This is a genomic window from Kitasatospora sp. NPDC001664 (genome assembly GCF_053596675.1).
Genome location: NZ_JBSFGS010000041.1, coordinates 1 through 55,395, shown reverse-complemented (window position 1 = coordinate 55,395; position 55,395 = coordinate 1). Strand labels below are relative to the sequence as shown.

At 73.7% G+C, this 55,395-nt stretch carries 50 protein-coding genes and 1 pseudogene (1 of these 51 only partly in view); 21 read left to right on the top strand and 30 right to left on the bottom strand.

The window, feature by feature from the left end:
- Positions 1-360: the 3' end of a YdcF family protein gene (locus tag ACWCYY_RS36730; RefSeq protein ID WP_449798506.1), read on the top strand. 663 nt of this gene lie to the left of the window's left edge; only the last 360 of its 1,023 coding nucleotides appear in the window; the start codon falls outside the window, past its left edge; it ends in the stop codon at positions 358-360.
- Positions 361-393: 33 nt separating this feature from the next.
- On the opposite strand, the gene ACWCYY_RS36725 is transcribed toward ACWCYY_RS36730, so the two are convergent.
- Together ACWCYY_RS36725 and ACWCYY_RS36720 are read right to left on the bottom strand one after the other, a co-directional pair.
- Entirely contained in the window at positions 394-540 is a 147-nt protein-coding gene (locus ACWCYY_RS36725) for a DUF6126 family protein (RefSeq protein ID WP_345282590.1), read from the bottom strand.
- Between the two features lie 46 nt (positions 541-586).
- Positions 587-1,126, bottom strand: a complete 540-nt coding sequence (locus ACWCYY_RS36720; protein WP_449798505.1) for a DUF6197 family protein — start codon at positions 1,124-1,126, stop codon at positions 587-589.
- Positions 1,127-1,266: 140 nt separating this feature from the next.
- Here ACWCYY_RS36720 and ACWCYY_RS36715 point away from each other — a divergent pair, with 140 nt between their 5' ends.
- Positions 1,267-1,455 (top strand): hypothetical protein, encoded by a 189-nt coding sequence (locus tag ACWCYY_RS36715; RefSeq protein WP_345282594.1) that lies wholly within the window; start codon positions 1,267-1,269, stop codon positions 1,453-1,455.
- Positions 1,456-1,516: 61 nt separating this feature from the next.
- Positions 1,517-2,068 carry a methylated-DNA--[protein]-cysteine S-methyltransferase gene (locus ACWCYY_RS36710; RefSeq protein ID WP_449798504.1) on the top strand — a complete coding sequence of 184 codons (552 nt, stop codon included), beginning with the start codon at positions 1,517-1,519 and terminating at the stop codon, positions 2,066-2,068.
- A gap of 22 nt (positions 2,069-2,090) precedes the next feature.
- Here ACWCYY_RS36710 and ACWCYY_RS36705 read toward each other — a convergent pair whose 3' ends face one another.
- On the bottom strand, positions 2,091-3,170 hold the full coding sequence (locus ACWCYY_RS36705) for an ATP-grasp domain-containing protein (protein ID WP_449798503.1): 1,080 nt from the start codon (positions 3,168-3,170) through the stop codon (positions 2,091-2,093).
- Between the two features lie 461 nt (positions 3,171-3,631).
- Here ACWCYY_RS36705 and ACWCYY_RS36700 point away from each other — a divergent pair, with 461 nt between their 5' ends.
- The 3 genes from ACWCYY_RS36700 to ACWCYY_RS36690 all read left to right on the top strand — a co-directional run bounded on the left by ACWCYY_RS36700 (position 3,632) and on the right by ACWCYY_RS36690 (position 7,350).
- The gene (locus ACWCYY_RS36700) at positions 3,632-5,050 is read left to right on the top strand and encodes a family 2B encapsulin nanocompartment shell protein (RefSeq protein WP_449798502.1); all 1,419 of its coding nucleotides are present in this window, start codon (positions 3,632-3,634) and stop codon (positions 5,048-5,050) included.
- A 72-nt stretch (positions 5,051-5,122) separates the two neighbouring features.
- Positions 5,123-6,214: a family 2 encapsulin nanocompartment cargo protein polyprenyl transferase gene (locus tag ACWCYY_RS36695; protein ID WP_345282600.1), complete on the top strand. Its 1,092-nt coding sequence runs from the start codon at positions 5,123-5,125 to the stop codon at positions 6,212-6,214.
- A 326-nt stretch (positions 6,215-6,540) separates the two neighbouring features.
- Positions 6,541-7,350, top strand: coding sequence for a DUF1254 domain-containing protein (locus tag ACWCYY_RS36690; RefSeq protein ID WP_449798501.1), 810 nt, complete (start codon positions 6,541-6,543; stop codon positions 7,348-7,350).
- 33 nt (positions 7,351-7,383) lie between these two features.
- On the opposite strand, the gene ACWCYY_RS36685 is transcribed toward ACWCYY_RS36690, so the two are convergent.
- A complete protein-coding gene (locus ACWCYY_RS36685; RefSeq protein WP_449798500.1) occupies positions 7,384-9,102 on the bottom strand; it encodes a BACON domain-containing protein in 1,719 nt (572 codons plus the stop codon).
- A 155-nt stretch (positions 9,103-9,257) separates the two neighbouring features.
- On the opposite strand from ACWCYY_RS36685, the gene radA reads away from it, so the two are divergent.
- Together radA and disA are read left to right on the top strand one after the other, a co-directional pair.
- Positions 9,258-10,790, top strand: a complete 1,533-nt coding sequence (gene radA, locus ACWCYY_RS36680; RefSeq protein WP_345282605.1) for a DNA repair protein RadA — start codon at positions 9,258-9,260, stop codon at positions 10,788-10,790.
- A 185-nt stretch (positions 10,791-10,975) separates the two neighbouring features.
- Entirely contained in the window at positions 10,976-12,034 is a 1,059-nt protein-coding gene (gene disA / locus ACWCYY_RS36675) for a DNA integrity scanning diadenylate cyclase DisA (protein ID WP_345282609.1), read from the top strand.
- A gap of 7 nt (positions 12,035-12,041) precedes the next feature.
- On the opposite strand, the gene ACWCYY_RS36670 is transcribed toward disA, so the two are convergent.
- On the bottom strand, positions 12,042-12,659 hold the full coding sequence (locus ACWCYY_RS36670) for a helix-turn-helix domain-containing protein (RefSeq protein WP_345282606.1): 618 nt from the start codon (positions 12,657-12,659) through the stop codon (positions 12,042-12,044).
- Positions 12,660-12,763: 104 nt separating this feature from the next.
- Between ACWCYY_RS36670 and ACWCYY_RS36665 the strand changes: the two genes are divergently transcribed.
- On the top strand, positions 12,764-14,002 hold the full coding sequence (locus ACWCYY_RS36665) for an MFS transporter (RefSeq protein WP_449798499.1): 1,239 nt from the start codon (positions 12,764-12,766) through the stop codon (positions 14,000-14,002).
- Positions 14,003-14,101: 99 nt separating this feature from the next.
- Here ACWCYY_RS36665 and ACWCYY_RS36660 read toward each other — a convergent pair whose 3' ends face one another.
- From ACWCYY_RS36660 to ACWCYY_RS36650, 3 genes are all read right to left on the bottom strand, one after another.
- Complete coding sequence (locus tag ACWCYY_RS36660) at positions 14,102-15,370, bottom strand: RNA polymerase sigma factor (protein ID WP_449798498.1); 1,269 nt, start codon at positions 15,368-15,370, stop codon at positions 14,102-14,104.
- On the bottom strand, positions 15,367-15,729 hold the full coding sequence (locus ACWCYY_RS36655; protein WP_380149563.1) for a YciI family protein: 363 nt from the start codon (positions 15,727-15,729) through the stop codon (positions 15,367-15,369). The genes ACWCYY_RS36660 and ACWCYY_RS36655 overlap by 4 nt, the downstream gene beginning before the upstream one ends.
- A gap of 94 nt (positions 15,730-15,823) precedes the next feature.
- Positions 15,824-16,810, bottom strand: coding sequence for a GlxA family transcriptional regulator (locus tag ACWCYY_RS36650; protein ID WP_449798497.1), 987 nt, complete (start codon positions 16,808-16,810; stop codon positions 15,824-15,826).
- 91 nt (positions 16,811-16,901) lie between these two features.
- On the opposite strand from ACWCYY_RS36650, the gene ACWCYY_RS36645 reads away from it, so the two are divergent.
- On the top strand, positions 16,902-17,495 hold the full coding sequence (locus ACWCYY_RS36645; RefSeq protein WP_449798496.1) for an MBL fold metallo-hydrolase: 594 nt from the start codon (positions 16,902-16,904) through the stop codon (positions 17,493-17,495).
- A 57-nt stretch (positions 17,496-17,552) separates the two neighbouring features.
- On the opposite strand, the gene ACWCYY_RS36640 is transcribed toward ACWCYY_RS36645, so the two are convergent.
- Both ACWCYY_RS36640 and ACWCYY_RS36635 read right to left on the bottom strand, forming a co-directional pair.
- Positions 17,553-18,761, bottom strand: coding sequence for a S8 family serine peptidase (locus tag ACWCYY_RS36640; protein WP_449798495.1), 1,209 nt, complete (start codon positions 18,759-18,761; stop codon positions 17,553-17,555).
- A 324-nt stretch (positions 18,762-19,085) separates the two neighbouring features.
- A complete protein-coding gene (locus ACWCYY_RS36635) occupies positions 19,086-19,967 on the bottom strand; it encodes a hypothetical protein (RefSeq protein WP_380149567.1) in 882 nt (293 codons plus the stop codon).
- 216 nt (positions 19,968-20,183) lie between these two features.
- On the opposite strand from ACWCYY_RS36635, the gene ACWCYY_RS36630 reads away from it, so the two are divergent.
- On the top strand, positions 20,184-21,080 hold the full coding sequence (locus ACWCYY_RS36630) for an HhH-GPD family protein (protein ID WP_345289195.1): 897 nt from the start codon (positions 20,184-20,186) through the stop codon (positions 21,078-21,080).
- Between the two features lie 71 nt (positions 21,081-21,151).
- Here the strand turns inward: ACWCYY_RS36630 and ACWCYY_RS36625 are convergent, their stop codons facing one another.
- Positions 21,152-22,720 (bottom strand): MDR family MFS transporter, encoded by a 1,569-nt coding sequence (locus ACWCYY_RS36625; protein WP_380149568.1) that lies wholly within the window; start codon positions 22,718-22,720, stop codon positions 21,152-21,154.
- A gap of 133 nt (positions 22,721-22,853) precedes the next feature.
- Here ACWCYY_RS36625 and ACWCYY_RS36620 point away from each other — a divergent pair, with 133 nt between their 5' ends.
- Positions 22,854-23,468: a TetR/AcrR family transcriptional regulator gene (locus ACWCYY_RS36620; protein WP_345289196.1), complete on the top strand. Its 615-nt coding sequence runs from the start codon at positions 22,854-22,856 to the stop codon at positions 23,466-23,468.
- 34 nt (positions 23,469-23,502) lie between these two features.
- Here the strand turns inward: ACWCYY_RS36620 and ACWCYY_RS36615 are convergent, their stop codons facing one another.
- Positions 23,503-24,306 (bottom strand): M23 family metallopeptidase, encoded by an 804-nt coding sequence (locus ACWCYY_RS36615; protein ID WP_345289197.1) that lies wholly within the window; start codon positions 24,304-24,306, stop codon positions 23,503-23,505.
- Positions 24,307-24,697: 391 nt separating this feature from the next.
- Between ACWCYY_RS36615 and ACWCYY_RS36610 the strand changes: the two genes are divergently transcribed.
- Positions 24,698-25,207: a hypothetical protein gene (locus tag ACWCYY_RS36610; RefSeq protein WP_449798494.1), complete on the top strand. Its 510-nt coding sequence runs from the start codon at positions 24,698-24,700 to the stop codon at positions 25,205-25,207.
- Between the two features lie 58 nt (positions 25,208-25,265).
- The gene (locus ACWCYY_RS36605; RefSeq protein WP_449798493.1) at positions 25,266-26,384 is read left to right on the top strand and encodes a threonine aldolase family protein; all 1,119 of its coding nucleotides are present in this window, start codon (positions 25,266-25,268) and stop codon (positions 26,382-26,384) included.
- Between the two features lie 84 nt (positions 26,385-26,468).
- Here the strand turns inward: ACWCYY_RS36605 and ACWCYY_RS36600 are convergent, their stop codons facing one another.
- Together ACWCYY_RS36600 and ACWCYY_RS36595 are read right to left on the bottom strand one after the other, a co-directional pair.
- Positions 26,469-28,826 (bottom strand): immune inhibitor A domain-containing protein, encoded by a 2,358-nt coding sequence (locus tag ACWCYY_RS36600; RefSeq protein WP_345289200.1) that lies wholly within the window; start codon positions 28,824-28,826, stop codon positions 26,469-26,471.
- Between the two features lie 361 nt (positions 28,827-29,187).
- On the bottom strand, positions 29,188-31,701 hold the full coding sequence (locus ACWCYY_RS36595) for an ATP-dependent Clp protease ATP-binding subunit (RefSeq protein WP_345289202.1): 2,514 nt from the start codon (positions 31,699-31,701) through the stop codon (positions 29,188-29,190).
- A gap of 451 nt (positions 31,702-32,152) precedes the next feature.
- On the opposite strand from ACWCYY_RS36595, the gene ACWCYY_RS36590 reads away from it, so the two are divergent.
- Complete coding sequence (locus tag ACWCYY_RS36590; protein WP_449798492.1) at positions 32,153-32,647, top strand: hypothetical protein; 495 nt, start codon at positions 32,153-32,155, stop codon at positions 32,645-32,647.
- 7 nt (positions 32,648-32,654) lie between these two features.
- On the opposite strand, the gene ACWCYY_RS36585 is transcribed toward ACWCYY_RS36590, so the two are convergent.
- From ACWCYY_RS36585 to ACWCYY_RS36525, 13 genes and pseudogenes are all read right to left on the bottom strand, one after another.
- On the bottom strand, positions 32,655-33,005 hold the full coding sequence (locus ACWCYY_RS36585) for a histone-like nucleoid-structuring protein Lsr2 (protein ID WP_345289204.1): 351 nt from the start codon (positions 33,003-33,005) through the stop codon (positions 32,655-32,657).
- Positions 33,006-33,120: 115 nt separating this feature from the next.
- On the bottom strand, positions 33,121-33,648 hold the full coding sequence (locus tag ACWCYY_RS36580; RefSeq protein WP_345289205.1) for an amino-acid N-acetyltransferase: 528 nt from the start codon (positions 33,646-33,648) through the stop codon (positions 33,121-33,123).
- A 9-nt stretch (positions 33,649-33,657) separates the two neighbouring features.
- Positions 33,658-34,077, bottom strand: a complete 420-nt coding sequence (locus tag ACWCYY_RS36575; RefSeq protein WP_345289207.1) for a BlaI/MecI/CopY family transcriptional regulator — start codon at positions 34,075-34,077, stop codon at positions 33,658-33,660.
- Between the two features lie 103 nt (positions 34,078-34,180).
- Positions 34,181-34,330 carry a hypothetical protein gene (locus ACWCYY_RS36570; protein WP_345289208.1) on the bottom strand — a complete coding sequence of 50 codons (150 nt, stop codon included), beginning with the start codon at positions 34,328-34,330 and terminating at the stop codon, positions 34,181-34,183.
- Positions 34,331-34,334: 4 nt separating this feature from the next.
- Positions 34,335-35,897: pseudogene (gene lysX / locus ACWCYY_RS36565) on the bottom strand (bifunctional lysylphosphatidylglycerol synthetase/lysine--tRNA ligase LysX); the annotation flags it as partial.
- 116 nt (positions 35,898-36,013) lie between these two features.
- Positions 36,014-37,702 (bottom strand): hypothetical protein, encoded by a 1,689-nt coding sequence (locus ACWCYY_RS36560; RefSeq protein ID WP_449798491.1) that lies wholly within the window; start codon positions 37,700-37,702, stop codon positions 36,014-36,016.
- A 246-nt stretch (positions 37,703-37,948) separates the two neighbouring features.
- On the bottom strand, positions 37,949-38,623 hold the full coding sequence (locus ACWCYY_RS36555) for a hypothetical protein (protein WP_345289211.1): 675 nt from the start codon (positions 38,621-38,623) through the stop codon (positions 37,949-37,951).
- Positions 38,624-38,726: 103 nt separating this feature from the next.
- The gene (locus ACWCYY_RS36550) at positions 38,727-39,521 is read right to left on the bottom strand and encodes a type III pantothenate kinase (protein WP_345289212.1); all 795 of its coding nucleotides are present in this window, start codon (positions 39,519-39,521) and stop codon (positions 38,727-38,729) included.
- 24 nt (positions 39,522-39,545) lie between these two features.
- A complete protein-coding gene (gene nadC, locus ACWCYY_RS36545) occupies positions 39,546-40,532 on the bottom strand; it encodes a carboxylating nicotinate-nucleotide diphosphorylase (protein ID WP_345289213.1) in 987 nt (328 codons plus the stop codon).
- A 32-nt stretch (positions 40,533-40,564) separates the two neighbouring features.
- A complete protein-coding gene (locus ACWCYY_RS36540; protein WP_345289214.1) occupies positions 40,565-42,226 on the bottom strand; it encodes an L-aspartate oxidase in 1,662 nt (553 codons plus the stop codon).
- Between the two features lie 15 nt (positions 42,227-42,241).
- Entirely contained in the window at positions 42,242-42,691 is a 450-nt protein-coding gene (gene panD, locus ACWCYY_RS36535; protein ID WP_345289215.1) for an aspartate 1-decarboxylase, read from the bottom strand.
- Positions 42,692-42,742: 51 nt separating this feature from the next.
- Positions 42,743-43,639: a pantoate--beta-alanine ligase gene (panC, locus tag ACWCYY_RS36530; protein WP_345289216.1), complete on the bottom strand. Its 897-nt coding sequence runs from the start codon at positions 43,637-43,639 to the stop codon at positions 42,743-42,745.
- On the bottom strand, positions 43,639-44,586 hold the full coding sequence (locus ACWCYY_RS36525) for a Rossmann-like and DUF2520 domain-containing protein (RefSeq protein WP_380149569.1): 948 nt from the start codon (positions 44,584-44,586) through the stop codon (positions 43,639-43,641). The genes panC and ACWCYY_RS36525 overlap by 1 nt, the downstream gene beginning before the upstream one ends.
- 153 nt (positions 44,587-44,739) lie before the next feature.
- Here ACWCYY_RS36525 and ACWCYY_RS36520 point away from each other — a divergent pair, with 153 nt between their 5' ends.
- Positions 44,740-44,964, top strand: coding sequence for a hypothetical protein (locus tag ACWCYY_RS36520; RefSeq protein ID WP_449798490.1), 225 nt, complete (start codon positions 44,740-44,742; stop codon positions 44,962-44,964).
- Between the two features lie 24 nt (positions 44,965-44,988).
- On the opposite strand, the gene ACWCYY_RS36515 is transcribed toward ACWCYY_RS36520, so the two are convergent.
- Both ACWCYY_RS36515 and ACWCYY_RS36510 read right to left on the bottom strand, forming a co-directional pair.
- Entirely contained in the window at positions 44,989-45,678 is a 690-nt protein-coding gene (locus ACWCYY_RS36515) for a response regulator transcription factor (RefSeq protein WP_345289218.1), read from the bottom strand.
- A gap of 11 nt (positions 45,679-45,689) precedes the next feature.
- Entirely contained in the window at positions 45,690-46,874 is a 1,185-nt protein-coding gene (locus tag ACWCYY_RS36510; RefSeq protein ID WP_345289219.1) for a sensor histidine kinase, read from the bottom strand.
- Positions 46,875-47,226: 352 nt separating this feature from the next.
- On the opposite strand from ACWCYY_RS36510, the gene ACWCYY_RS36505 reads away from it, so the two are divergent.
- Both ACWCYY_RS36505 and ACWCYY_RS36500 read left to right on the top strand, forming a co-directional pair.
- The gene (locus tag ACWCYY_RS36505) at positions 47,227-48,228 is read left to right on the top strand and encodes an SAM-dependent methyltransferase (protein ID WP_449798489.1); all 1,002 of its coding nucleotides are present in this window, start codon (positions 47,227-47,229) and stop codon (positions 48,226-48,228) included.
- The gene (locus ACWCYY_RS36500) at positions 48,225-49,388 is read left to right on the top strand and encodes an NADH-quinone oxidoreductase subunit D (RefSeq protein WP_345289221.1); all 1,164 of its coding nucleotides are present in this window, start codon (positions 48,225-48,227) and stop codon (positions 49,386-49,388) included. Before ACWCYY_RS36505 ends, ACWCYY_RS36500 begins: the two co-directional genes overlap by 4 nt.
- 48 nt (positions 49,389-49,436) lie before the next feature.
- On the opposite strand, the gene ACWCYY_RS36495 is transcribed toward ACWCYY_RS36500, so the two are convergent.
- Positions 49,437-50,222: a hypothetical protein gene (locus ACWCYY_RS36495; protein WP_449798510.1), complete on the bottom strand. Its 786-nt coding sequence runs from the start codon at positions 50,220-50,222 to the stop codon at positions 49,437-49,439.
- Positions 50,223-50,462: 240 nt separating this feature from the next.
- Between ACWCYY_RS36495 and ACWCYY_RS36490 the strand changes: the two genes are divergently transcribed.
- The 3 genes from ACWCYY_RS36490 (at position 50,463) to ACWCYY_RS36480 (ending at position 55,284) form a co-directional block, all read left to right on the top strand.
- Entirely contained in the window at positions 50,463-50,822 is a 360-nt protein-coding gene (locus tag ACWCYY_RS36490) for a WXG100 family type VII secretion target (protein ID WP_449798488.1), read from the top strand.
- Positions 50,823-50,960: 138 nt separating this feature from the next.
- Positions 50,961-53,972 (top strand): toxin glutamine deamidase domain-containing protein, encoded by a 3,012-nt coding sequence (locus ACWCYY_RS36485; RefSeq protein ID WP_449798487.1) that lies wholly within the window; start codon positions 50,961-50,963, stop codon positions 53,970-53,972.
- A 43-nt stretch (positions 53,973-54,015) separates the two neighbouring features.
- On the top strand, positions 54,016-55,284 hold the full coding sequence (locus ACWCYY_RS36480) for an SUKH-4 family immunity protein (RefSeq protein WP_449798486.1): 1,269 nt from the start codon (positions 54,016-54,018) through the stop codon (positions 55,282-55,284).
- Positions 55,285-55,395: the final 111 nt, after the last annotated feature.

Genomic DNA, 55,395 nt, shown 5'->3' with positions numbered 1-55,395 from the left:
GCCCGGTGGCTGGTCGAGAACGGCGCTCCGCCCGAGCGGGTGTGGGAGGAGGACCGCTCGCGGACCACCGAGGAGAACCTGGTCTTCAGTCAGAAGATCATGAGCGAGGCGGTGCCCGGCTACCGCTGCGTGGTGGTGACCAACAACTTCCACGCCTACCGGGCCGCGATGCTGGCCCGCCGGGCCGGGGTCAACGGCCAGGTGCGCGGCGCCCCGACCGCCGGCTACTACCTGCCGAGCGCCACCATCCGCGAGTTCGTCGCGGTGTTCTGGGAGCACAAGGTGGTCAACCTGGTGATCTGCGCGCTGCTGGCCGGCATGGCCCTGGGGGCCTTCCTGCTCGACGCGCTCTACCGGTAGCGGCGCGGGCCCGGGCGGGGCGGGCCCGGACCGTCAGTGCCGGTTGCCCAGGGCGAAGAGCAGGATCACGAACCCGGCGAACAGGTGGGTCCCGGCGATGTAGAAACTGGCCCGCAGCCACATCTGCTTGCGGCGGCTCTTCTCGTCCTGGACGGCGGCGCTGCGCACGGCCTGGCTCATCGCTGGGTGCTCCCTCCGTGGTGGCCGGCCGGTCTGCCGACGCGGCTCAGATACCGAGTGTACGGGCGCGCAGTTCGGCCCTTCCGAGCACGCGGTGGACGTCCGCGAGCCTCGTACCAGGGGAGTCGTTGAACTCGTCGGGCGAGCTGACGCAGTGTCCGTCGGAGTGCAGCACCTCCATCACCTGGACCCGTCCGCGCCGCGCCTCGACCGCCGTGCCGAAGCCGTGCGCGAGCACCGCCGCCTGCGCGCCCAGCAGGCAGACCCGGCCCCGGGCGTCCCACATGGTGCCCTGCACCCAGCCGGCGGTGGTCAGGTAACGGGAGGTCAGGGCGAGGTGGTCGGCGACGCTGACGGGGGTCGGCCGCGCGGTCCTGCGGAGCAGGCGGTCCAGCAGGGTGGGGGCGGGGAGCGGGAAGCCCGTGTGCCAGGGGCGCAGCACACTGCCGAGCGGGCAGACGCGGGGGACGGCGAGGCGGACGGGTGCGGGGAGCGAGTGGAGGTAGGCCTCGATCTCGGTGATCAGGGCGGAGCCGTCGGCGGTGAGCATCGGCGGTGGGGTGAGGAGTGGGGCGAGGACCGGCATGCGGCTGCTCCTTATGTACCGATTTGGTGGCCTTTCTCTTGATACCTGAGCGGGTACGGGGAGGCGGCCGCCGACGCGCGGGAAGGGCGTGGGGACCCGGCGTACGGTGGGAGGCGGGGGTCTGCACCGAGGAGGACGCCATGCCCGGTTCCGTCACCATCGGACACACCGATGCACTGGTGATGCTCAGCCACGACGACGCCGCGCGCCTGGCGCGCACCCTGCGGGCGCTCTCCGAGGGCCGGCCGGCGCCTGCCGCGGAGGAAGGGGAGGAGGCACAGGCCAGGTGGTCCCGCCGACTGGCCGACTACCTGGACCGGCACCTCTGACGGAGCCCGGACCTCTGACGAAGCCGGGACGCGGCGGGATCCGGGCGGGTAGCGTGCGGGCATGTCGATCTCGTGGGTGACCGTCCCGACGCCGCTGCCGAGCGGGCCCGTGCGGCTGGCCGTCACCGACCAGGGGGTGGCGGCGGTCTCGTACCACGGCGACGCGGTGGCGGGGCTGCCCGCCGGACTGCCGGAGTGCGCGGACGAGCAGCGGGTGGCGCTGGTGCGATCCCGGGTCGACGAGTACTTCGCGGGGAACCGGCGGGACCTGGAGCTGCCGCTGGACTGGCGCTTCGCCACCGGCCCGCACCGGGTGGTGCTGGAGACGCTCAAGCGCGAGGTCCCGTTCGGGAAGACCGTCACCTACGGCGAACTCGCCGCCCGCAGCGGGGCCTTCGAGGAGCTGGACGAGGGCGACTGGGCCGCCGCCCGCACTGTCGGCAAGATGATGGGGGCCAATCCGCTCTGCCTGCTGGTGCCCTGCCACCGGGTGGTGGCCTCGGACGGGATCGGCGGTTTCGGCGGCGGCCAGGTCGGCGTGGAGGTGAAGCGCTGGCTGCTCACCCTGGAGGGCGTGCTCCCGCCGACCCTGGACTGGAGCGGCCCGACCTGACCGGAGGCCGGGCCCGCGGCCGTCAGGCCATCGCCACCAGCCGCGGCACCGGGGCGGCGGTGGCCGCCACGGCGGGAGCGGGAGCGGCTGCGGGCAGCACCGGCTGGACCGAGGAGACCAGCGCGTAGTCGGTGCCCAGCAGATCCTCGACCAGCGGCAGCACCGGGCTGGCGCCGAGCGCGAGCTGTACGGCGGCCAGCGGCAGGTTGAGCCCGCACAGCCGCAGCTGGTGCAGCCCGCCGGAGGGCCGGGTGTTGATGTCCAGCAGGACCGGCGTGCCGCGGTAGTGGCGGAACTGCACGTTGGAGAGGTACGACAGGCCGAAGGTCTCCACCAGCCGGCGGGCCGGCTCCAGGTAGGCCGGGTCGGTGGTGAAGCCCCGGCGGCGGCCGGTCTTGGTGCGGCCGACGGCGGCCAGCAGGCGGCCGTCCTGGTCGGCCAGGCAGTCCACCGAGACCTCGGGGCCCGCCAGGTAGGGCATCACCAGCAGGTCCACCGAGCCGGGTGCGGCGGCCAGTGCGCCGGCCAGCTGGTCCAGCTGGACGCTGCCGCTCGGCCAGCCGTTCAACTGCCGCAGGCTGAACGGCTCCCGGGTGATGGTGCGGAAGCCCTCGCCGCCCGCCCCGCTGGCCGGCTTGAGGCAGGGCTGCTCGCCCAGCTCCTCCAACTCGGCGACGGCGGACAGGAGTTCACCGGCCGTCCGGACGCGGTACCAGGGCGGCACCGGGAGGCCGGCGGCGGCCATCGCGACGTAGCCGTCCACCTTGTCGGCGAAGGTGGCTATGCCCTCGGCGGGCGGGCAGACCAGGGCGGTGCCCAGCGCGGCGAACTCCGCGCGGTGCCGGGCCACCACCTCCTGGTGCAGGCGGGGCAGGAAGACGTCGATCCGGTGCCGGTCGCAGAAGTCCAGCGCGAACTCCAGGTACGCCTCCGGGGTCAGGCCGTCCGGCTCCGGAAGGCCGTGGTCGGCGGCGGCCAGCACCGGGGAGTCGGTGTCCACGTGGGTGGCGAAGACCTCGACCGGGGCGGCCCGGAGCAGGTCGATGAAGAAGACGTTCTCGGCGTAGGTGCGGTTCAGCCAGACGCGGACGGGGGCGCTCACGGAGGTCTCCCGGGGAGAGGGCGCGACAAGAGGGCACGGCGAAGCGGAGGGGTGGGGCAGGAGGGCACGGCAAAGGGAGAGGGCGTCCGCGTGAGGGTGGCCAGAACGGCCATCGGTCGCGCCCTTGTGGTGGCACCTTAGCGCCCCGTTCGAAGCGGGTGAACGGGGGGTGGCAGCCGATCCGTGACGCGCGTCGACCCGGGAGTGGACGGAGGGTCAAAACCCCTGCCGGGGAGGGGTGCTGGGGCGCGTCGGCGAAGGTTACCGGCAGGTGAAATCTTCCGGGGACGGCGTGGACGGGGGCGCGCGGAGCACAGTGGTGGTGCCGAAGGGGCTCGAACGCCTGAACTGTCATCAGTTCGGGTGAGTGGGCCCGCCGGACCGGACCGTGGGCGTCCGATCGCGCAGCACCATGGGGTGCCACCACGTCCACGTTCGTCGTGCCCGCGGAAGGGTCGCAGATGACCACCGAGATCCAGCAGGGAATCCCCGCCGCGCGCGGGGCGGATCAGGCGCGCTCCAGCCTCGGCACCGAGGCGGCGCGCACCCTCGCCAGCACCACCAAGTCCGCCCCCCAGATGCAGGAGATCACCGACCGCTGGCTGCTCAGGGCACTGCCCTGGGTGGAGGTCCAGGCCGGGACCTACCGGGTGAACCGGCGGCTGACGTACCTGGCCGGCCGCGGCCGGGTCGCCTTCGAGCAGGCCGGGGCCGCCGTCCGGCTGGTGCCGCCCTCGCTGCGCGAACTCCCGGTGCTGCGCGGCTTCCCGGAGGACGGGCCGTTGGCCGAGCTGGCCGACCGCTGCGTGCAGCGCCGGGTCGAGCCCGGCGAGGTGCTGGCCGAGGCCGGCCGGCCCGTGACCGAGGTGCTGCTGGTCGCGCACGGCAAGCTGCGGCGGACCGGCACCGGCAGGTACGGCGAGACCACCGCGCTCGGCGGAGCCGCCGACGGCGACCCGGTCGGCGACGAGGCGCTGGCCCAGGACGAGCCGCACTGGCCCTACACGGTGACCGCCACCACGGCCGGCACCGTGCTGGCGCTCCCGCTGGACGCCTTCCGGCAGCTGGCCGAGCGCTCGGCCGGGCTGCGCGAGCAGCTGCGCGCCCACCGCGAGGCGGCGGCCCGGCCGGTCAACAAGCGCGGCGAGGCCGCCATCGAGCTGGCCGCCGGGCACTCCGGCGAGCCGGTCATCCCCACCACCTTCGTGGACTACGAACTCCGGCCCCGCGAGTACGAGTTGAGCGTGGCCCAGACGGTGCTGCGGGTGCACACCAGGGTCGCCGACCTCTACAACCAGCCGATGAACCAGACCGAGCACCAGCTCCGCCTCACCATCGAGGCGCTGCGCGAGCGCCAGGAGCACGAGCTGGTCAACAACCCGGAGTTCGGCCTGCTGGCCAACGTGGCGCACGAGCAGCGGATCACCACCCGCTCCGGCCCGCCCACCCCCGACGACATGGACGACCTGCTCAGCCGCCGCCGGGGCACCAGGTTCTACCTGGCCCACCCGAGGGCGATCGCCGCGATCGGCCGCGAGGCCAACCGGCGCGGGCTGTACCCGGCGGCCCGGGAGAAGGACGGCACGCTGCTGACCACCTGGCGCGGGGTGCCGATCCTGCCCTGCGACAAGATCCCGGTCAGCCCGCAGCAGACCACCTCGATCCTGGCCATGCGGGTGGGCGAGAAGGAGCAGGGCGTGATCGGCCTGCGGCAGACCGGGATCCCGGACGAGGTCGAGCCCGGGCTGAACGTGCGCTTCATGGGGATCGGCGAGAAGGCGATCGTCTCCTACCTGGTCAGCACCTACTACTCCGCGGCCGTCCTGGTCCCGGACGCGGTCGGCGTCCTGGAGAACGTCGACGTGGCGCACCGCGGCTAGCCGCCGGCCGCCGGCCGGTGGTCCGGCGGCTCCGTTCGTACGAGGCAACCGACAGAGTTGGGGGAGGGCACGATGGGGATCTTCGCGCTGGAGCGGAACGGGGCGGGGAGCGGGACGGGGAACGGAAGCGCCGGCGGCAGCCAGGAGGGCTCCGAGGCCGCCGAACTGCTGGCCCGCTCCCGGGCGGTGGTGGACCCGGCGCTGCGCGCCGCGATCGGCTCGATGCCGGACTCGATGCGGCTGGTGTCCGGATACCACTTCGGCTGGTGGGAGGCGGACGGCACGCCCTCCGACACCGGCTCGGGCAAGGCGATCCGCCCGGCCCTGGTGCTCGCCGCCCTCCAGGCGGTCGGCGGCACCGACCCGTCGGTCGCCGTCGGAGCGGCCGCCGCGGTGGAGCTGGTGCACAACTTCACCCTGCTGCACGACGACGTGATCGACCGCGACCTGACCAGACGTCACCGAGCCACCGCCTGGCGCGCCTTCGGCATCACCGAGGCGATCCTTGCCGGCGACGCGATGCACTCGCTGGCCCTGCGGGTGCTGGCCGAGGACGGCCACCCGGCCGCCCCGGCGGCGATCCGGCGGCTGGCCGACTGCGTGGTCGAGCTGTGCGCCGGTCAGCAGGCCGACTGCGCCTTCGAGCAGCGCACCGACGTGACGCTCGCCGAGTGCCTGGAGATGGCCGAGGCGAAGACCGGCGCGCTGCTCGGCTGCGCCGGTGCGGTCGGCGCGCTGTACGGCGGGGGCGGTGAGCAGGCGGCCGAGGCGCTGGACGCTTTCGGCCGCGAGATCGGCCTGGCCTTCCAGCTGATCGACGACCTGATCGGCATCTGGGGCGACCCGGCCGTCACCGGCAAGCCGGTCGGCGCCGACCTGGCGGCCCGCAAGAAGTCGCTGCCCGTGGTCTTCGCCCTCGGCTCGGGCACCGAGGCGGGCGCCCGGCTGGCCGAACTCTACGCGGTGGAGCGTGCGTTGACGGAGGAGGAGCTGGCCGAGGCGGCGGACGCGGTGGACCGGGCCGGCGGCCGCGCCTGGGCCCAGGGCGAGTCCTGCGAACGGATGGCCGCCGCCATCGGCCACCTGGCCGACGCGGTGCCCGACCCGTCGGCCGCGGACGACCTGCTCGCCCTGGCCGAACTGGTGACGCGGCGCTCCTTCTGACCCCTGCGGGGGCGCGGGGCTGTGCTGATGTGCGGCTGCGCCGCGTGGGCGCGCGGTTGGTGGTCACCCCGGGGGCGCGAGGAACTGCGCGCAGCGGAAGAGAGTGACCCGTGTGCCGGGTACGGACAGCCACTTGCAAGTGAAGGCCCGTACCCGGCACACGGGTCACTCTCTTCCGTCCCGCGCAGTTCCCCGCGCCCCCGGCCTCACCTCCTGCCGCGCCCGGCCTCACCTTCTGCCGCGCCCGGCCCGGGCCAGGCCTCGCGTGCCGCCGTGCCGGGGGCGGGTCGGGCGCATAGCATCCGGACCGTACGGTTCATGACGGTATGTCCGGAAGCGGGGAGTGCGGCGGCATGGGCAATCCGGCACTGGTGGACCCCGGGACGGTCCGGCGGACGGCGGCCGAGGCCTGGAGCTGGGGGCACTCCCTGGTGGAGGGCTACCGCCTGCTCTACCCGGAGGTGCTGGACGAGGCCGACCCGGGCCACGTCGGCGGCTTCGGCCGGTTCGGCCGCCACCGTCCGGAGGAGGACGGTGGCCCGTACTCCCGGGCCTGGCTCGACCTGCGGACCGAGCCCTGGGTCCTGGAGCTCCCGGCGGCCGGCCCCGCGGTCTCGGCCACCGTGCAGGAGTTGGACTCCTCGCTGATCGGCACCCTCACCTGCGGTGCCCGCCCCGCCCGCTACCTGATCGCCGCCGCCCCGTCCGACCCGCGGTCCACCGACGGGGCGGCGTACGCCGACGAGCCGTACGAAGGCGTGCTGCGCGCCGACGGGCGGTTGGTCCGGGTCACCGTCCGGGCCGGCGAGCCCTGCGGAGGAGGGGTGCTCCTGCTGCCGCTCAGCGCTCACCACGGCGAGCCTCCGGCCGCCCCGCCGGAGCCGGTGTGGCCGGTCTGGCGGGACGAGCTGCTCAGCGGCCCGGACTACTTCGTGCTGCTGGACTTCCTGCTCGGCTTCCTCCCGCTCCCGCCCGATCCGGCGGCCCGCCCGGCCGAGCGCGACCTGCGCCGGAGGCTGGCCGAACTCGGCATCGGCGGAGGGGACTTCGAGCCCGCCGTGCTGCCGGTCGAGCTGCGCGAGGAGATGCTCGCCGGACTCCACGACGGCCACCCGACGGCGCAGCCGCCCGGCTGACGGGCCGGCTGACGGGCAGGCCGTCTCCGCGGCTCAGGCCGGGCCCGGGGTCACCGTCGGCGACGGGGTGTCGGACGGGGAGGGCGCGGGGCTCGGGTCGGCGGATGGAGAGCCGGACGGCGTCGGCGTCGGTGTGGAGGACGGGGTGGGCGTCGCAGTCGGCTCGGCGGTGGGGGTCCCGCCGGGCGTCTGGGTGGGTGTCGCGGAGGACGAGGGGGCCGGGGAACTCGGCTGGGTCGGGACGCCACGGTCGGACGGGCCGCCTTCCAGGGTGACGACGGCTTGGGAGGGGGGCAGGGCGATCCGGGCCCGCCAGGGGTGCTGCGGGGCGAGGTCCTGATCGACCGTCACGGTGAGGGTGATCCGCTGGGAGGGTTCGAGGGTGCCGGAGTCCCGGCTGAGGCGCAGCCACGGGGCGTCGCTCTCGGCCCGCCAGTGCAGGGCGATGGAGCCGGTGTTCACCAGGGTGATCACCGTGCGCTCGCCGAACTCCTGTGCCTCGACGGTCAGTTGCCCGCCGCCCTGCTGGGCCGCCGGGGGTGCCGGGGTGGGCGTCTCCAGGTGCGGCGTGGTGCGGTCGAGCCGTACCGCGTTCCGCGAGGGCACCGGGACGGCGGGCCCGAGCACCGACGGGAGCAACGTTTCTGCGCCCTCCGCCCCGGCCCCGCCCGGGGCCCCGTTTGCGGCGCCGGTGACCGCCCCGGCCAGCGCCAGGCCGGGCTCGGGGGCCGGGCCCCGGTCCGAGGCCGGCTGGGGGGCGTGCGGCGCGGAGCCGGGCGCCGGGGTCTCCACCCGGACCGAGGAGACCGAGCCCGCCGCACCGGAGCCGCCGTCCGCACCGCGGTGCGCGCCCCAGAGCGCCACCACGGGCGCGGTCAGCACCGCCGCCAGCACGCCGGTGGTGACCACCCGCTGACGGACCGCCGGCCCGCGCAGCCGGCGCGGCGCCCGGTGCCGGGGGAAGCCCTGCCGGTCGAAGCGGAGCGTCTCCTCCTCCGGCCCGGCCTGGCGCCGGACCACCAGCCGCTCCCGCAGCACCTCGGGCGCGCGCAGCAGCGGCAGCCCGGGCAGCGCGGCCAGCCCGGAGTCCAGCTCGCCGGAGACCCGCTCGGCGGTGCCCCGGCAGGTCGGGCACTCCACCACGTGCCGCACCAGCTCCCGGCGCAGCGCCGGGCCGAGCACCCACTCCCGCCAGTGCTCCGCCCCGGCCCCGCCCAGCTCGGCCAGCACCGGGCAGCTGCCCACGCCGAGCACCAGCAGCGCCACCCTGGTCCGCCAGACCTCGGCCTCGGCGGCGGCCAGCAGACCGTCCGCCTCCGCTCCCGGCAGCCCGAGCACGGCGGCCACCTCGGCCGGGGCCAGCCGGTGACGGACCGCCAGCTCCAGCGCCTCGCGCTGCTCCGGGGACGTCCCGGCGCCCTCCGGCCAGGCCAGCGAGGCCAGCTCGCGGCGGTGCTCCCGGCTGACCGGGGCACCCCCGGCGGGCGGTGCGCCGCCGTCCTGGCCCTCGGTCATCCGGCGCAGGCAGCAGTGCCGGGCCAGCGAGTACAGCCAGGCGCGGCGCAGCTCGGGCGCGCCCAGCCGGGCGTCGTGACGCAGCGCCAGGTCGCGCACCTCGCGGACGGCGGCCACCGCGGCGTCGTGGTCGCAGAGCACCGAGAGGCAGTAGGTGAACAGCCCGTCGGCGTAGTGGTCGTAGGCTGCGGCCGTCGATCCGGTGCCGGCGGCCTGGGGCGTGGGGGAAGTCGACACCCTTCCGACGCTAGGCACCGGCCCGTGCGCCGGTGCGGATTCGGGCGCCTTGTACTTCTTTCGGGTAACAACACCAGCCGCACCGTCACCTCCGCGCACCCCCGTGTCCCGCTGCGCGCCCCCGGCTGTCGGTGGCAGCCGTTACGGTGTGGGCCATGGCTGCCCGTACCAAGACAACCGCCAAGCCGCGCCCGGCCTACCGCTGCACCGAGTGCGGGAACGTGGTGCCCAAGTGGGTCGGCCGCTGCCCGGAGTGCAACGCCTGGGGCACGGTCGAGGAGTACGGCGCGGTCCCGATCCGCACCACGGCGGCCGGGCCGGTCAGCTCGCCGGCCAAGCCGATCGGGCAGATCGACGGGCAGGTGGCGACGGCCCGCTCCACCGGCGTGCCGGAGCTGGACCGCGTGCTCGGCGGCGGCCTGGTGCCCGGCGCGGTGGTCCTGATGGCCGGCGAGCCCGGCGTCGGCAAGTCCACCCTGCTGCTCGACGTGGCGGCCAAGGCGGCCACCGCGCAGCACCGCACGCTCTACGTCACCGGCGAGGAGTCGGCCGGCCAGGTCCGCCTGCGGGCGGACCGGATCAACGCGCTCTCCGACCACCTCTACCTGGCCGCCGAGTCCGACCTCGGCGCGGTGCTCGGCCACATCGACACCGTCAACCCCGGCCTGCTGATCCTGGACTCGGTGCAGACCATCGCCTCCGCCGAGCTGGACGGCGCCCCCGGCGGCCCGGCCCAGGTCCGCGAGGTGGCGAACGCGCTGATCCGGGTCTCCAAGGAGCGCGGCATGGCCACCCTGCTGGTCGGCCACGTCACCAAGGACGGCCAGATCGCCGGCCCGCGCCTGCTGGAGCACCTGGTCGACGTGGTGCTGAGCTTCGAGGGGGACAGGCACGCCCGGCTGCGGCTGATCCGCGGCGTCAAGAACCGCTACGGCGCGACGGACGAGGTGGGCTGCTTCGAGCTGCACGACGAGGGCATCGTCGGCCTGGCCGACCCGTCCGGCCTCTTCCTGACCCGCCGTGACAAGCCGGTGGCGGGCACCTGTCTGACGGTCACCCTGGAGGGCAAGCGCCCGCTGGTGGCCGAGGTCCAGGCGCTGATGGTGGACTCGCAGATCCCCTCCCCGCGCCGGACCACCTCCGGTCTGGAGTCCCCCCGGATCGCGATGATCCTGGCGGTGGTGGAGCGGCACGGCGGGGTGAAGCTCGGCAAGCAGGACATCTACACCGCCACCGTCGGCGGGGTGAAGCTCACCGAGCCCTCGGCCGACCTGGCGATCGCCCTCGCGGTGGCCTCCTCCTCCACCGACACCCCGCTGCCCAACAACCTGGTGGCGATCGGCGAGGTCGGCCTGGCGGGCGAGGTGCGGCGGGTGACGGGCGTTCAGCGGCGGCTCGCCGAGGCCCACCGGCTGGGCTTCACCCACGCCCTGGTCCCGCCGGACCCGGGCAAGGTGCCGCCGGGCATGAAGGTGGTCGAGGTCTCCGACATCGGCGAGGCGCTGCGGGCGATTCCGGGCCGCCGCCGGGCCTCCGCGAAGCCGAAGGCGGACGCGGCCGGGGGCGCCGCGGCCGCTCCGGCCCCGAGGCAGAGCACCCGTCAGACCGCCCGCCAGGCCCCGGTCGCGGCCTACCCCGACGAGCTGATGGAGGGGTGGGAGCCGGTCGACTCGGACGAACTCATCTGACCCAGACCCCGTTATTGCCGCACGCCGTTAGACTTTCCCCTGTTTAATCGGCAGAAGCATCAATGCAGTAATGCAATAACGAGAGACAAGACCGCCGGGCACCAAGCCGAGCGGTCCGGGTCTACCGGAGGAGTCACGTGGCAGCCAGCGACCGGGCGGACAAGTCCTCCCGTGAGGAGGCCCTGCTGCGGGCCTCCCTCAGTGCCATCGCCCCGGGCACGGGACTCCGCGACGGGCTGGAGCGGGTGCTCCGGGCCAACACCGGCGGCCTGATCGTGCTGGGCTTCGACAAGACCGTCGACGCCATCTCCACCGGCGGGTTCGTGCTGGACGTGGAGTTCACCGCCACCCGCCTGCGCGAGCTGTGCAAGCTGGACGGCGCGGTGGTGCTGGACAAGGACATCACCAAGATCGTCCGGGCGGGCGTCCACCTGATGCCGGACTCCACCATCCCCACCGACGAGACCGGCACCCGCCACCGCACCGCCGAGCGGGTCAACCGGCAGACCGGCTACCCGGTGGTCGCGGTCTCGCACTCGATGCGCCTGATCGCCATGTACGTCAACGGCACCCGCCGGGTGCTGGAGGACTCCACCACCGTCCTCTCCCGGGCGAACCAGGCGCTGGCCACCCTGGAGCGCTACAAGCTCCGCCTCGACGAGGTGGCCGGCACCCTCTCCGCCCTGGAGATCGAGGACCTGGTCACCGTCCGGGACGTCACCGCCGTGGCCCAGCGGCTGGAGATGGTCCGCCTGATCGCCGCCGAGATCGCCGGCTACGTGCTGGAGCTCGGCACCGACGGCCGCCTGCTCTCGCTCCAGCTGGACGAGTTGATCGCGGGCGTCGAGCCCGAGCGCGAGCTGGTCGCCCGGGACTACTTCCCGGAGCGGGCCGCCAAGCGCGGCAAGACCGTCACCGACGTGCTGGCCGACCTGGAGGCGCTCACCCACGCGGAGCTGCTCGACCTCCAGACGGTGGCCAAGGCCTTCGGCTACTCCGGCACCCCCGAGTCGCTGGACTCGGCCGTCTCGCCGCGCGGCTACCGCCTGCTTGCCAAGGTCCCGCGCCTGCCGAACACGGTGATCGAGCGCCTGGTCGAGCACTTCGGCGGCCTGCAGAAGCTGCTGGCCGCCTCCATCGACGACCTGCAGACCGTCGAGGGCGTCGGCGAGACCCGGGCCCGCTCGGTCCGCGAGGGGCTCTCCCGGCTCGCAGAATCGTCCATCCTGGAGCGCTACGTCTGACCCGTGGTCAGCCCTCGGGCGCGGGATCGGGCTTGACGGCGTAGTAGAGGCTCATCAGCGTGACCTCGACCGCGTCGGGGTCGGTGCTGTTCCCCTCCGCGATCAGCTCGTCGATGACCGCGCGCAGCCGGTCCCGCATCTCCACCGCCCGCTCCGGGCGCACCCGCAGGCCGACGTGGCTGAACAGGCCCGGTGAGGCGGGCTGCGCCGGGTCGGTGGTGGGCAGGCCGAGCCGCCCGGCCAGGTAGAGCCGCTGGTAGTCCTCCCGGACCAGGTCCAGGGTGGCCAGCATGGCCCGGAGTGCCTCGGGCCGCTCGGCCGAGTCCCCCGCGAACACGCCGGGGGAGATCTTCAGCGACTTCTGGCCGAGCCGGTAGCGGCTCTCGGTGATGCCCGAGACCAGCCGGGTGCCGGCCACCTGGATCAGACCGGTCTGCTCCAGCTGCTTGATGTGCCGGTAGAGCTTGGTCTGCGGTTCGTCCAGTGCGGCCGCGATCTCCTTGACCGTCAGCTCCTGCGGTTCGCGCCGGTACAGCGCGTTCATGATCGCGATCCGGACCGGGTCGGCGAGCGCCTTGAGGGTCGCCACGTCGGTGACCTCACGCTCCGTCAGTTGCTCCACCATGCGGTCATTAACCCATGAGCATCAACCCTTGCGCAAACGGTCACGCCTCTGCAATCGTTCACTCGAACGTGAATGGTGGCCAGTGAGTGAACGGGGTGGGTGCGATGACTGCGCTTCAGGTCGAACGCGGGGCGGGGACCGAGCCGGAGCCGGTGGTGCCGCTGCGGCGGAACTGGCGCTTCCAGGCGCTCTGGAGCGGCGCCGCCGCCTCCATGCTCGGCACGATGGTGGCCGACACCGCCTACCCGCTGCTGCTGCTCGCGATGACCGGCTCCCCGACGCTGGCCGGGGCCTTCGGCGCGGTCCAGTTCACCGTCTCGCTGCTGCTCGGCCTGCACGGCGGCGCGCTGGCCGACCGCCGGGACCGGCGGGTGATCCTGATCGTGAGCGACGCCGTCCGGGTGCTCGCCACCCTCAGCGTCCCGGCCGCCCTCTGGCTCGGCCGCCTCACCGTCCCGCACGTCCTGCTGGTGGCCGCCGTGCTCGGCGCCACCGTCGCCTACGCCGGGCCGGTGCGGATGCTCGCGGTCCGCTCGGTGGTGCCGCCGAGCCAGCTGCGCCAGGCCCTCACCCAGGACGAGGTCCGGGTCAACGGCGCCTCGCTGCTCGGACCGCCGTTGGCCGGCCTGCTGCTCGGCCTCGGCCGGGCGGTGCCCTTCGTGGCCACCGCACTCTCCTCGCTCTACGCCCTGGCCACCGCCTGCCTGGTCCGCTTCGACGGCCGCCCGGGGGGTGCCGGCGGGGAGAAGGGCGGCAGCATGCTGGACGGCCTCCGGGAGCTGGGGCGGAACCGGCTGATGTGCTCGGTGCTCGGCGTCATCGCACTGATCAACCTGGCCGGGTCGACCACCCTGCTGCCGGTCATGGTCCTGCTGCGGGACAACGGCGTGAGCACCACCGGGACCGGCCTGGTGCTGGCGGGCGAGGCGGTCGGCGGCCTGCTCGGCGCGCTGCTGGTCCGGCCGCTGCACCGGTGGTTCGGGCCGGGCGTGCTGGCGCTGCTGGTCAGCGGGGCGATGGTGCCGGTGCTGCTGGTGCCGTACGTCAGCGCGTCCCCGGTGGTGCTGTTCGCGGCGCTGGTGCTGCTCGCCCTGGGCGTGCCGGCCCTGCGGGTGATGCTCGACCTGCTGGTCTTCCAGCGGGTGGCCGACGAGGTGCGGGGGCGGGTGATCGCGGCCTCGATGACGGTGCTGATGCTCGGGGTGCCGCTGGGGATGTTCCTGGGCGGGGTGCTGCTGGACCACTTCGCGGCGCGCACGGTGCTCGGCGGGGTGGCGGCCGTCCTGGCGGTGGCGCTGCTGGGGATGGCGGCACCGCGGCGGCTGCGCACGGCAGGGTGGTGATCCCGGGGGCGCGGGGAACTGCGCGAGGCGGAAGACACTGACCCGTGTGCCGGGTACGGATGTTCACTTGCAACTGAGCTTCCGTACCCGGCACTTGGGTCACTCTCTTCCGCCTCGCGCAGTTCCTCGCGCCCCCAGACGCATGACCTTGTCCCGGAGATGCCGCTGCTCCGGGGCGCTGGTGGTTCGACGGGCGGCTTCCGCGTACGCCTCGGCGGCCTCCGCGTCGCGGCCGAGGCGCTCCAGGAGGTGGGCGCGGGTGGCGAGGAGGCGGTGGTGGCGGGTGAGGCGCCTGTCGGCGGCGAGGGCGTCGAGTTCGGCGAGGGCGGCCTCGGGGCTGGCCACCTCGGCGAGGGCCACGGTGCGGTTGAGGCTGACCATCGGGCCGGGGTCGAGCCGGGTCAGCAGGTCGTAGAGGACGAGGATCTGGGGCCAGTCGGTGGCGGCCACGTCGGCCGCCTCGTCGTGCACGGCGGCGATCGCGGCCTGCACCTGGTACGGCCCGACCCGGCCCGACGGCAGCGTGCGGGCCAGGAGTTGGGTGCCCTCGGCGATCAGGGCGGCGTCCCAGCGGGAGCGGTCCTGATCGGTCAGCGGCACCAGTTCGCCGGCGGGGCCGGTGCGGGCCAGCCGGCGGGCCTCGGTGAGCAGCATCAGGGCCAGCAGCCCGGCGGCCTCGGTCTCGTCCGGGGCCAGCCGTAGCAGCAGGCGGGTGAGCCGGATCGCTTCGGCCGAGAGGTCCGGCGCCGTCAGCTCCTCGCCCCCGGAGGCGGTGTAGCCCTCGTTGAAGACCAGGTAGAGCACCCGCAGGACCTCGCCGAGCCGTTCGTCCCGCTCGGCGGGGGTGGGCATCCGGAGCCGCGCGCCGCTCTCCCGGACGGCCTGTTTGGCCCGGCTGATCCGCTGGGCCATCGTCGCCTCGGGCACCAGGAAGGCGGCGGCGATCTGAGCGGTGGTCAGACCGCCGACCGCGCGCAGGGTGAGGGCCACCCGGCTGGGGCGGGAGAGCGCGGGGTGGCAGCAGAGGAAGAGCAGGGCGAGGGAGTCGTCCCCGGCGGTGTCGGCATCGGCGGCCGGGGCGAGCAGGGCAGACTGCGGGGTGGCGAGCAGCACCCGGTCCTCGCGGTCGCGGCGGGCCCGTTCGCTGCGCACCAGGTCGACCAGCCGCCGGTTGGCGACGGTGACCAGCCAGCCGCGGGGGTTGTCCGGCACGCCCTCGGCGGGCCACTGGAGGGCGGCCGCGAGCAGGGCCTCCTGCACGGCGTCCTCGCAGCTGTCGAAGGCCCCGCCGTGGCGGCGCAGCAGCGCGCCGAGGACCTGCGGCGCCAGTTCGCGCAGCAGGTCCTCGACGGTGGGCGGGACGGTCATGCCTCGGGCGCGGCTTCGTGCAGGATCGGCCAGAGCTCGACCGGGTCGGTGTCGGCGAACGGCATGTCGGCCGCGATCTGCTGGGCCCGCTCCAGGTCCTCCACGTCCAGCAGGTAGAAGCTGGCCAGGTACTCCTTGGTCTCCAGGTACGGCCCGTCGGTGACGGCGGGGGCGCCGTCCTGACGGCGCACCAGCTGGGCGGAGGCCGCGTCGGCCAGACCGTAGGCGCCGATGAGCTCCCCGGTGGCCTGGTACTTCCGGTTGAACGCGTCCTGCCGGGCGATCGCGGCCGGCCACTCCTCGGCCGGGATGGCCTCCCACTTGGCCTGGTTGCCGTAGATCATCGCGACGTACTTCATCTCGGGTCCTCCTCGCTGCGGTGCACTGTCACCCTTCGGTCGGAGCCGGCACGGGGTTCTCTACACGCCCGGCGGATTTCCTTCGAAGATCTTTTCAGGAGCTCGCGAAGGTGCGCCGGTAGACCGTCGGCGGGACGCCGCGACGCCTGACGAACTGTTCGCGCAGCACCGCCGCGCTGCGGTAGCCGACCAGGTGGGCGATCTCCTCGACCGCGAGGGCGGTGGTCTCCAGCAGTTCCTCGGCGCGGGCGAGGCGCAGCTCCAGCAGCCAGGCGTGCGGGGTGGTGCCGGTGGCGGCGGTGAAGCGGCGGGCGAAGGAGCGGCGGCTCATCAGGGCGCGGCGGGCCAGCTCGGCGACGGGGAGCGGCCGGTCGAGGTGCGCGCGGGCCCAGGCGAGCACCTCGGCGAGGCGTTCGTCCTCGGTGTCGGCGGGGACGGGGGCGGCCACGTACTGGGCCTGGCCGCCGGCCCGGTGCGGGGGGAGGACCAGGTCGCGCGCGATGGCGTTGGCGGTGGCGGCGCCGTACTCGCGGCGCAGCAGGTGCAGGCTGAGGTCGAAGCCGGCCGCCGCGCCCGCGCCGGTGACGATGCTGCCCTCGTCCACGTAGAGCGCCTCGGGCTGGACGGAGACCTCGGGGTGACGGTCGGTCAGGAGCCCGGCGAAGCGCCAGTGGGTGGTGGCCCGGCGGCCGTCCAGCAGACCGGCGGCGGCCAGCGCGAAGCTGCCGACGCAGTGCGCGCCGACCAAGGCGCCGCGGGCGTGGGCGGCGGTGAGGGCGGCCAGCACGGCGGGCGGCGGCGGGGTGCGGAAGTCGGACCAGGGGAGGAAGAGCACCAGGTCGGCGGTGGTGAGGCGGTCCAGTCCGTGCGTGACCTGGACGGGGACGCCGACGTCGGTGGGCACCGGGCCGGGTCGCTCGGTGCAGAGCGCGAAGTCGAAGCGGGGCAGCCCGCCGCCGCGCTCGGCGAACACCTCGGCGATCACCCCGACGGCGAGCAGCCCGACCCCGGGCGGGGCGTAGGCGGCGACGGAGCGGAACGGCGTGGCGGGGGCTGGGGCGACGGGCACGGGCACGGGCATCCGGGCAGTGTGGCACGGTTGGCACGAAACCCGCGATCGGTGGCATCACGGCCACTCGTCGGGAAGCCGCAGGTCGGCGAGGCTCTACGGCATGACCACTGACGCACCCGCGGGCCGCAGCGCCTCCTTCACCGTCCTGACCACCGGCTACACCCTCTCCACCGGCCCGGGCGTGGCCGCCACCGTCTCGTACGTGACCGACGGCGGCCGGCACGTGGTGGTGGACCCGGGCATGGTGGCCCACCGCGACCGCATCCTCGGCCCGCTGGCGGAGCTCGGCCTGACGGCGGACCAGGTCACCGACGTGGTGCTGAGCCACCACCACCCGGACAACACCATGAACGTCGGCCTGTTCGGCGAGGCGGCCGTCCACGACCACAAGGCCGAGTACCGGGCCGACCAGTGGACCGACCGGGACGCCGACGGTCACGAACTCACCCCCTCCCTGCGCCTGATCGCGACCCCCGGCCACAGTCCGGAGGACATCACCCTGCTGGCCGGCACCCCGGACGGCGTGGTGGCCTTCGTCGGCGACCTCTGGTGGCGCCCCAACGGCCCGGTCGAGGACCCGGTCTCCCCGGACCAGGCGGTCCTGCGGGCCTCCCGCGAACGCGTGCTGGCCGTCGCCGACCTGATCGTCCCCGGCCACGGCGCCCCCTTCCGGGCCGAGGACGCGCTGCTCTGAGCAGGCCACTGCCCGCCGCGGCCGAGGAGGGCCGGGCGGGCAGCGGGTGAGGCGGCGTCAGCTGGTGACGCGGAGCAGCTTGTTGGGGCTGCCGGTGCCGATGCCGGTGAGGACGTTGGAGGTCGCCGCCGCGAGCAGGGCCGAGGTGACCGCCGCCGGGGTGGCGGTGGTGTGGTACGAGAGGTAGACGGCGGCGGCGCCGGCCACGTGGGGGGTGGCCATCGAGGTGCCGGAGATGGTGTTGGTGGCGGTGTCGCCGGTGCCCCAGGACGAGGTGATGTTGGAGCCGGGGGCGAAGAGGTCGACCCGGGTGCCGTAGTTGGAGAAGCTGGAGCGGGCGTCGGTGTTGGTGGTGGAGCCGACGGTGATGGCGGTCGGGACGCGGGCCGGGGAGTAGTTGTTGGCGTTGGCGTTGGAGTTCCCGGCGGCCACCGCGTAGGTGACGCCGGAGGCGATCGAGGCGGCCACCGCGTTGTCCAGGGTGGTGGAGGGGCTGCCGCCCAGGCTGAGGTTGGCCACGGCGGGCTTGACCGCGTTCTTGGTGACCCACTCGACGCCGGAGACCACCCCGGCGGTGGTGCCGGAGCCGTTGTTGTCGAGCACCCGGACGCCGACCACCTTGGCGGCCTTGGCCACACCGTACTTGGTGCCGGCGATGGTGCCCGCCACGTGGGTGCCGTGGCCGTTGCCGTCCTGGGCGACGGCGTCGTTGTCGACGAAGTCCCAGCCGTTGGCGGCGCGCGGGGCCAGGTCGGTGTGGGTGGTCCGGACGCCGGTGTCGATCACGTACGCGGTGACCCCGGCACCGGCCCGGTCCGGGTAGGTGTAGCTCTGGTTCAGCGGCAGCGCGGCCTGGTCGATCCGGTCCAGGCCCCAGGACGGCGGGTTGGCCTGGGTGGCGGTGACGGTGAAGACCTGGTTCTGCTCGACGCCGGCCACCGACGGGTCGGCGGCCAGGCGGCGGGCCTGAACGGCCGTCAGGCCCTCGACCGCGTAGCCGTTCACGGCCTTGTCCCAGACCTGGGTGATCCGGCCGCCGCGCTGGACGGCCAGGCCCTGGGCCTTGGCCGAGGCGGGCGCCAGGCCGGAGCCGGGCTTGAGGGTCACCAGGTAGCTGCCCGGTATCGCCGAGGGGGAGCCGGCCTGGAGCACCACGCCCTCGGCGGGGGCCGCGAAGGCGGGGGCGGTGACGGCACCGGAGAGGGCCGCGGTGGCGACGGCGGCGGCCAGGACGGCGAGTGCGCGGCGGCGGGGGAGCTGTGCCATGAGAGGGGTCCTCCTCGTCGGTGGTGCGGGGTGAGTGAGGACCAGCCTGCGGGCTTGACGGTGCACCGACGAAGGGGCTTTCCCGTCGTCATGTCCCCGACATGCCACCGTGGTTCGGGGTTGGCCGGAGGCCGGGCGAATGCGCTCCAAGCGGGCCGCCGGACGGGCCGCGGAAGGGCTCCGTTCACGGCGGCGTGACACCGCGGACACACGGCGGCGCCCCGTTCTGGCCGGAACCCGACGGAACGCGACGGAACCCGCCCCCGGGAACGGCGCGAGCCCCGCCGGACCGGGGTCCGACGGGGCTCAACGGAGCGCGAGCGGTCAGTTCTCCAGGCGGATCAGGGCGCGGGCCGAGACCGGGCCGCCGGCCGGGCCGGTCAGGGCGGCCTGCACCAGGTAGCGGCCGAGCGGTGCGGGCGTCGCGTCCGGGGTGGCGCACTGCTGCTTGGAGCGGCCGCGCTCCCAGGTGAAGGTCTCGGTCAGGCCGGTGCCCGCGCCGACCTGCACCCAGGTGTCCTGACGGTCCGTCGGGCAGTCGCCGGAGGACCAGACCCGCTCGTTGGACTCGGCCAGCGTCACGGTGACGGTCGAGGCCAGCCGGCCGAGGTTGACCCGGCACGCGCCGGTGGAGGTGTTGCGCACGGTGAGGGAGAGCCGGGGCTTCTCCTTGGCCTTGTACGTCTCCTGACTGCCCGCCAGCTCCAGCGAGAGCTGTCCGGCCGAGCAGACCTGGAGCGCCATCACCTCGGCGGTGTTCACCGGCAGGGGGCTGCCCGCGCCGCCGGTGCCGCCCGAGCCGCCGCCCGCGCCGCCGCCCGTTGCGCCGCCCGTACCGCCGCTGTCGGCACCGCCGGTGCCGCTGCCGCCGCCCGTGCCGGTGCCGCCGGTGGTCAGGCTGACCTCGCCGCCGCCGGAGCCGGAGACCCCGCCGCTGCCCGAGGAACCGCCCGAGCCACCGGTGCCACTGCCGCCGCCGGGGCGGCTGTCCACGGCCGGGCCGGTCGGCGAGGCACCCGGGGTGATCGACTGCACCGGTGCGGGCTGGGCGGTGCCCTGCTTGCCCGACTTCCCGTCGCCCCCGGATCCGGAGAACAGCCAGAAGACCAGCGCCGACACGACGGCGAGGGCTACGAGCACGACGATCCGCCGGCGCCAGTAGATCGAAGCCGGCAGCGGTCCCACGGGTTGACGCAGAGAAGGCACGGGCAAACTCTACGAGACCCGGAGGACCCGATGGTGCATCAACACCGGTCTGGCGTCGCTTCCTTCACATCATCCGTGTTTTGCTCCGGCCGGGTGAGGCCCCGGGGCCGCCCGGGTGACCCGTCGGCGCGCGCTCCCGCCCGCCGGTCCGGCTGCCGGGCACGGCCACCGGGCCGTTTGTCGGCCCGCCGAGCCCGGTGCGAGGATGGCCGGGCCATGGCTGCCACCACCACTGAGACCTCCGCCCCGCTGCTCCACTCGACCGTGCTCGACTGGTACGCGGCCAACGCCCGCGACCTTCCCTGGCGCACGCCCGAGGCGAGCCCCTGGGCCGTCCTGGTCAGCGAGTTCATGCTCCAGCAGACCCCGGTGAAGCGGGTGCTGCCCGCGTACGCCGCGTGGCTGGAGCGCTGGCCCACCCCCGCCGCGCTGGCCGCCGACGCACCGGGCGAGGCGGTCCGGATGTGGGGCCGGCTCGGCTACCCGCGCCGGGCGCTGCGGCTGCACGCCGCCGCCACCGCGATCACCGAGCAGCACGGCGGTGAGGTGCCCGAGGACCACGCCGCGCTGCTGGCGCTGCCCGGGGTCGGCGAGTACACCGCCGCGGCCGTCGCCTCCTTCGCCTTCAAGCAGCGCCACGTGGTGCTCGACACCAACGTCCGCCGGGTCTTCGCCCGCGCGGTCACCGGCGTCGAGTACCCGGCCCAGGCCACCACCGCGGCCGAGCGCCGCACCGCCACCGCACTGCTGCCCGAGGACACCGCCACGGCGGCGGTCTGGGCGGTCGCGGTGATGGAGCTCGGCGCGCTGGTCTGCACCGCGCGCGGCCCCGAGTGCGGGGCCTGCCCGCTGCGGCGGCGGTGCGCCTGGCAGGCGGCGGGACGCCCGCCGTACGAGGGCCCGGCCCGGCGCGGGCAGACGTACGAGGGGACGGACCGTCAGGTCCGGGGCAAGCTGCTGGCGGTGCTCCGGGAGGCGCACGGCGAGGTCCCGCAGGCCCGGCTGGACGAGGTCTGGCCGGACCACGTGCAGCGGGCCAGGGCGCTGGACGGGCTGGTCGCCGACGGGTTGGTCGAGCCGGTCGCGCAGGGCGTCTACCGGCTGCCGCAGTAGCCCGGTGGCCCGGTACGACGGAGGGCCCGGTCCGTACGGACCGGGCCCTCCGTCTCGCTGACGCGGCGTCACTACTCGGAGAGCACCGGCTCCCCGGCACCGCGCAGCGGCACCTCGCGCAGGAAGACCGAGGCGGCCACCGCGACCAGGCTGATCACCGCGCCCCAGATGAAGACGGTGTGGATGCCGTTGGCCACCGCGTGGTGGAAGGTGTCCTGCACCGGGGCGGGCAGCGCCCGGACGGCCTCCGGGCCGAGCTGGGCGATGTTGCCGTGGCCGCCGCCCTGACTGCCGCCCTGGGCACCGGCGGCGCCGGCCATGGTCGAGGTGACCCGGTCGTTGAAGAGGGCGCCGAACAGGGCCACGCCGAAGGAGCCGCCGATGGTGCGGAACAGGGTGGCGGTGGAGCTGGCCACGCCCATGTCCTTGAGCTCCACGCTGTTCTGCGCGACCAGCATGGTGACCTGCATCAGGAAGCCCATGCCCGCGCCGAGCACGACCATGTAGCAGGACGAGACGAAGCGGTCGGTGTCGGTGGAGAGGGTGGAGAGCAGCAGCGAACCGCCGGCCATCACCGCCGTGCCGATGATCGGGTAGATCCGGTACTTGCCGGTCTTGGTGATGGCCTGGCCGACCACCAGCGAGACCACCAGCATGCCGAACATCATCGGCATCAGCTGGAGGCCGGAGGAGGTGGCCGAGGCGCCCTGCACGTGCTGCTGGTAGAGCGGCAGGAAGGTGACGGCGCCGAACATCGCGAAGCCGACGATGAAGCCGATCAGCGAGACCATGGTGAAGTTGCGGTTGCGGAACAGCTCCAGCGGGAGCATCGGCTCCTCGGCCTTCTGCTCCGCGTAGACGAAGGCGATCAGCGAGGCGACCGCGAGCGCGCCCAGGCCGAGGATCTGCTTCGAGGCCCACTCGTACTCCTGGCCGCCCCAGGTGGTGATGAGGACCAGCGAGGTGATGCCGACGGTGAGCAGTGCCGCGCCCAGGTAGTCGATCTTCGCCTTGGAGCGGACCGAGGGCAGCTTCAGGGTGATCACGATGAAGGCCAGCGCGACCACGCCGAGCGGCAGGTTGATGTAGAAGGTCCAGTGCCAGCTGAGGTGGTCGGTGATGAAGCCGCCGATCAGCGGGCCGCCGACGGTGGCCAGCGCCATCACGGCGGCGAACATGCCCTGGTACTTGCCGCGGTCGCGCGGCGCCACCAGCGCGCCCATGATCGACATGACGCCGACCATCAGACCGCCGGCGCCCAGGCCCTGCACCGCGCGGAAGGCGATCAGCTGGCCCATCGTCTGGGAGAGGCCGGAGAGCGCCGAGCCGAGCAGGAAGATCGCGATCGAGATGACGAAGGTGCCCTTGCGGCCGTAGAGGTCGCCGAGCTTGCCCCAGATCGGGGTGGAGGCGGCGGTCGCCAGGGTGTAGGCGGTCACCACCCAGGAGAGGTGCTCGGCGCCGCCGAGGTCGCCGACGATGGTCGGCATCGCGGTGCCGACGATGAGGTTGTCCAGCATCGCCAGCAGCATGGCGACCACCAGACCGATCATCACCAACCGGATCTCGCGCGGGCTGCGCGGGGTCGGGTCGGCGGCCGCTGCCGGCGGCTCCACGGTCTCGACCTGCTGTTTCGACATGGGTGGGGGCTCCCTGCACTACCGCTGCCGGGGAACTTACTTGCCGCCCGGCTAGTTGACTGACCTGTGGCACGGTAAGGTGTCCGTATCCTGGCGTCAAGCCGATTACTGACGGAGTCGAGGCCGCCCACCGATGAGCACGACGCAGAGCCCGCGCAGCGGCACCAGGGGGCGGATCGTCGAGGTCGCCCTGGAACTGTTCTCGGAGCAGGGGTACCAGGAGACCTCGCTGCGGGAGATCGCCGACCGGCTGGGTGTCACCAAGGCCGCGCTCTACTACCACTTCAAGACCAAGGACGACATCGTCCACGGCATCATCGAGCAGGCCGCGGCGCCGATCGACGAAGTGATCGCCTGGGGCGAGGGGAAGCCCTGGACGCCCGGGCTGCGGGACGAGCTGATCCGCCGCTTCGCGGCCGGCGCCGCCGACCGGGCCCCGCTGCTGCGCTTCTTCCACGAGAACCAGCCGGCCCTGCGGGACTCCTCGGCCGGGCTGGAGTTCAAGGAGCGCATGGTCTCCATGATCAAGCTCGTGCACGGCCCGGAGGCGGGCCCCGAGGACCGGCTCCGGGCGGCGATGGCGCTGTTCTCCTTCCACACCGCGCTCTTCCTGCTCAAGCAGGACCTGGCGGCCGGGCCGGAGGCGGCCTGCGCGACCGGCACGGTGACCAGCCTGGCGCAGGCGACGGAGGCGGCCCTGGTGGTCGCGCTGGAGATCGCCGAACGGATCGAGCCCCCGCGCGCCTGAGCGTCACGGGGGCCCGGTCGGGTCTGCCGGTGCGTCAGAAGCCGACGGCGCCGTGGCCCTTGAGGTACGCGAGCGGGTCGATCACGGCCGCGTAGCGGTTGGCCGAGCGGATCTCGAAGTGCAGGTGCGGACCGGTGGAGTTGCCGGTGGAGCCGGCCTTGCCGATCTGCTGGCCGGCCTTGACGGTCTGACCCGCCTTCACGCCGATCGAGGACAGGTGCGCGTACTCGGCGAACTTGCCGTCGGGCAGCTTCAGCACGACCTCGTTGCCGTACGCGCCGTCCGGGCCGGCCGAGACCACGGTGGCGTCGGCCACCGCGAGCAGCGGGGTGCCGGTGCTCACCGCGAAGTCGGTGCCGGTGTGGTAGCCGGCCGCGTAGCTGGCGTTCTTGCCGCCGTAGGGGTTGCTGATCCGGGCCCCGGGGGCGGGGGAGGTCCAGGACGGGGCGGGGGCCGGCTCGGGCTGCGCGGCGGGGGCCGGCGCCTCGGCCCGGGCCTCCGAGCGGTCGGCGGCGGGGGCGCTGTCGTGGGCCTCCGCCTCGGCCGGGGCCGGGCTCTGGGCGAGGTTGTCCGCGACCGAGACGGCGGCCTGCGCGGAGGCCGAGTGCGGCAGCTCGTAGGTGCCCGGCCGGGTGACCTCGACCGAGGCGTTCTCGTCGGTGTAGGCCGCGGCGGTGAAGAGCGAGGAGCCGGGGGTGGTCGGGTGCACGGTCTGCGCGGCGGCGGTGCCGGGCACCAGCAGCGCGCCGGAGCCGATGGCCAGGGCGCCGGTCCAGAGCGCGACCGTGCGGTGGGTGGTGAGCCAGCTCTTGGCGGCGTGGCGGGCGGACGTCGTCATGGTGGCAGCACCTCGGGGCGGCAGGAACGGATGGGGACCAGTCAGGTCTAAACGGACACCGGTGGCCGCCCCAAACGGTGTGACGTACGACGGCGGGTAGTGCGTCGGCCGGGCCCTTGACGGATCCGCCGGGCCGGACGCGCCGCTGCGGGGCGGTCGCCGCCTACTACCGCCGCTCGTAATCCCGTCCGGCCTGTGACGAGGCCCACCGCCCTACCCCCTCCGGCCGGAGCCCAATCGTGAGGGCGGTCACAGGGCTGACGGAGTCGTGCGGACTTTCCGGGCAAGCCGGACCGATGTGCGGAACTTGTGAACCCGTGTGCGAACCGCGCGATAGCCTCCGCGCACCCAGAGCTTCGGGACATCCCCCGACCGAGCCGGAACAGGTCGCATGAGACACCTCCGCACCGCCCTCCGCACCGCCTTCCTCGCGGTGGCCGTCACCGCCCTCGCCGCCTGCGGGCCGGGCACCGTCACCCCCGCCAAGGCCCCGACGAGCCCGGCCGCCGCCTCCAGCCCGGCCGCCACGCCGACCCCGACGGCCACTCCCTCGCCGACGCCGACGCCGACGCCGACCGTGACGGAGACGCCGACCCAGGCCCCCGCCGCGGTGACCCCGGCCGCCGCCCCGCCGGCCACCACCAAGGCGCCCACCACCAAGGCGGCCACGCCGAAGCCGGCCACCACCGCGCCCGCCGCGCCGAGGACCACCGCGCCCGCCGCGCCGAAGACCACGGCCCCCGCCGCGCAGGTCTGCGAGATCAAGTCCAACGCGGGCAACTGCTACAACGACGGCCAGTTCTGCCGGAAGGCCGACCTCGGGCGCTCCACCCACGACCGCAACGGCGAGTGGATCACCTGCAAGGTGGACGGTTCGGTCTACCGCTGGATCGCCGCCTGACGCCGTGCCCCCGCCGTGAGCCTGTCGCTCCGACCGGTGCTGAGGCAGCATCGTTCGTATGACCGATTCCTCGCTCGCGGCCCTGCGGGACCGCCGCTTCACCGCCTTCCGCCGCTGCGGGCGGCTGCTCTCGGGCAGCCGCCCGCTGTCGCTCCGGGAGCGCATGGCCACCCTGGCCGTCGAGGCCGAGACCGTCGGGGTCGACCTGGACGTCCGCCCCGACATGTACGGCGACGGCGTGGTCCGCGCCCTGGAGCAGCGGGTCGCCGAGCTGCTCGGCAAGCCCGACGCCGCCTTCTTCCCGACCGGCACGATGGCCCAGCAGATCGCCCTGCGGTACTGGGCCGACCGCACCGGCAGCTCCGTGGTGGCCATGCACCCGCTGGCCCACCCCGAGCGCTGGGAGCGCCGCGCCTACCAGCGCCTCACCGGCCTCTCCGCGGTCTGGCCCACCAAGGAGCCCCGGCTGCCCACGGCGGACGAACTCCTGGGCTGCGAGGAGCGGTTCGGCACCCTGATGCTCGAACTCCCGCTCCGCGACGCCGGGTTCGTGCTGCCGAGCTGGGAGGAGCTGACCGCCGCGGTCGGCGCGGTGGAGGGCGTGCGGGTGCACCTGGACGGAGCCCGGCTCTGGGAGTCGGTACCCCATCTGGGCCGCTCGCTGCCGGAGATCGCCGCCCTGGGCGACTCGGTGTACGTCTCCTTCTACAAGACCCTGGAGGGCATCAGCGGCGCCGCGCTGGCCGGGCCCGAGGACTTCGTGCGCGAGGCCAAGGTCTGGCGCCACCGCTACGGCGGCCAGCTCTTCCAGCAGTGGCCGGCGGCGCTGTCGGCACTGGCCGGGCTGGAGCGGGTGCTGCCCGAGCTGCCGGCCTACGTCGCGCACGCGAAGGTGGTGGCCGCCGCACTGGTGCGCGCGCCCGGGGCCAGAGTGGTGCCCGAGGTGCCGCACACCCACCAGTTCCAGCTCTGGCTGCCCTACGGGGCGGGGGAGTTGAACGAGGCCACGGTCCGGCTGGCGGAGGAGCAGGGCGTCGGGCTGTTCGGCCTGTGGATCGACGGGCCGGTGCCGGGCTGCGCGCTGACCGAGGTGACGGTCGCCGCCGAGGCGCTGGAGTGGACGGCCGAGGAGATCGAGGAGGCCCTCGCCGACCTGCTGGCGCTGCTGGGGAAGTGACCGGGCGCGGAAACACTCCGGCCCCGCCGGGACGAATCCCGGCGGGGCCGAAGTCACCTGCTTACCACGTCAGTTGAGCGAAGCTCACTTGCCGGGGCTGACCAGGACCAGGGTCTCGAGCTTGTTCCAGCTCTCGTAGAGGACCGAGATCGCGGTGTTGGTGTTCGGGACCTGGACGGAGGAGAACTGCGTCGAGGCGTCCCAGTACTTGTTCTTCGCGTCGTTGAAGGACGAGACGCCCTTCGAGGACGGGATGGTGGTGAGGACGTCCGCCTTGTGGAGCTTCAGGCCGTCGGTGCGGTCGAAGCCGAAGGTGGAGTCGTAACCCTGCAGACGCGGACGCATGGTGCTGCCGTCGGCCCACTTGAGCGGGGTCGGGTGCGAGTCGACCGGCAGGATGAGACCGGCGCCCGGGTGGTTGGTGACGTTGTTGTCGGTCTGCGACTCGTCCCACAGCCAGATCAGAAGACCGTTCTGGTTGGCGTAGTGGTCGACCCAGTCCGGCTTCACGGCGGAACCGAAGACGTACGGACCGGTCTTCAGCATCTCGTCGTAGGAGACGTACTGACGGTTCTCCACCAGGTAGTGCTGGGCGTAGTCCTTGGAGAACTTGCCGTTGATGCGGGAGAAGCCGTCGGCCTTCCAGCCGTTGTCGCCGTTCTCCACCGTGTCGGAGAAGACCGACGCGCCATCGGCGGTGATGCCGATGTTGTCGAGGGCCAGGCCCTTCTCGTGCACGCCACCGTCGGTGGTGTAGTGGAAGCGGACCTTGACGGCCTTGCCCACGTACGGGTTCAGGTCGTAGGCCAGGTCGCCCCACTGACCGCCCGAGTTGCCGGTCAGACCGGCCTTGTTGCCCGGGTTGAGCGGGATCGCCGTGCCGTTCCAGGTGCCGTTCAGGCCGACCCAGTTGGCGCCGCCGTCGGTCGAGACCTCGGCGTAGGCGTAGTCGTAGTCCTGCTCGATCTCGTACCAGCCCTTGGCCGTCAGCGAGGCCGAGGTCTTGCCGGTGAGGTCGACGTCGCGGGTGAGCGCGACGTTCAGGTCGTCGGCCGAGCCGCTCCACCACTCACCGCTGCCCTGGAAGGGGGTGTTGATCTCGGTGGTGATGGTCTTGCTCGGGAGGTCGACGACCAGGCCCTGCGGGCGCTTGTTGTTGTACTCGGCCGGGCCGAGGAGGTGGGCGGAGAACTTGCCCGCCTTGGCCTTCTCGAAGTCGAACCAGCCCAGCTTGAGCTTGGACCAGGCGTCCAGGTCGGCCGGCTTGTCGCCGATCGAGTCCTTGCCGGTGCCGAGCCAGGAACCGGACGACATCAGCGACCAGAAGCCGACCGAGTTGTCGTTGCCGGAGCCGGTGGTGTCGTAGAGGTCCGGCAGACCGAGGTCGTGGCCGTACTCGTGGGCGAAGACACCGAGGCCACCGTTCTCGGCCTGCATGGTGTAGTCGCCGACCCAGATGCCGGTGTCGCCGGCCTGGGTGCCACCGAGCTTGTTGTTCGCCGGGCCGGTCTGGCCCTGCAGCGCGCCGTAGGCGTACGAGCGGTGGGCCCAGAGCGCGTCGGTGCCCTGGGCACCGCCGCCGGCGGACTGGTCCTCACCGGCGTGCACGATCTGGAAGTGGTCGACGTAACCGTCGGGCTCGTTGAAGTTGCCGTCGTGGTCGAAGTCGTACCGGTCCCACTGGTCGTACTGCGCCAGGGTGGCCTTGATCTGGGCGTCCGTCTGGCCCTTGGCCTTCTGGTCGGCGACCCAGGCGTTGACGCCGTCGCGGATCAGGTCCTGGGCGTTGTTGCAGACGTGCTGGCCGCAGTAGTCCGAGCCGTAACGGGCCTCGTTCCACGGCACCTTGACCCAGTCGGTGACCTGACCGTCGACCGAGTAACGGCCGGAGGACTGGCGCTCGTAGTAGGTCTTGAGCGAGTCCTGGGTCTTGCTGAAGTACATGTCCTGGTAGTGCTGGCGGTTGTAGTCCGCCCGCCAGTCCGTGGAGTTGTCCTTCGTGCGGTCCGGCTGCGGGATCTGGTTCCGCTGCGGGCCCGGGGTGCCACCGTACTTGAGCTTGCCGTCGGGCAGCTTGGTGGTGTTGTCCACCTGGTCGGAGAACTCGACCAGGATGGTGAAGATCTTGTCCGTGCGCTCGCGGGCGAGCTCCACGTACTTGTCGCGGCCGAGCTTGATGCTGGTGCCGCCGTTGTGCTTCTCGATCTTCGCGGTGCCGGCGAGCAGCTGGTCCAGAGCGGCCTTCTGCTCGGCCTCGACCTTGGCGCTCAGCGGACCCTCAAGGTTGTGGTCCACGGACGCGAGCTGCACCGCGTCGGCCGGGTCGTTGCTGACCGGGACGACCGGGGCGGCCGTGGCGGAGGCCGGCAGGAGCCCCGCGCCGAGGGCGGTGATGACCGCCGCGGCCGCGGTCGCCGAGGCAACCTTCTTGGATATGTTCAACGTGGTGACGTCCTCCCCATACCGGCCAAGCTCTTGGCTCCGCCGGTGAACCAATGAAAGACAGGTGGACGTCATTTGATCCAAGCGTGGATGAAAAAGAAAGACCTTGACCATGACATGGTCACGGCGCTATGCTCCGGCGCCCCGATCACCTGATCATGTGTCAAATCCCGGGGCCACCCCGGCTGCTGGGGCCGTCCATCGCGTACGGAGTACCACCGCCACCCGTCGAACGGCGGGGATCGGCGTGCGGTTCATCACAGGAATTGTGACCTGGAGATGAAGCGGCGGGCATAACGAAAGGGCCCCCGCGCCGGTGTTATGACCGGTGCGGGGGCCCTTTCGGAACGTGCAACAAACCTTACTTGGTGAGGTCCGGACCCGCCGTCACGGCGGCCGGGGAGTCGGCCACGGGGGACTTCTCCTCGCCGCGGAAGGTGAACTTCGCTTCCTTGCCCTCGCCCTCGACGCCGACGACCACGATGTGGCCGGCGCGCAGCTCGCCGAAGAGGATCTTCTCGGACAGGTGGTCCTCGATGTCGCGCTGGATGGTGCGGCGCAGCGGACGGGCACCCAGGATCGGGTCGTAACCGCGCTTCGCCAGCAGCTTCTTGGCCTCGACGCTGAGCTCCAGGCCCATGTCGCGGTCCTTGAGGCGGCCGTCCACCTTGTCGATCATCAGGTCGACGATCTGGATGATGTCGTCCTCGGACAGCTGGTGGAACACCACGATGTCGTCGACGCGGTTCAGGAACTCGGGGCGGAAGTGCTGCTTGAGCTCCTCGCCGACCTTCGCCTTCATCCGCTCGTACCCGGTGGTGCTGTCACCCGTGGCCGCGAAGCCGAGGTTGAAGCCCTTGGAGATGTCCCGGGTGCCGAGGTTGGTGGTCATGATGATGACGGTGTTCTTGAAGTCGACCACCCGGCCCTGGGAGTCGGTCAGGCGACCGTCCTCCAGGATCTGCAGCAGCGAGTTGAAGATGTCCGGGTGCGCCTTCTCGACCTCGTCGAAGAGGACCACGGAGAACGGCTTGCGCCGCACCTTCTCGGTGAGCTGGCCGCCCTCCTCGTACCCGACGTAGCCGGGCGGGGAGCCGAACAGCCGCGAGACGGTGTGCTTCTCCGAGAACTCCGACATGTCGAGCGAGATCAGCGCGTCCTCGTCGCCGAACAGGAACTCGGCCAGCGTCTTGGACAGCTCGGTCTTACCGACACCGGACGGGCCGGCGAAGATGAACGAACCGCCGGGACGCTTCGGGTCCTTGAGGCCCGCACGGGTGCGCCGGATCGCCTGGGAGAGCGCCTTGATGGCGTCCTTCTGGCCGATGACGCGCTTGTGCAGCTCGTCCTCCATGCGCAGCAGGCGGGAGGACTCCTCCTCGGTCAGCTTGAAGACCGGGATGCCGGTGGCGGTGGCCAGGACCTCGGCGATGAGCTCCTCGTCCACCTCCGCGACGACGTCCATGTCGCCGGCCTTCCACTCCTTCTCCCGCTTCGCCTTCGCGGTGAGGAGCTGCTTCTCGTCGTCGCGCAGCGAGGCGGCCTTCTCGAAGTCCTGCGCGTCGATCGCGCTCTCCTTCTCCCGGCGCACGTCGGCGATCTTCTCGTCGAACTCGCGCAGGTCCGGCGGCGCGGTCATCCGGCGGATGCGCATCCGGGAGCCGGCCTCGTCGATCAGGTCGATCGCCTTGTCCGGCAGGAAGCGGTCCGAGATGTAGCGGTCGGCCAGGGTCGCGGCGGCGACCAGCGCGGCGTCGGTGATCGACACCCGGTGGTGCGCCTCGTAGCGGTCCCGCAGGCCCTTGAGGATCTCGATGGTGTGCGGCAGCGAGGGCTCGGCGACCTGGATCGGCTGGAAGCGGCGCTCCAGCGCGGCGTCCTTCTCCAGGTGCTTGCGGTACTCGTCCAGCGTGGTGGCACCGATGGTCTGGAGCTCACCGCGGGCCAGCATCGGCTTGAGGATCGACGCGGCGTCGATCGCGCCCTCGGCGGCGCCCGCGCCGACCAGGGTGTGCAGCTCGTCGATGAACAGGATGATGTCGCCGCGGGTGCGGATCTCCTTGAGCACCTTCTTCAGGCGCTCCTCGAAGTCACCGCGGTAGCGGGAGCCCGCGACCAGCGCGCCGAGGTCCAGGGTGTAGAGCTGCTTGTCCTTGAGCGTCTCGGGAACCTCGCCCTTGACGATGGCCTGGGCCAGGCCCTCGACCACGGCGGTCTTGCCGACGCCGGGCTCACCGATCAGCACGGGGTTGTTCTTGGTGCGGCGGGACAGCACCTGCATGACCCGCTCGATCTCCTTCTCGCGCCCGATGACCGGGTCGAGCTTGGCCTCGCGGGCGGCCTGGGTGAGGTTGCGCCCGAACTGGTCCAGGACCAGCGAGGTGGAGGGGGTGCCCTCGGCCGGGCCGCCGGCGGTCGCCGACTCCTTGCCGCCGGACTGGTAACCGGAGAGCAGCTGGATGACCTGCTGGCGCACCCGGTTGAGGTCGGCGCCGAGCTTCACCAGGACCTGGGCGGCGACGCCCTCGCCCTCGCGGATGAGGCCGAGCAGGATGTGCTCGGTGCCGATGTAGTTGTGACCGAGCTGGAGGGCCTCGCGGAGCGAAAGCTCCAGCACCTTCTTCGCCCGCGGGGTGAAGGGGATGTGACCGGACGGGGCCTGCTGGCCCTGGCCGATGATCTCCTCGACCTGCTGGCGGACGGCCTCCAGGGAGATCCCGAGGCTCTCCAGGGCCTTGGCGGCGACGCCCTCGCCCTCGTGGATCAGACCCAGGAGGATGTGCTCGGTGCCGATGTAGTTGTGGTTGAGCATCCGGGCTTCTTCCTGAGCCAGGACGACAACCCGCCGCGCGCGGTCGGTGAACCTCTCGAACATCGTTTATCGCTCCTCAGAGCGGTCGGGCAGTTCGGGGACTGTCCCCGCCCTGTCCTTCCGCATGCTAGTCCCGCTCAGCGGCGCGGCTCACGGATCGGCTCCACTCGCGTGGAGCCCTTATCAGCTGCGCGACCAGCCGACACCATTCCCAACCTGATGCTGGGTGACGGTGTTCCCACGGTCGGGCCCTGTGCACCCGATTCCGCTACGCCAACGGCGAACAAGGTCCGTCGTGGACGCGTCGGCAGGCCCCGCGATCTGCTCGGCCGGGGCCCTCTGCCCCACCCACCTGCATTCATACCCGGTATTCCGGCGAGTTTCGCGCAGTTTCCCCGGTGGCGGTGTTCGCCTGGCGAGAAGTCCCCCCGGGGTGACGGGGGATCAGCTCGGGCCGGGGGCCGTCCGGGTGGTGCCCGCGTGACCGCCGTGCCCCTCCAGCGTTGCACAGCCCATGACCGTCCAGCCGGGCCGGACAGCGGCCGCCGCGGTGCTGCTCGGCTCGGACCGGGTCGAACTGGCCCGCCCCGCCGGGCTGGCCGCGCTCGGCCGGCTGGACCGGCTGGGGCGGCCCACCGGGCCGGTGCTGGCCCGCGGCCGCCGGGCCGTCTTCCTGCTCGCCCCGGGCACCGCCGAGCAGGTGCCGGAGCTCCTGGACTGGCTGGGCTGGGGCCCCGGGCTCGGCCTCGACCTGGTGCCGCTGACGGCCGGGGAGCCCAGGGTGCCGCCGCCCAGGCCGCCGCGGGCGGACCGCCCCGGTCCGCACCGGGCCGGGGTACGGCCGCGGGGCGCGGAGGAGGACCCTCCGCGCCCCGATGACCGACGGGCGGTCTGGCTGCGTCACGGCGGGCACGGACCGGGCCTGGACCTGCGCTCGCCGGACCTGCTCCGCCTGCTGGACTGCCTGGCCGACGCCTGCGCCCGGGCCCGGCTGGGCCTGGCGCCCTGACGGAGGGTCAGGACGGGTTCTCCCGCTCGTACGCCTCGCGCACGTTGCTCGGGACGCGGCCGCGGTCGTTGACCTCGTAGCCGTTCTCCTTCGCCCAGGCGCGGATCTTGGCGGTGTCCGGGGCGCCGGCCGCCGGGCGGCCCGTGCTCCGGCCCGCGCTGCGCCGGCCACCGGCCAGGCGACCGCTCTGCTTGCGGCCCTTGTCCACGTACGGGGCCAGCAGCCCGCGCAGCTTGTCCGCGTTCGCGCTCTTCAGGTCGATCTCGTAGGCCACGCCGTCCAGGGCGAACGTCACGGTCTCGTCCGCCGAACCGCCGTCGAGATCGTCTTCAAGAATGACCTGCACCCTCTGTGCCACGGGCTTCCCTTTCCGTGTAAACGACCCATTGCCTGAGGAAAGGAAAGCGTCTTTTCCGTGAAAACACAAACCCCTGGCTGCTCCGAAGGTGTCCGATGGCCTGTTCCGTACGTGTTCAGAGGCGCAGCAGCATGCGCGAGTTGCCCAGCGTGTTGGGCTTCACGCGCTCCAGGTCGAGGAACTCCGCGACACCTTCGTCGTACGAACGTAGAAGCTCCTCATAGACATCCGTAGCGATGGCCGCCGGGTCTGAGGTACCGTCGTCGGTTTCGCCGATCTCCACGAAACCGTGTTTCGCGAAGAAGGGGACCTCGAACGTCAGGCAGAAAATCCGACGGACGCCGAGCCAGCGGGCGGTCGCCACCAGCTTCTCCAGCAGCAGGTGTCCGATGCCCTGACCGTGGCAGACCGGGTCCACCGCGAGGGTGCGCACCTCGGCCAGGTCCTCCCACATCACGTGCAGGGCACCGCAGGCGACGACCAGTCCGTCCTCGTCGCGTTCCGCGACCCAGAACTCCTGGACGGACTCGAACAGTGTGACGGTCGGCTTGTCGAGCAGAATGCCGTTGCGCGCGTAGCCGTCGATCAGCCGCCGAACGGCACGCACGTCGCTGGTCCGCGCCCGGCGGATGGTGACCTCCATGGCGGGACGCTATCGCGCCCGGGGCCGCCCGGTCTCGCCGGTATCCCCTTCCTCCCCCGCCTGCGCGGAGTCGGGGTCGGTGACCCGCAGGGCGTCGCGGAGTGCCTCGCGCTGCTCCGGGGACATCAGGCCGAAGAAGTGCACCAGGGCCGCCGCGGGATTGTCGCTGGTTGCCCAGGCGTCGTTCATCAGGGCCGCGGTGTACGCCTCCCGGGAGGAGACCGGCTCGTACACATAGGCCCGGCCGGCCCGCTCGCGGCGGAGCCAGCCCTTTCTGTGGAGCTTGTCGAGCACCGTCATGACGGTGGTGTACGCGATTTCGCGTTCCTCCCGCAGATCCAGCAGAACCTCGCGAACGGTGACCGGCCGGTTCCACCGCCAGACCCGGGTCATGATGGCGTTCTCGAGTTCTCCGAGTTGCCGCACCATAGTCCGGCCAGGATAGGGGGGAGAACCGGACAAATTTTGCTTATCCGGTGCAAAGCGGCGCGCCGCCACCCCGAAGGGTGACGGCGCGTCAGGGGGCGTCCGGTTATTCGGCGTTCCGGGGTGCCAGCGCGTCGGCGGCGGCGTCCTCCTTGGCGCGCTGGGCGCCGCCCTGGGAGCGGATGATGGCCCGCACCAGGAAGCCGAAGCCGATCGCCATCACCAGCGGGGGAACGATCGCGCTCACGTAGTCCATCGGGTCACTCCTCGTCAGAGCCGGTGGCGTCGTCGCCGGCGCCCTTGGGGTTCTTCGGTGCCCCGCCCAGGTCGGGCTTCACGATCGGGAAGAGCACCGTCTCGCGGATGTTCTTACCGGTCAGCAGCATGATCAGGCGGTCCACGCCGAGGCCGAGGCCACCGGTCGGCGGCATCGCGTACTCCAGCGCGCGCAGGAAGTCCTCGTCCACCTGCATCGCCTCGACGTCGCCGCCGGCCGCCAGCAGCGACTGCGCGGTGAGCCGGGCCCGCTGCTCGACCGGGTCGACCAGCTCCGAGTAGGCGGTGCCGATCTCGGTGCCGAAGATGACCAGGTCCCACTTCTCGGCCACGCCCGGCTCCGAGCGGTGCTGACGGGTCAGCGGGGAGACCTCGGTCGGGTAGTCCTTGATGAAGGTCGGCTTGATCGCGTGGTGCTCCAGCAGGCGCTCCACCATCTCCAGCACGATCTGGCCGTGGCCCCAGTCCTTCTCGAACGGGATGCCGGCCTTCTCGGCCAGCGCCCGCAGCTCCTCCACGGAGGTGTCCGGGGTGACCTCGGTGCCCAGGTGCGCGGAGATGCCCGGGTAGACCCGGACCTCCTCCCACGGCTCGGCCAGGTCGATCTCGTGCTCCTCGCCGTCCGGGCCGATGCCGCGCACCACGGTGGTGCCCAGCGCGTCCCGGGCCGCGTTCACGATGGTGGCGCGGATCAGCTCGGCCTGGGTGTCGTAGTCGCCGTAGGCCTCGTACGACTCCAGCGAGGTGAACTCCGGGTTGTGGGTGGAGTCGGCGCCCTCGTTGCGGAAGTTGCGGTTGATCTCGAAGACCTTCTCGGCGCCGCCGACCACCAGGCGCTTGAGGTACAGCTCCGGGGCGATGCGCAGGAAGAGGTCGATGTCGTACGCGTTGATGTGGGTGGTGAACGGGCGGGCGTTGGCGCCGCCGTGCACCGGCTGCAGCATCGGGGTCTCGACCTCGATGTAGCCGCGCTCCTCGTAGGTGCGGCGGATCGAGCGGACCACCTTGGAGCGCAGGTAGAGGACGTCGCGCGCCTCCTGATTGACGATCAGGTCGACGTACCGCTGGCGGACCCGGGCCTCCGGGTCGGTCAGGCCCTTGTGCTTGTCGGGCAGCGGGCGCAGGCACTTGGCGGTCAGCTCCCAGCGGTCCACCATGACGCTCAGCTCGCCGCGCTTGGAGGTGATCACCTCGCCCTCGACGCCCACCTGGTCGCCCAGGTCGATGTCGGACTTCCACGCCGCCAGCCGCTCCGGGCCCAGCTTGTCCAGGGAGAACATCACCTGGAGGTCGCCGGAGCCGTCCCGCAGGGTGGCGAAGCAGAGCTTGCCGCCCGTCCGGGCCAGCACCACGCGGCCGGTCACGCCGACCCGCTCGCCGGTCGCGGTGTCCGGCTCCAGGTCGGGGTGCTTGGCACGCAGGTCGGCGATGGTGGTGGTGCGGGGGAAGCCGACCGGGTACGGGTCGATGCCGGCGGCCCGGAGCCGGTCCAGCTTCTCGCGCCGGACGCGCATCTGCTCGGGGAGGTCGTCGGTCGCGGGGACGCTGATCTGATCGCTCACCACACCAGGGTATCGACCGTTACGGGCCGCCCGGCCCCGGGATGACGGCAGCGGCCCCGGGGGTGTCGCGCGGCCGCCGCGCCCGCCCGGTGGCCGGGCCCTCAGGCGCGCCGGCGGCGGTGGGTGCCGGCCCGGCGGCGGCGGGCCACCACCACCAGCAGGACCGCGCCGAGGGTGAACGCCGCCCCGCCGGCGGCGGCCGTCGGGCCGGCCGAGGCACCGCCGCCGGTGGAGGCGAGCGGGGCGCCGGCCGGGGCGTGCGGGGCGGCGGGGCCCCGGGCGGGGGTGTCCGCTCCGCCGCCGGGGGCGGGCGCGGAGGCACTCGGTGCCGGGGTGGCGGAGGAGTCCGGCGCGGCGTGGGCGGCCGGGGACGGGGCGGTGGACGGCGGGGCGCTGGAGGCCGCTTCGGCGAGCCGGACCTCGACCAGGTCGTTGGCGGGGTTGTGGTCCCAGCTCATCGCGGCCGAGGCGCGCCCCGGCTCGCCGTGGGCGACGGAGTTCCGCAGCGCGACGGTGAGCCCGGTGCCGCCGGCCCCGGCGGAGAGCTCCAGCGGGAAGTCGTAGCGGGCCCGCAGGCCGTTGGGGGCCCAGCTGTCCTGCCGGCAGCTGTAGCTGCGGCCGTCGCCGCCCGGACGGCAGCCCGCCGGGACGGCGGCGGCCCGGGCCCCGGCGGGGAGGGTGAACCCGACGGTGGGCATCACGTCCCCGCCGGTGCGGTCGACGATCGAGGCCGGGCCGTTGTTGTGCAGCCCGACGGTCAGCACCCCGCCGCGGCCGCCCGCGGCGGGGGCCCAGCTGCCGGTGGCCTCGAAGTCCGCGCTGTTCTCGGCGAGGACCGCCAGCTCGGTCTCACCGTCCTGCCCCGGGAGGCCCGCCAGGCTCGGCCCGCCCGGCTCGGCGGCCGGCGCCTCCGGCTTGCCGACCGTCAGACGGGGGCCCGAGCCGCGGGTGAACTCGTGCTCGCGGCGCGTCCGTTCGGTCCCGGTCTCCTGGTCGGCGAGCACCGAGAAGGCGACGCGGCCGTCGTACGCGGCGGGGGTGACGCCGACCCGGACCGGGTCCAGCCGGACCGTCTCGCCCGGTGCCACGGTGGAGTCGACGGCGCAGATCACCGCGGTGGTGGCGGGCCGGCTGCCCTCGCCCTCCGGGCCGCGGGGCCGGGTGCCGTACTCGCAGTTGGCGAAGCGCTGGTCCAGGCTGAGCAGCTCGTCGGTGCGCATCACCAGGTGGATGCGGCGGGCGGGCAGCGAACCGGTGTTGGTGATCTCCAGGACGGTGTCCAGGGTGCTGCCCGGCGGGACGTGCTCGGCCTTCGGGAGCTGCTTGACCGTCAGCCGCGGGCCGCCCGCGTACACGGTCACCTCCAGCGTGGCCGGGGCCGCGCCGGGGCCGGTGGCGGTGATCCGCAGGGTGCCCCGGGAGCCCGGAACGGCGCTCTTGGCGACCGTCAGCTCCGGGGTGTCGGCGAGGCCGGCCGGCCCGGTCGCGCTCCGCCGGGGGCAGCTGTGCACGGTGCCCGAGACGGTGCACCCCCGGACGCCCAGCTCGGCGACCCCGGCCAGGCCGGCGGTGTCGAGGGCGAGCACCACGTCCCGGGCGGTCTCCGCGCCCGGCAGCCGGAGCGAGAGCGGCAGGCCCGCGCTCGCGCCGGGCTCCACCGCGAGCGCCGAGGGGCCCGAGAGCTCCAGCCGGGGCCGGTCGTCGGCGGTGGCGGGGAGGGCGGTGACGGCCACCGCGAGGGCGAGGGCGGTGACGAGCCCGAACGAACGGGCCGGGCGGGTGGGGGCCACTGCTGTCCTTAGGTCACGGGGTGCGCCCCAGCACCCTAGGTTCCGGACACCACGGGAAGGTGAAGGGCAAAAGGGGTGATCATGACCATGGGCGGACAATCGGCCACACGGTATGCGCAATCGTTATGCCCTCGTCCGGCCCGCCGCCTTCCCCCCGTCTCCAACTGCGGCCCGCCGGTGCGGAACTGTCGTGACGTCAGCCCCCCGTCGGGGGAGGCCGGTTGTCCGGCCTCCCCCGACCTCCCCTCAGCCGGTGGCGAGTTCGAGCTCGTCCTGGGTGGGGGCGGGAGCCGGCTCCGGGTGGTTGCGGCGGCCGAAGAGTTCGGCGGGGGTGGGCATCCGGCGGGGCTGGGGGCGGCCGTCGGCGGGGGGCTTGGCTTCGGTCATCGGGAACCGTCCTCCTACTGGGGTGGGAGTGCCGTCGCTCGGGGGAGCGGCGGGGCTCGGTACGGCCGCGAGGTGCCGCTGGCCGGTGCTCAGGGCGAGGCGTTCGCGGACGTCGGCCTCGGCGAGGGCGTGGCAGCGCCCGGCCAGCCGGGACCTGCGGGCGCGTTCGCCGCCCCCGCAGGGCATCCGGGTCAGCGCGCGCAGGGCGGTGAGGTCCTCGGCGGTGGGGAGGTAGCCGTCGGCGATGGCCTCCTCCAGGCGTTCCAGGTAGCCGCTGGCACTGCCCGGGAGGGCGGTGCGGTAGCGGGCCAGGTCGGCCAGCAGGAAGGTGCGCAGACGGCCGCCCTCCTGGACGGCCTCGTCCACCGCCTCGGCGAGGCGCAGGGCCTCCTGGACGTCCTCCGCCCAGAGTTCGCCCGCCGGGCTGTGGGGCAGGTGGACCGGGTACAGCGCTTGGGCGAGGGCACGGCGCAGCACGCGGACTTCGTCGGCGCTGAAGGCCATGCCGCCGCGGGATCCGTGTGGCGTCGGCATGGCTCGACAGTACGTGGCGTACGTCCGATTTATGGCGATTGGCGCTCGTGGTCGGCCCGATTGGCGGATGGTGGGCTGATCCGACCGGGGGCCTGACGGGCGGTCAGGCGGTCTGCGGGCGGTTGCGCTCGTAGACCAGGCGCAGGCCGATCAGGGTGAGCCAGGGCTCGTGCACGTCGATGCTGCTCGCCTCGCCGAGGACCAGCGGGGCCAGGCCGCCGGTGGCGATCACCTGGACGTCGTCCGGGTCCTTGCTGAGCTCCTTGGCCATCCGGTCGACCAGGCCGTCCACCTGGCCGGCGAAGCCGTAGAGGATGCCGGACTGCATGCCTTCAACGGTGTTCTTGCCGATCACGTTACGGGGCCGGGCCAGCTCGATCTTGCGGAGCTGGGCGCCGCGCACCCCGAGCGCCTCGACCGAGATCTCGATGCCGGGGGCGATCGCTCCGCCGACGTAGTCGCCCCGCTCGTTGATGGCGTCGAAGGTGGTGGCGGTGCCGAAGTCGACCACGATGCACGGGCCGCCGTAGAGGTGGTTGGCGGCCAGGGCGTTGACGATCCGGTCCGCGCCGACCTCCTTGGGGTTGTCCATCAGGACGTGCACCCCGGTCTTCACCCCGGGCTCCACGATCACCGCGGGGACGTCGCCGTAGTAGCGGCGGGTCACCTCGCGCAGCTCGTGCAGCACCGCGGGGACGGAGGAGCAGATGGCCAGGCCCTCCACCCGGTCCTCGGCCGATACGACCGGGTGGGAGCCCATCAGACCCTGCATCAGCACCGCGAGTTCGTCCGCGGTGCGGCGCGGATCGGTGGAGATCCGCCAGTGCTCCACGATCTCCTCGCCGTCGAACAGGCCGAGCGTGGTCTGGGTGTTGCCGACGTCGATGGTGAGGAGCACGGGGAGCCTTCTGGTGAGGAGTTGTCAGGAGGAGCGGAGGTCCAGGCCGATGTCGAGCACCGGCGAGGAGTGGGTGAGGGCGCCGACGGCCAGGTAGTCGACCCCAGTCTGGGCGACCTCGCGGGCGGTGGCCAGGGTCAGCCCGCCGGAGGCCTCCAGCTTGGCCCGGCCGTTCACCAGCTCGACGGCCTCCTTCAGCTGCGGGACGGTGAAGTTGTCCAGCAGGATCAGGTCGGCGCCCGCCTCCAGCACCGGCGGGATCTGGTCCAGGCGGTCGACCTCGACCTCGACGTCCAGGTGTGGGAAGGCCTCCCGGACGGCGTTGAACGCCTCGGCCACGCCGCCCGCGGCGACCACGTGGTTGTCCTTCACCAGGGCGGCGTCGGAGAGCGCCATCCGGTGGTTGACGCCGCCGCCCGCGCGGACCGCGTACTTCTGCAGGGCGCGCAGGCCCGGCAGGGTCTTGCGGGTGTCGCGGACGGCCGCGCCGGTGCCCTCCAGGGCGTCGGCCCAGGCCCGGGTGGCGGTGGCGATGCCGGACAGGTGGCAGAGCAGGTTGAGCGCGCTGCGCTCGGCGGTCAGCAGGTCGCGGGTGCGGCCGCGGACCGAGAGCAGCACCTGGCCGGCCTCCACCAGGTCGCCGTCCTCGACGTGCCGCTCGACCTCGAACTCCTCCTCGCAGACCAGCGAGACCACGGCCTCGGCGATCCGCAGGCCCGCCACCACACCGGCCTGACGGGCCGTGAAGTCGGCGGTGGCCACGGCCTCGGCGGGCACGGTGGCGACCGAGGTGACGTCGTCGCCGCCGGCCAGGTCCTCGGCCAGCGCCAGGGTGGCGATGTCCTCGACCTCGACCGGGTCCAGGCCGGCCGCCTCCAGCAGCTCGGCCAGCGCCGGGTCCAGGCCGGTCTCGTACGCCTCGCCGTCGCCGCAGGCGCAGCCGTCGCCGCAGCCGCCCGCCATCGGCAGCTCGGCGTGGGTGTGGCCGTCGTGGTCGTGGTCGTGGGACATCGGTGCTGCTCCTAGGGGGTGGTGAGGGGTCGTCAGACGGTGCGCAGGGCGCCGTCGACGTCGAGGGTGGTGGTCAGGTGGCGCTGCCACCGCTGGTCGTCCCGGTCCGGGAAGTCCTCCCGCCAGTGGCAGCCCCGGGTCTCCTCGCGGAGCGCGGCGGCGGCCACCAGGGCGGTGGCGACCAGGTGGAGGTTGGTGGCCTCCCAGGTCTCCACCCGCGGGTCGGCGGGCTTCTCCTCGGCGGCGTGGGCCAGGGCGTCGGCGGCCAGTGCGGCCAGGCCCTCGGCGGCACCGGCCATCGAGGCGGCCGAGCGCAGCACGCCCGCGCCGGTGGACATCAGCCGCTGGACCTCGGCCCGGGCCTCCGGGGCGAGCAGCGGCACGGCCGCGCAGGCCTTGGCGGCGGCCACGTCCACCGAGCGCTCGGGGAGCTCCCCGGCGGTGTGACGTTCCGTCAGGTCGGCGGCGATCGCCTCGGCGAAGACCAGGCCCTCCAGCAGGGAGTTGGAGGCCAGCCGGTTGGCGCCGTGCACGCCGGTGCAGGCCACCTCGCCGCAGGCGTACAGGCCGGGCACCGTGGTGCGGCCGGAGAGGTCGGTGCGGATGCCGCCGGAGGCGTAGTGCGCGGCGGGCGCGACCGGGATCGGCTCGGTGACCGGGTCGATCCCGTGCGAGCGGCAGGAGGCCAGGATGGTCGGGAAGCGCTCGGCCCACATCTCGGCGCCGAAGTGCCGCCCGTCCAGGTACATGTGCTCGGCGCCCTGCTCCTGCATCCGCCGGGTGATCGCCTTGGCGACGATGTCCCGGGGGGCCAGCTCGGCCAGCTCGTGCTGCCCGAGCATGAAGCGCACGCCGTCGGCGTCCACCAGGTGGGCGCCCTCGCCGCGGACCGCCTCGGAGACCAGCGGCTGCTGGCCCTCGGCCTCCGGGCCGAGCCAGAGCACGGTGGGGTGGAACTGGACGAACTCCAGGTCGGTGACCTCGGCCCCGGCCCGCAGCGCCAGCGCCACGCCGTCGCCGGTGGAGACCGCCGGGTTGGTGGTGGCCGAGAAGACCTGGCCCATGCCGCCGGTGGCGAGCACCACCGCGCGGGCCCGGATGGCGCCGACGCCGTCCCGCTGGCCCTCGCCCATCACGTGCAGGGTGAGGCCGGCCGCGTGGCCGTCCGGGTCGGTCAGCAGGTCCAGCACCAGGGCGTGCTCGATGAGTTCGAGGCCCGGGTCCGAGCGGACGGCCTGCACCAGGGCGCGCGATATCTCGGCGCCGGTGGCGTCGCCGCCCGCGTGCACGATCCGGCGGCGGTGGTGGCCGCCCTCCCGGGTCAGCAGGATCTCGCCGTCGGCGTCCTTGTCGAAGGCGGCGCCGGCGGCGATCAGGTGCCGGACGGCGTCCGGGCCCTCGGTCACCAGACGCCGGACGGCGTCCTCGACGCAGAGCCCGGCGCCGGCCACCAGGGTGTCGTCCAGGTGCTGGGCGGGGGTGTCCCCCTCGCCCAGGACGACGGCCACGCCGCCCTGGGCCCAGCGGGTGGAGCCGTCGTCCAGCAGCGCCTTGGTGACCACCGTGGCCCGCAGGCCGGCCTTGCGGACGTTGAGCGCGACGGTCAGCCCGGCCACGCCGGAGCCGACCACCACCACGTCGGTGGTGGCGGTCCAGCCCGGGGCGGGGGCGGTGAGGCGGTGCGTTGCGGACATGGTTCTGACTGCTCCTCAGCTCGCGGCGGCGGTGGCCGCGCCGTGCCCGTCACCGTACGCCCGGTCCCCGCGCAGCAGCCCGCTGCCCTCGGGGGCCTCGGCGGCGTCGGTGCCGTAGCCGGTGATCCGGTTGTCGCCGTCCACGAAGACCACCTTCGGGACGTAGCCCTTGGCCTCGGCGGTCTCCATCTGCCCGTAGGCGATCAGGATGACCAGGTCTCCGGGGTGGACCAGGCGGGCGGCGGCGCCGTTGATGCCTATGACGCCGGTGCCGCGCGGGCCGGCGATGGTGTACGTCTCCAGCCGGGCGCCGTTGTTGATGTCGACGATGTGGACCAGCTCGCCGGGGAGCAGGTCCGCGGCGTCGAGCAGGTCCTCGTCCACCGTGACCGAGCCGACGTAGTGCAGGTCGGCCTGGGTCACGGTGGCCCGGTGGATCTTGGACTTGAGCATGGTGCGGAGCATTGGGTCACGCCTCCTGTGAGTGCATGCCTGAGGGGTTGCTTCTTACCGGTGTTAGCGAACGAGCATGCTGACGTTGTCGATCAGGCGGGTCGAGCCCACCTTCGCGGCCACGGCCAGCACCGCCTCGCCCCGGAAGTCGTCGGACGCCTCGGTGAAGTCGTCCGGGTCGATCAGGGCGAGGTAGTCCAGGGTGACGCCCTCGGCGCCGTCCAGGGCGGTCGCGGCGGCCTCGCGGACCGCCTTCGCGCCGCGCACGGCCGCGTCGCGGCCGGCGAACAGCGCCCTGGACAGGGCGAGGGCCTGCTCCCGCTCGGTCTCCGAGAGGTAGCGGTTGCGCGAGGACAGCGCCAGGCCGTCCTCCTCGCGGACGGTCGGGACGCCGATGACCTCGACGTCGAAGTCCAGGTCGGCCACCATCCGGCGGATCACCGCCAGCTGCTGGGCGTCCTTCTCGCCGAAGAAGGCGAAGTCCGGGTCGGTGATGTTGAGCAGCTTGGCCACCACGGTCAGCACGCCGTCGAAGTGGCCCGGGCGGGAGGCGCCCTCGTACCGCTCGCCCATCGGGCCCGCGGTGATCCGCACCTGCGGGGTGCCGTTGGGGTAGACCTCCTCCGGCAGCGGGGCGAACACCACGTCGGCACCGGCCTCCTCGGCCAGCCGGACGTCGGCGGCCAGGGTGCGCGGGTAGCGGTCCAGGTCCTCGCCGGCACCGAACTGCAGCGGGTTCACGAAGACGGTCACGGCGACCCGGCCGTCCCGGCCGACCTGCTTGCGGGCGGCCCGGATCAGGCTGGCGTGGCCCTCGTGCAGGGCGCCCATGGTCATCACCACGGCGTTGTCCACCGGCTCCTCGTCCGGCCAGAAGGCGGACTCGAAGTCGGCGACGGAGTGGGTGAGCTCGGCCTTGCGGACCTGGGGGGTCTTGGTCGGCTGCTTGCCACGGGCCATCAGATGTTCTCCTCGTTCAGTACGTCCAGCAGCGCGGCCGCCGACGCCTCGTCGATCGTTCCGTTCCTCAGCGCCCGCTGCGCGGTGGCGCGGGCCATCGCCCGGTAGGACTGCCCGATGTCGGGGGCCACCGTACCGAGTTCGCGCAGGTGGCGGCTGACGGTGCCGACGTCGCCCCGGGCCACCGGGCCGGTGAGCGCGGCGTCGCCCGAGCGCAGGCTGTTGTCCAGGGCCGCGCCGAGCAGCGGGCCCAGCAGGCGGCCGGGCTCGGAGACCCCGGCGGTGCGCAGCAGTTCCAGCGACTGGGACACCAGGGTCACCAGGTGGTTGGCCCCGTGCGCGAGGGCCGTGTGGTAGCGGGCCCGCTGCTCCTCCGGCACCCACTCGGGCTCGCCGCCCATCTCCACCACCAGCGCCTCGGCGACGGGGCGCAGCTCCTGAGGGGCCGTCACCCCGAACGGGCAGCCGGCCAGCCGGGCCAGGTCGACGCCCGTCCCGGTGAAGGTCATCGCCGGGTGCAGCGCCAGCGGCAGGGCGCCGGCCCGGGTGGCGGGCTCCAGCACCGCGACGCCGTGCGCGCCCGAGGTGTGCACCACGATCTGCCCCGGCCGCACCGCCCCGGTCTTGGCCAGCCCGGCCACCAGCTCCGGCAGCACGTCGTCCGGCACGGTCAGCAGCACCAGGTCGGCGGCGGCCAGCACCTGCGGCGGGGTGACCAGCCGCACCCCCGGCAGCAGTGCCTCGGCCCGCCGCCTGGAGGTCGCGGACACTCCGGAGGCGGCCACCACCTTGTGCCCCGCCAGCTGCAGCGCGGCCCCCATCGCCGGACCCACCCGCCCGGTCCCGACCACGCCCACGGCCAACCTGGCCGGCCGGTTCCCCGGATCCCCCGGATCGCCGAACGGGTCGGCCAACACCCCGAACCCGAACTCCTCGGAGCTGCTCACGGCTCGCCCTCGTCCCTGATTCCCGTTCCAGTCCGCTGCCGGTACCAGACGTACCGCGTCATTCTACGGCCGCGCGGGGAGGCGCCTCATCCGATCGGGTGGCCCCGGGCGGACGCCCGCACCGGCCGGAGGCGCGGCTGCCACCATGCGGACATGGCAGCGAAACCCACCGATGGTCCCGACCCCGCGAGCCCGGCGCCCGGGCGGCCCGGCGGCGTGCGGACGGTGACGCTCGGGGACCTGCGGATCCCGGGGGCCCTGATCCGGGAGCTGACGGAGACCGGAGAGGTCGGCCGGATCACCGACCGGGGCCGGCTGGTCGCCTGGCTGGTGCCCGCCGACGGCCCGGCCGGCGACGCCCGGCGGCCGGAGGCCTGACGCCCGGCGGCCGGATGCTGACGGTCAGTCGGTGGCGCCCGCGCGGATCAGGCCCGCCTCGTAGGCGAGGACGACGGCCTGGACGCGGTCGCGGAGGTTGAGCTTGGCCAGGATGCGGCCGACGTGGGTCTTCACGGTGGCTTCGGAGAGGGTCAGCTTGGTGGCGATCTCGCCGTTGGACAGGCCCTGGGCCACCAGCAGGAAGACCTCGCGCTCGCGCTCGGTGAGGGGGGCCAGCACCGGTGAGCCGGGGGTGGAGTGGGGGAGCGGGAGGACGTCGGCGAAGCGGTCGATCATGCGGCGGGTGGTGGTGGGGGCGACCACCGCGTCGCCGCCGTGGACGGCCCGGATGGCGGCGACCAGTTCGGTCGGCGGGACGTCCTTGAGCAGGAAGCCGCTGGCGCCGGCCTTGAGCGCGGCGAAGGCGTACTCGTCCAGGTCGAAGGTGGTGAGGATGAGGACGTGCGGGGCGCCGGGGACGGGCGAGCCGCTCTCGTCCAGACAGATCCGCCGGGTGGCCTGGACGCCGTCCAGGCGGGGCATCCGGACGTCCATCAGGATCACGTCGACCTGGGTGTGGGCGAGGGTGTCGACGGCCTGCTGGCCGTCGCCGGCCTCGGCGGCGATCTCGATGTCCCCCTGGGACTGCAGGATCATGCGGAAGCCGGTGCGGAGCAGTTCCTGGTCGTCGACCAGCATCACCCGGATGGTCACAGCTGCGGTCCTCACTTGGTGGTCTTGTAGGGGAGCACGGCCCGGATCCGGAAGCCTCCGCCCGGCCGCGGCCCGACGTCGAGGCTGCCGCTGACCATGCCGACCCGCTCGCGCATGCCGATCAGACCATGGCCCTGCCCGTCGGTACCACCGGCGGTCAGCTGCTCGGCGGTGGAGCCGCGGCCGTCGTCCTCGATCAGGACCTCCAGCTCGCGGTCCCGGAAGTCGACCGCGACCTTGGCCCGGGCGTCCGGGCCGCCGTGCTTGCGGACGTTGGTGAGCGCCTCCTGGACGATCCGGTACACCGTCAACTCGACGCCCCGGGGCAGCTCCTGCACCTCGCCGGTGGCGGCGTACTCGACCGGCAGGCCCGCCACCCGGACCTGGTCGAGGAGCTCGGGGAGCTCGGCCACGCCGGGCTGCGGGACGTACTCGTCGGTGGTGTCGGTGGTGCGCAGCACGCCGAGCAGGCGGCGCATCTCGACCAGGGCCTGACGGCCCGTCGAGGCGATCGTGGAGAGCGCCTCCTTGGCCTGCTGCGGGGAGTTGTCGAGCACGTAGGCGGCGCCGTCGGCCTGGACGATCATCACCGAGACGTTGTGCGCCACCACGTCGTGCAGCTCGCGGGCGATCCGGGCCCGCTCCGCCGCCACCGCGACCTTGGCCTGGGCGTCCCGCTCGCGCTCCAGCCGGGCGGCCCGGTCCTCCAGCTCGACCAGGTACGCGCGGCGCACCCGGGTCAGCCGGCCCCAGGCCCAGCAGAGCACGAACGGGGTGGACATCAGCACGGCCAGGAAGACCCGCTCGGCGTTGCTGACGTTGTCGGTGGCGGCGGGTCCGAAGCGGAGCGCGGTCAGCGGCCCGGCGGCCAGGCCGGCCGTGAAGGACAGCCGGGAGACCCAGGGGCTGCCGAACGCCGCGCCGGTGTAGGCGAAGAGCAGGTAGCCCACGCTCTCCACCTGCGGGTCCACACCGGCCGCCAGCTGGCTCAGGCCGAGCAGGGTCGCCGCGACGGTGGTCAGGTCCGGGTGCTTCCGCCGGAAGACCATCAGCCAGGCCATCACCGCCCCGAGCACCAGGCTCTCCCTGTTCCCGCCGCTGACGAATCCCAGCAGGCAGAACAGGAGGAGCAACAGTGCCCAGGCGGAGTCGACCACCATCGGGTGGCGGCGGAACCAGGCGTTGAGTCGATGCACGGGTCAAGCCTAGGCAGTCGGGGAAGCCCGCCAGGTCAGCCGTAAGGGCGATCCGTCCTACTCCGCAGGGTGGAGAAGGAGGTACACGGACCGGCAGGGTACGGAGGGGGATCGGCCCGGGCAGGCGGTCCCCCCGTGCGCGGGGTGGTGGTCACCCCGGGGGCGCGAGGAACTGCGCGAATCGGAAGAAGCGGACCCATGTGCCGGGTACGGACAGCCACTTGCAAGTGAAGCTCCGTACCCGGCACACGGGTCGGCACCTCCCGCAGCGCGCAGTTCCTCGCGCCCCCGGGGTCGCTGCCCTGCCGGGCGCGCTGCCTCCGGGCGGACCCCGAGCGGGTAGCGTCCCCGCATGGAGTGGATGCGCTGGCGGCCCGCCACGGAGCGGGCGTTGTACGGCCCGGAGGGGTTCTACCGGAGGCCGGAGGGCCCGGCCGGGCACTTCCGGACCTCGGTGCACGCCTCGCCGAAGTACGCCGCGGCGGTGGCCCGGCTGCTCGCGGAGACGGACGCGGCGCTCGGCCGCCCCGCGGAGCTCGCGCTGGTGGACGTCGGGGCCGGGCGGGGCGAGCTGCTCGCCGGGGTGCTGGCGGCGGTGGGGCCGGAGCTGGCGGGGCGGCTGCGCCCGTACGCGGTGGAGCTGGCGGAGCGGCCGGCGGGCACGGACCCGAGGATCGTCTGGACGGACCGGGTGCCCGACGGGGTGTCAGGTCTGCTGTTCGCCAACGAGTGGCTGGACAACGTGCCGCTGGACCTGGCCGAGCGGGACGAGGACGGGCGGCTGCGGTACCAGGAGGTGACGGTCCGCGGGGAGCGCCGGCTCGGTGCGGAGGTCGACGCGGGGGACGCGGAGTGGGCGGCCGCGTGGTGGCCCGAGGGCGAGGTGGTCGAGCTGGGCGGGCCCCGGGACGCGGCCTGGGCGGGGGCGATCGGCGCGCTGGAGCGCGGCCTGGCGGTCGCGGTGGACTACGCGCACACCCTGGCCTCCCGCCCGTACGGGGAGACCCTGACCGGCTTCCGGGAGGGCCGCGAGGTGCGGCCGGTGCCGGACGGCTCCTGCGACGTGACCGCGCACGTGGCGCTGGACGCGGTGGCGGCGCCCGGCCTCCACACCCTGTGGACGACGCAGCGGGAGGCGCTGCGGGCGCTGGGGGTGCACGGGGCGCGCCCGCCGCTGGCGCTGGCGTCCACCGATCCGGTGGCCTACCTGCGGGCGTTGGGCGGGGCCGGGGAGGGGGCCGAACTGACCGACCCGTCCGGGCTCGGGGCCTTCGGCTGGCTGGCCCAGGCCGTCCGCATGCCGGTACCGGAGAGCCTGGCGGGGCTGCCGGGATGGCAGACTCTCACCCCATGAGGGAGACCACGGTCGGCGTCGGTGCGGGTGCCGAGAATCTTGTCGGCGAGCTGGGCACCAGCGACATGGTGCTCAACATCGGCCCGCAGCACCCGTCCACGCACGGCGTGCTGCGGCTGAAGCTGGTGCTGGACGGCGAGCGGATCGTGGCCGCCGAACCGGTGGTCGGCTACATGCACCGCGGCGCGGAGAAGCTCTTCGAGGCCCGCGACTACCGGCAGATCGTCATGCTGGCCAACCGCCACGACTGGCTGTCGGCCTTCTCCAACGAGCTGGGCGTGGTGATGGCGGTCGAGCGGATGCTCGGCATGGAGGTGCCCGAGCGGGCGGTCTGGCTGCGCACCCTGCTGGCCGAGCTGAACCGGGTGCTCAACCACCTGATGTTCCTGGGCTCGTACCCGCTGGAGCTCGGCGGGATCACCCCGGTCTTCCACGCCTTCACCGGCCGCGAGGAGCTCCAGCACGTGCTGGAGGAGGCCAGCGGCGGCCGGATGCACTACATGTTCAACCGGGTCGGCGGCCTCAAGGAGGACCTCCCGGCCGGCTGGCTGGGCCGCTGCCGGGCCGCGGTCGGCAGCGTGCGCGCGCAGCTGCCGGTCTTCGAGGAGCTGGTGCTCGGCAACGAGATCTTCCGGGGCCGCACCGCCGGGGTCGGCGTGCTCTCCCGCGAGCACGCGCTCGCGTACGGGGTCAGCGGCCCGATCGCCCGGGCCAGCGGGCTGGACTTCGACCTGCGCCGCGACGAGCCCTACCTGGCGTACGGGGAGCTGGCGGACGTGCTGCACGTCGCGGTCCGCGAGGAGGGCGACTGCCTGGCCCGCTTCGAGTGCCTGCTCGAACAGACCGTCAACTCGCTGGAGCTGGCCGAGGCCTGCCTGGACCGGCTGGCCGAACTGCCGCCCGGCCCGGTCAACCAGCGGCTGCCCAAGGTGCTCAAGGCACCCGAGGGCGCCACCTACGCCTGGACCGAGAACCCGCTCGGCGTCAACGGCTACTACCTGGTCTCCCGGGGCGACAAGACCCCCTGGCGGCTCAAGCTGCGCTCCGCCTCGTTCAACAACATCCAGGCCCTGACCGAGCTGCTGCCCGGCACCCTGGTCGCCGACATGGTGGCGATCCTGGGCTCGATGTTCTTCGTGGTCGGCGACATCGACAAGTGACCCCGGGGCGCCCCACCGGCCAGGCGGGGCGCCGGAGTTGAGCGGCCGTCAGACCTTCGGGTCGGCCGGGTGCGGGGCCACCGTGATGCCGGCCCCGATCCGCTGCTCGCACAGCCCGGCCAGCACCGCGTAGCCCTCGGGGCCCATCAGCTCGGTGAGTTCGGGCCGGTACGAGACGTAGACCGGGTCGGCGGCCTGGTGCGCGTCCGGGCTGCCGGTGCACCACCAGTGCAGGTCGTGGCCGCCGGGGCCCCAGCCGCGGCGGTCGTACTCGCCGATCGAGACCTGCAGGTAGCGGGTGTCGTCCGGGCGGTCGATCCAGTCGTAGGTGCGGCGCACCGGCAGCTGCCAGCAGACGTCCGGCTTGGTCTCCAGCGGCTCGCGGCCCTCCTGGAGGGCCAGGATGTGCAGCGAGCACCCGCCGCCGCCGGGGAAGCCGGGGCTGTTGCGGAACAGGCAGGCGCCGTCGATCCGGCGGGTCTGCCGGTCGCCGTCCTCGTCGAACATGGTGATGCCGCCGTCGAGCACGATCCGGCCCTTGGCGTCGGTGCCGTGCGCGAAGTTCTCCCAGATCTCCGGGGTCAGCCGGGCGGCGTGCTCGGCCACCCGCTGCTCGTCGTCCTCGTCCGAGTAGTGCGCGCCGAGCGTGCAGCAGCCGTCGGACTCGCCCCGGCCCTCCCGGATGCCCTGGCAGCCCTGGCCGAAGATGCAGCTCCAGCGCGAGGTGAGCCAGGTCAGGTCGCAGCGGAAGACCTGCTCCTCGTCGGCCGGGTCGGCGAACTCCACCCAGGCCCGGGCGAAGTCGAGCGGGACCTCGGGGCGCATGCCCGGCATGCCGAGGTCGGTCTTCTTGGAGGGCTTGTCGGCCTTCGGCTTCTTCTTGCCGTGCTGCTTGCTCTGCTTGCTCTCTGCTGCCACCCGGTAAGGGTATGGCCTGGGCGGAAGGATGCCAGGTGACGGGCCCGGGGCTGGTGAAGCCCGTGTGTGGAAGCGGCACGTGCCCTGGGGTGGCGGGTGGGCTGGCCCTAGGATGACTGCCTGGTATTCGCACGGGGGCGCTGGGGGAGTGGGCGGATGAGTACGGGTGGAACGGGTGACTTCCTGATCAAGCCGTGGGAAGTGCGCGGCGAGGGTCGGGAGTTCGGGAAGATCTCGCAGGACTTCGAGGCCGCGGCCGAGGCCCTGGAGCAGGGCATGGCCGGGCTCGGCGCGCCGTGGGGCGGCGACGCCCCCGGCAGCGGCTTCGGCACGCAGTACACCGAGGCGCAGGGCATGCTGCTGGCCGGGCTGCACGGCCTGGCCGGCCGGCTCGGCCAGGTCGGCGCCAAGCTCAACACGATGGCCGACTCGTCCGAGCGGACCGACGGGGACGTCAGCGCCGACCTGGGCAGAGCGCACCCCGACGTGGCGCCGGTGGCCCCGCCGAAGCTCTGACGCACCGTCCGGCGCGGCCCGCGGCGGGGAACCGCGGCGGGCCCGCGCTCGTGTACGTCTCCGTTCCCCGCCGCGCGCCGCGGCCGGACGGCCTGTCCTGCTGAACCTCCCGCTCGACCGGAATGAAGGAGGGACCCGGTGTCCCGCAACGTGCCCGAGGAACTCGCCCCGGTGCTGGCCAGGTTGGGCCACCAGTGGCCGCAGGCCGACGAGGAGGGGCTGCGCCGCGCGGCCGGCGTCTGGCGCGAGTTCGGCGCCGAGGCCGAGCGGTTGGGCCGCCGGGGCGGGGACTCCGCGCAGCGGGTCACCGGGGAGAACAAGGGCCGGGCGGTGGACGCCTTCGCCGAGCACTGGCGCGGCTTCGCGGGCGGCGGCCGGGGAAGCCTGGACGACGCGCACGGCGCCGCCGAACTGCTGGCCGGGGCCTTCGAGCGGGCGGCCCGGGCGGTGGACTCCTGCAAGGCGGAGATCATCGCGGTGCTCCGCGAGCTGGCCGAGGAGATCAAGCTGGCCGAGAAGGTCGAGGCGGCGGCCAAGGCCGTGCTCGGCACGGTCGGCGGCGCGGTGGCCGACGCGGTGGTCGGGGTCGGCGAGAAGGTCGCGGTCGAGCTGGCCCGGCACAAGGTCGGCAACCTGCTGGAGGAGCTCGGCCGGGAGATGAAGGAGGGGCTCCAGCAGGCACTGAAGGAGCCCGCCGTCACCACCCTGGAGCGGATCGCCGTGGCCGACGGCTACCAGTCGGTCCGGGCCGTCTCCGCAGCGGGTGGCGGGGTGGCGGCCGGGGCGCTGCTCGGCGGCCGCGCGGTGGCCAAGGTGCGCGGGCTGTCGGCGGTGGTCGGCCGGGACGGCGAGGTGGTGAAGGACGGTCAGGGCCGGCCGGTGCTGGTGGACGAGAGCGGCAACCGGGTGGAGGGCGTCGACGGCGTCGTCCCCCAGGTCGGTGCGGACGGCAAGCCGCTGGTCGGGCCGGACGGCAAGGTGGCCGTGGTCGGCGAGGACGGCAAGCCGGTGGTCGGCCTGGCCTGCGGCAGTGACGGCAAGCCGCTGCGGGACTCCACCGGCGCCCTGGTGGTGGTCGGCGCGGGCGGCCTGATCGCCGCCGCCGGGGTGACCGTGGCGCTCGGCCGGGACGGCAAGCCGGTGACCGGCACCGACGGCGAGGTGGTGGTGCTGGACCGCGAGGGCCAGCCGGTGCGCGGCAGCGACGGACACACCGCCAAGGTGGACCGTTCGGGCGAGTTGGTGACCGACCGCAGCGGCCACGTGGTGATGGTCGACGACGACGGCCGGACCGCCGGGCCGGAGACCGCGCACGGCAAGAAGCCGGGGACGGGCCTCGGGCTCGACCTCGGCGGCGTCGGGGCGGACGTGCAGGTCGGGCCGGGCGGCCTGGAGGTGGACGCGCACCTCGGCGGCAACGGGCACGGGAACGGGCACGGTCAGGAGGACGCGTACGGGAACGGCCAGGGCAACGGCCGGGGCGGCGTCCAGGTGCAGGTCGGCCCGGTCTCGGCCGGGGCGGGCTCCTACGACCCGCGCCACGACGACCCGTACGACCGCAACGGCCAGGGCTCGGTCCACCAACAGGACACCTGGCGCCAGGGCGGCAGCGGCGGCACCCAGCCGCGGACCGTGGTCTCGGTGGACGCGGATCCCGGCTACCAGGGCGGCGGGTACGACCGGGGCGAGGACGACCGCCCGGTGCACCGGCCCCTCGGGACCCTGCGCACCGACTCGGTGGCGGTGGCCCCGCCGCAGAGCGGTCCCTCCTCGGCCTTCGGTGACGGACCGTCGACCGGGACGGGCTGGGGGCGGCACGAGCCCTCGGCGCCGAGTGCGGCCGGTGGTGCCGGTGGCTCCGGCGCGTCCGGCGGGTCGTTCGGCTCCGGTGGTGCCTCGGGCGGGCTCGGCCCGGTCGGCGGGCAGTCCGGGCTCGGCACCCCGCCGATGGGCATGGGTCAGCCGACGCCCGCCGCGCCCGCGTCCCCGGCCGCTCCGGTGACCGCGGCCCCGCCTGCCGCCGGTGCCGCCGGTGCTCCCGTGGCGGGTGGTGCGGGTGGTGCGGCCGCCGTGGCCTCGCCCGGTGCCGCCGGTGCTCCCGGGGCGGGTGGCCAGGCCGGTGCGGTCGGCGCGGTCGGTGCCGTGGCCGGTCCGCAGCAGCCCGGCGCGGCCGCCCCGCGCGCCGCGCAGCCCGTCGGGCTGGTGCCCAACCCGGTGCCCGCCCCGGCGGCGCCCGCGCCTCCGGCATCCGGTGCGGTGGTGGTCGGCCCGGTCACCGGGCGGACCTTCGACCTGCCGCCGGTGGGCCGCCGTGAGGACGACTCGCCGGTCGCCGTGGCCCAGGCCGCGCCGCTGGCCGCGATGTTCCTGCTGCTGCACGACTACCGCCGCACCGCGCCCGAGCAGCCCGGCGAGCGCGCCCGCCCGCGCGTCATCGCGGACGGGCGCCCGTACGGCGCGGCCGGCGGGCTCGGGCCGGTCGACCCGGCCCACCAGGCCGAGGTGGAGCGCCGGGTGCCCCGCACCGAGGAGGGCGAGCCCGCCGCGCCGGCCGACCCGAGGCTGGGCGACTGGCCGGAGGCGTTGAACGGTGGCGGCTTCCGCGAGCTGGGCCGCTCCAACAACGCGCTCGACCTCTCGCTCTCCGCCCTCGACAGCTACCTGGGCAACCCCACCTGCGGTGCCCCCCGGCTGCCCGACGGCCCGGCGGGGGAGTACGGCGGCCGGGACCGCGCCGAGCGCGAGCTCGGCACCCAGTTCAAGGACCTGGGCTACGGTGACGACGCCCTCGGGCAACTCGCCGACCTGCTCCGCCAGTTGGGCACGGGCGCGCAGGCGGTGCTGCTCACCCTGGACGCGTACGGCCGCTCGCACCTGTGGAACGCGTTCGTGGCCGGTGCCACGATCAGCTACCTCGACCCGCAGACCGGCTACCGCTCCTCCGCCCCGCTGCACCCGGCCGACCACGGCCTCTGGGCCATCGCGCTGGAGGCCGGCGGGCGCCCGGTGGACCTCTCGACCCTCCAACCCGCCATCCCGGTCGTCGAGTTGACCCCGGCGCCCGCACCCGATCCGCTGGTCAAGCCGGTGCCGGAGCCTCCCGCGCCGCCGCGCTCGCGGCTCACCATCCACCGGGGCAGCTCCCGTTGACCGTCCGCACATCGAACGCCCGTACCACTGCCAGGAGTTGCCGATGACCACCCTCGCGCAGGCCCTTGAGGCCGCCCACCGCTGGGTGAACGCCGAGCTCTCCCCGGAGGCCGTCCGGCCGGTCAAGGCACACGAGTTCGACCTCGGCTGGGTGGTCTGGCCGGAGCCCGCCCCCGTCCGGGTCGACCCGCTCACCGGCGAACGCCGCGCCCCCGAGGAGCTCGGCGCCGCCTGCGCGGTCATCGACCGGGCCACCGGTGAGCTCACCGTCTGGCCCTCCGTCCCCGTCCCGCAGGTGATCGAGCTCTACCGCGACCGGCTCGGCGCGGGCCACTACGACCCGGCCCTGCCGCCCGCCACCGGCCCCGGCTGCCGCGCCCAGTTCGTCTACCGCGACGCCCTCGGCGAGCAGCGCACCCTGGTGCTCCGCTCCGCCCCCGGCCGTCCCCACCCCGCGCTGCGCGCCTGGGCCCAGCTGAGCGAGCAGGGCGTCCAGCCCGAGGACGTGCTCGCCGTCCACACCGACCTGCGCCCCTCGATGCTCCCCGGCGGCTACGTCGCCGCCTCCCTGCTGGCCGAACTCCCCGGCACCCGGCACAGCCACGACCTCGCCTACGGCCCGCGCTTCGACGGGCGGGCCCGGGCCGTGCGGACCCTCGACTCCACGCCCCGGATCAACCGGGTGCCCTTCCCGGCGAACGTCCCGCCCGCCCAGCCCGAGGCGGAGGCGGCACTGGCGGCCCGGCTGACGGCTCAGTTCGGCGAGGGCGGGGTGCGGCGCTTCGACCCGGCGGCGGTGCTCGCGGCCGACCTGCCCGAGGCGGTCGGCCGGCCGCTGGTCCGGGTCGGGCTGCCGGTCGGGGTGCGGGGCTTCTTCGAGCTCTACCACCCGGTCTCGGACGGGGTGTCCGGCGCGGCGCCGGTCCTGCCGGAGCTGGCCGAGGTGCTGGCGGAGGACGGGCGGGGGAGCCGCGCCACCGAGGCGGCCCGGCGGGACCTGCTCGGCCAGGTGCTGATCGGCACCGACGGGTGGGCCCGGTTCACCGTCGACACCGCACGGGGCCGGGTCCGGGCGATCGACCCCGACACCGCGGAGCCCCGCTACGTCAACGCCGACCTCACCGCCTTCGCCCGCTCCCTCGCCCTCCTCGCCGACCGCTACCCCCGCCTCCGCGACCTCCACCCCCTGGCGGCGGGCCAGGCCGTCGCCGAACTCCAGTGGTCCCTCGCGGGCCTGGACCGCACCGTCTTCTCGGACCCCGAGAACTGGTGGTCCGTCATCGTCGAACAGCTCTGGCACGGCCTCCTCTAGGAAAGTGGTCACACCAGGGGCGCGAGGAACTGCGCGAGTACGGAAGGCGGACCAGCGCTGGATCGGGGCAGGCGAGCCAGTTGCACGTGCTGCCGTTCCCCTGCGCGCAGT

What these genes read in the sequence shown, in the direction of transcription:
- panC (WP_345289216.1), bottom strand. Translation starts at nt 43,639, where the DNA reads ATGGCCCGTGGCAAGCAGCCGACCAAGACCCCCCAGGTCCGCAAGGCC.
- panD (WP_345289215.1), bottom strand. Translation starts at nt 42,691, where the DNA reads ATGCTCCGCACCATGCTCAAGTCCAAGATCCACCGGGCCACCGTGACC.
- radA (WP_345282605.1), top strand. Translation starts at nt 9,258, where the DNA reads ATGGCTGCCCGTACCAAGACAACCGCCAAGCCGCGCCCGGCCTACCGC.
- ACWCYY_RS36480 (WP_449798486.1), top strand. Translation starts at nt 54,016, where the DNA reads ATGACCACCCTCGCGCAGGCCCTTGAGGCCGCCCACCGCTGGGTGAAC.
- ACWCYY_RS36615 (WP_345289197.1), bottom strand. Translation starts at nt 24,306, where the DNA reads ATGACGACGTCCGCCCGCCACGCCGCCAAGAGCTGGCTCACCACCCAC.
- ACWCYY_RS36595 (WP_345289202.1), bottom strand. Translation starts at nt 31,701, where the DNA reads ATGTTCGAGAGGTTCACCGACCGCGCGCGGCGGGTTGTCGTCCTGGCT.
- ACWCYY_RS36630 (WP_345289195.1), top strand. Translation starts at nt 20,184, where the DNA reads ATGGCTGCCACCACCACTGAGACCTCCGCCCCGCTGCTCCACTCGACC.
- ACWCYY_RS36575 (WP_345289207.1), bottom strand. Translation starts at nt 34,077, where the DNA reads ATGGTGCGGCAACTCGGAGAACTCGAGAACGCCATCATGACCCGGGTC.
- ACWCYY_RS36605 (WP_449798493.1), top strand. Translation starts at nt 25,266, where the DNA reads ATGACCGATTCCTCGCTCGCGGCCCTGCGGGACCGCCGCTTCACCGCC.
- ACWCYY_RS36655 (WP_380149563.1), bottom strand. Translation starts at nt 15,729, where the DNA reads ATGAAGTACGTCGCGATGATCTACGGCAACCAGGCCAAGTGGGAGGCC.
- ACWCYY_RS36690 (WP_449798501.1), top strand. Translation starts at nt 6,541, where the DNA reads ATGTCCGGAAGCGGGGAGTGCGGCGGCATGGGCAATCCGGCACTGGTG.
- ACWCYY_RS36695 (WP_345282600.1), top strand. Translation starts at nt 5,123, where the DNA reads ATGGGGATCTTCGCGCTGGAGCGGAACGGGGCGGGGAGCGGGACGGGG.
- ACWCYY_RS36650 (WP_449798497.1), bottom strand. Translation starts at nt 16,810, where the DNA reads ATGCCCGTGCCCGTGCCCGTCGCCCCAGCCCCCGCCACGCCGTTCCGC.
- ACWCYY_RS36590 (WP_449798492.1), top strand. Translation starts at nt 32,153, where the DNA reads ATGACCGTCCAGCCGGGCCGGACAGCGGCCGCCGCGGTGCTGCTCGGC.
- ACWCYY_RS36640 (WP_449798495.1), bottom strand. Translation starts at nt 18,761, where the DNA reads ATGGCACAGCTCCCCCGCCGCCGCGCACTCGCCGTCCTGGCCGCCGCC.
- ACWCYY_RS36720 (WP_449798505.1), bottom strand. Translation starts at nt 1,126, where the DNA reads ATGCCGGTCCTCGCCCCACTCCTCACCCCACCGCCGATGCTCACCGCC.
- ACWCYY_RS36700 (WP_449798502.1), top strand. Translation starts at nt 3,632, where the DNA reads ATGACCACCGAGATCCAGCAGGGAATCCCCGCCGCGCGCGGGGCGGAT.
- ACWCYY_RS36715 (WP_345282594.1), top strand. Translation starts at nt 1,267, where the DNA reads ATGCCCGGTTCCGTCACCATCGGACACACCGATGCACTGGTGATGCTC.
- ACWCYY_RS36660 (WP_449798498.1), bottom strand. Translation starts at nt 15,370, where the DNA reads ATGACCGTCCCGCCCACCGTCGAGGACCTGCTGCGCGAACTGGCGCCG.
- ACWCYY_RS36665 (WP_449798499.1), top strand. Translation starts at nt 12,764, where the DNA reads ATGACTGCGCTTCAGGTCGAACGCGGGGCGGGGACCGAGCCGGAGCCG.
- ACWCYY_RS36520 (WP_449798490.1), top strand. Translation starts at nt 44,740, where the DNA reads ATGGCAGCGAAACCCACCGATGGTCCCGACCCCGCGAGCCCGGCGCCC.
- ACWCYY_RS36580 (WP_345289205.1), bottom strand. Translation starts at nt 33,648, where the DNA reads ATGGAGGTCACCATCCGCCGGGCGCGGACCAGCGACGTGCGTGCCGTT.
- ACWCYY_RS36670 (WP_345282606.1), bottom strand. Translation starts at nt 12,659, where the DNA reads ATGGTGGAGCAACTGACGGAGCGTGAGGTCACCGACGTGGCGACCCTC.
- ACWCYY_RS36645 (WP_449798496.1), top strand. Translation starts at nt 16,902, where the DNA reads ATGACCACTGACGCACCCGCGGGCCGCAGCGCCTCCTTCACCGTCCTG.
- ACWCYY_RS36555 (WP_345289211.1), bottom strand. Translation starts at nt 38,623, where the DNA reads ATGCCGACGCCACACGGATCCCGCGGCGGCATGGCCTTCAGCGCCGAC.
- ACWCYY_RS36625 (WP_380149568.1), bottom strand. Translation starts at nt 22,720, where the DNA reads ATGTCGAAACAGCAGGTCGAGACCGTGGAGCCGCCGGCAGCGGCCGCC.
- ACWCYY_RS36540 (WP_345289214.1), bottom strand. Translation starts at nt 42,226, where the DNA reads ATGTCCGCAACGCACCGCCTCACCGCCCCCGCCCCGGGCTGGACCGCC.
- ACWCYY_RS36505 (WP_449798489.1), top strand. Translation starts at nt 47,227, where the DNA reads ATGGAGTGGATGCGCTGGCGGCCCGCCACGGAGCGGGCGTTGTACGGC.
- ACWCYY_RS36620 (WP_345289196.1), top strand. Translation starts at nt 22,854, where the DNA reads ATGAGCACGACGCAGAGCCCGCGCAGCGGCACCAGGGGGCGGATCGTC.
- ACWCYY_RS36500 (WP_345289221.1), top strand. Translation starts at nt 48,225, where the DNA reads ATGAGGGAGACCACGGTCGGCGTCGGTGCGGGTGCCGAGAATCTTGTC.
- ACWCYY_RS36710 (WP_449798504.1), top strand. Translation starts at nt 1,517, where the DNA reads ATGTCGATCTCGTGGGTGACCGTCCCGACGCCGCTGCCGAGCGGGCCC.
- ACWCYY_RS36570 (WP_345289208.1), bottom strand. Translation starts at nt 34,330, where the DNA reads ATGGACTACGTGAGCGCGATCGTTCCCCCGCTGGTGATGGCGATCGGC.
- nadC (WP_345289213.1), bottom strand. Translation starts at nt 40,532, where the DNA reads ATGTCCCACGACCACGACCACGACGGCCACACCCACGCCGAGCTGCCG.
- ACWCYY_RS36495 (WP_449798510.1), bottom strand. Translation starts at nt 50,222, where the DNA reads ATGCCGGGCATGCGCCCCGAGGTCCCGCTCGACTTCGCCCGGGCCTGG.
- ACWCYY_RS36490 (WP_449798488.1), top strand. Translation starts at nt 50,463, where the DNA reads ATGAGTACGGGTGGAACGGGTGACTTCCTGATCAAGCCGTGGGAAGTG.
- ACWCYY_RS36610 (WP_449798494.1), top strand. Translation starts at nt 24,698, where the DNA reads ATGAGACACCTCCGCACCGCCCTCCGCACCGCCTTCCTCGCGGTGGCC.
- ACWCYY_RS36725 (WP_345282590.1), bottom strand. Translation starts at nt 540, where the DNA reads ATGAGCCAGGCCGTGCGCAGCGCCGCCGTCCAGGACGAGAAGAGCCGC.